Below are 52,349 nucleotides of genomic sequence, written 5' to 3' on the forward strand. Positions count from 1 at the left end.
GCTACTGCCAAGAGGAAGAATATCTGATTTTCAGATATCCGAAAAGCAGATATAGCTTGCATGCTGCCCCTTGACAATGGACCAGCAGCATGACTAAAGCGATCTATCGTAGAGAGTATGAGATTTTCCTGGCGCTCATAAAGACGAAACGCGCGTCAGCAGGGCTAACGCAAACAGAGTGCTCGGCTGCATTAGGGAGGCCACAATCCTTTATGAGTGACGTAGAACGCGGTTCTCGAAGACTGGACATCATTCAAATCCATGATCTATGTACGGTGTTCGGCTGCGATTTTGTCGCATTTATGCGTGAGCTGGACGAAGCTATAGCCACTCTCTCAGGGAAAAGAATTGACCATGCAGAATGATGAAATCGTGGCGAATGCACTTGAACAGCTTCTGCTTAACCAAACGGCGCTACGGGCAGCAATAGAAGAGGTGTCAAGCTGGGTAGCACAGCGTGGCAGCGTGAATACCCATGAAAATGTCTTGATGGCTTTACATGCCCTAGACGCTGGAAGTGTTTCCATCGTCGAGTCCATAGAGAAGCTGCGTTCCTGAATCGATCGTTTATCTCTAACTAAACGATTGGCGAAGAAATGCTCTCAAAGACTATCAAAAATCACTTGATGATAGCCATATGATAGGATTATCATTAGTCTATAGACAAGCATGATAAAGGATAGAACCTTGAGTACTCACTTGTACTTACGTGCCAGTACCCGCGATCAGGATGCGAACCGAGCAAAAAACTCGCTGCTTGAATTCGCAAGACAAAAAAACTTGTCTGTCGTTGCGGTATATTCTGAAAATATCTCCGGCACTCAGCTAGAGCGACCTGAATTAAACCGACTTCTGGAATGTGCCAAGCAAAGCGACATACTCCTAGTAGAATCAGTGGATAGACTCAGCCGGCTATCCATTAACGACTGGGAGAAACTCAAGCATACGATTAAGTTAAAAGGACTGCGTTTGGTAATAGCTGATTTACCGACTAGCCATGAAATGTTTGGTCAAGGAATCACTGGGGAAGTCATGCAGGTTATCAACAGTATGTTGATTGATTTGATGGCGACGATGGCTCGCCTCGATCAACAGAAACGTGTGGAACGTATCCGCGAAGGCTTGATTAACAAACGCATCAATGACCCGACATGGTCTCCCAGAGGAAAGCAAAAGAACAAAGAGTTATGGGATCGTGTGAAATCTATAATTAGTCGCAACCCAGACCTTAGCATGCAGGAAGTAGCTAAGCTTGCCGACTGCGGGGTTGCGACAGTCTACAGAATTAAGAGGGAGGCCCCCTAGATGGAGGGGGATGAGGAAATCTAGGGGTGTCTCAATTCGGTCTAAACCGGGAAATTGAACCTTTCGCTTATTCGTATAGGTCCGCCAATCTTGAAATACCAAAATCACGCAGCGGTCTATGGAGAGCAAAAGGTCGCGCGAGATTTGTTAAAAGCGTTCCCCCCTGCTTGACATCCATAGTAACGATACGAGAGTCCGGATCAAACTCAAAGTAAAAGTTGATAGCCTGTGACTTGAAAAAACTATTGAGTTCTAATCTTCCAGGCTCGGTAGAGAACTTTTCAATTAGATCATTAACATCTGCTATTTTGACATCGATATTCGCCGAGTCGACCTGCGCACCAAGTTCATCTACGACTTGAACTTGAGTAGCTATATCAAGCTCTAGGTCAGCAAGCTTTCGAATCAATACTTTCGGAATAGCACCATCATACTGACTTAAGCTTTCATCATAATTTGCATATGTAGTTTTGAGTTTAGCTAGTTTCTCGGTCTCTTCCCGCAGACTTTTTCTTAACCGACTTTCCGAGAGAGGAGAAGCGGTAAGAAATTTTGAGAATCCATTCCTTAGTTTCCGTATCTCTGTAAGTACATGTTGATCTTTTTCGCTGACATGGACCTCTCGCTTGATAACCGTGATCTCTGAAGTCACGGATTTTAGGTTAGAATACTTTTTTCTCAGCCAAGCATTCACGTTTGCGTCGTCACGAATTCTTCTAAAGCCTACAGGCTTATTCTCTGCCTCAGTAAGTAGTTTTGCTAAGCTCAACAACATGCCGAACGCAAGGTCGAAACGCATCCGCTGCTCACAACCACCCTTCAACTCTTTTTTGGTTGAGCAGTGCAAATATGCATACAATTCGTTTTTTGAACCCCTCTGACGTTCAAAAAACAAACTGGCCCCACATTTCCGGCACTTGACTACATGCCGAAAAATATTGACGTGCCCAACTGTGGACTTGCCGTATTCTGTTTTACGCTTACGTGATGCAATCGCAGCAAGGGCAGATTGATACTCAGTATACGAAACTATATTTGGATAATAGCCATCTATATATTCTTCAAAAATTCTATCATAGTTCTCGCCACGTCGCTGAGACATGAGAACGCCAATTGGATATTTGGACTGTATCATTAGTGAAACTGCCTTAGGCGTCCACTTTCGTTTGGAATCCTTATTAACCTCTTTGATGGCGTTGGAAACCCCCATCACTTTTAACAGCTCAAAAATTTTCCTGATCTCAGCTGCTTCTTCTTCCACAACGACGAAAGCCTCAGCGTCCTTATCGTATCGAATACCGTAAGGAGGACGAGCAGCATTAAATTTCTTACTGCCGGATACTGCTTCTCTCTTTGCTTTTTTCCATGCCGACCGTCTTCTCCTTGACTTCTCAGCCGACTCGTTATTTGCCCTTTCAGCGATAAGTCCAATTTTCATCAACGTTCGAAAATCCTCGGCAGGATCATCATAAGAATAAGTCTGCCTGTCCGCCGTTGTGAATATTCTTACGCCACGTCTTAGAATAGATTGTAGTAAATCGACCCCATTGATTAGACGTTGACGAGTAATACGATCAATGGACTCGACTACCACATAATCGCCTGCCTCTATCTCTCCTGACTCTATGCGGTCAAGCAGGCTTTTCAATTTTCCCTTTTTTGCATTATCACCGCGAAACGAGGACACCCCTTCATCAATAAGAACTTCGACTACTGGGATTCCAGACTCCTTTGCGAAGCTTTCGAGCGGACTGACCTGCCGATCAACCGAATCGCCGGTCTCCTGGATAGTTGATGAATACCTCACATACGCGTAAGCCTTAGGCATCAGTATCTCCTTTTATGTGAGTATACCCCCCTCCGTTCGAGTCGGGCGAGATCGTGATTGCCCGGGCCCGCGACAAGGTGCGTTTCCCCGCACGTTTCCAACTGGTGGCGGCAATGAACCCCTGCCCTTGTGGCTACCTGGGCGACCCTACCGGCCGCTGCCGCTGCAGCACCGAGCAGATCGCGCGGTATCGCAACAAGCTGTCCGGGCCGCTGCTGGACCGTATCGACCTGCACCTGACCGTGGCCCGGGAGAGCACCACGCTGAACAACCAGCCCTGCGGCGAGACCAGTGCCGATGTCGCGGCCAAGGTGGCCGAAGCGCGCGAAGTGCAACAGCGGCGGCAGGGGTGTGCGAATGCGTTTCTCGACCTTGAGGGATTGCGCCGCCATTGTGGGTTGGCGGCGGCGGACCAGGCTTGGCTGGAGGGGGCCTGTGAGCGGCTGTCCCTGTCGTTGCGCGCGGCACACCGGTTGCTGAAGGTGGCGCGAACGCTGGCGGATCTGGAGGGTAGCCAGGCAATTGGCCGGGCGCATCTTGCCGAGGCGCTGCAGTACCGGCCAGGGAGCAGTTAGATTGCGGCGAGCATTACCTCGCTACAAGCATATTGATTGCGCAAGTGTGCTGAGATGGCGGTTGAAGCTATCGGCCTCTTCGCGGGCTTGCCCGCTCCCACAGGTACTGCACAGTTCTTGAGACCAGCGCAGTACATGTGGGAGCGGGTTCACCCGCGAAAGGGCCGCTACAGGCTTCACTGGCTGCCCACCAAAGCATCCTCAACCACCTTCAGCAGCACCTCTTCGGAAAATGGCTTGCCCAGGCACACCAGTGCCCCAAGCGCCATCGCCGCCCGCACCGCCCCTTCATCCCAATGCGCCGACATGCAGATCACCGGCAAACCCCACCCCAGCCGGGCCAGCTCGCGTTGCACCGCCAGCCCGCTCATCCCAGGCATCTTCAGATCGAGCAGCACACACCCCGCCTGCCGTGCCAATGCCGAGGCCAGGAACAGGTCCCCCGCAGCGAACGACAAAGTCTCGAGCCCTGCCGAACGCAGCAGGTTGGCCAGGCTTTTGCGCACCGACGCATCGTCGTCGACGATGCACACCGCTCTGCTCATGCGCCGCCCAGGCCCTCAGGCTGCAACCCGATGACGTTGTGCATGGCCACCAGCTCCAGCAGTGAACGGGACTGCATCTTGTTCATGATGTTCTTCTTGTGCACCTTGGTCGTCACCTCGCTGGTGCCGATCTGCCTGGCGATCTGCTTGTGCGACAGGCCGCCGACCACCAACGAGAACACCTGGCGCTCGCGCTGGGTCAGGCGCTGGTATTTTTCCTCGACCTGCCGCGCATGGCGCCACTTGCGCCCCTCGGCCACGGCACGTGCGCGCACCGCCTGCAACAGTGTCAGCAGCTGGTCTTCGTCGAACGGCTTGGTCAGGAACTCCACGGCCCCGGCGCGCATGGCCTGGACGGTCATCGGGATGGTACCGAAGCCGGTCATGAACACGATCGGCCAGGGCAGCGCCAGCCGGCGCAGCGCGTCCTGCACCTCCAGGCCGCTGGTATCGGGCAGGTGCATGTCCAGCAACAGGCAGGCATAGGGGGTTTCCAGGCGGGCCTCGAACAGTGCCTCGGCACTGGCGAACAAATGATGCGGGATGTCCTGCGAGCGCAGCAGACGGCCCAACGCCGTGCGCACCGACGGGTCGTCATCCACCACCAGCACCGGCACGTTCAAGCGCTCATCGAACAGCTCGACAGTGTCGGCCACAGCGCACAACGGCGACTTGTCCAGCGCCTTGCCAGGTACTTCGAGGCTGATCTCGGCGGCCAGGCGGTAGCCCCGGCGCGGCACGGTCTGGATCAGGCCGCGGTCGCCAAAGGCCTTGCGCAGCAAAGACACCTGCACCTGCAAGTTGTTGTCCTCGACCACCGTGCCGGCCCATACCTGGCTGAAGAATTCCTCCTTGCCGACCACCCGGCCATTGGCCCTGATCAGCGTGGCCAGCACCTCGAAGGCACGCCCGCCCAACAGGACCGGTTTGCCGTCAACAAAGGCTTCGCGCCGCTCCAGCGACACCTGGGCATTACCGATTCGGATCATGGCTTCCTCGCGCGGGCACAGGCGTATTCGCAGCCCCGCCAGCCTAGGCCTGCGTACGCATTCAGACAATTATCCCGAGGGATAGGTTGGCTTGAGGACTATACAAAAGCCCGCCAGCCCCCAGGGGACGATAACGGACAACAGCGTGCCCGTTCCTGCCAGGCCGGCTGCAGCCCGCATCCGTACTGGGCCGGCTGCGTATACTCGCGCTTCATGATGTCGCTAGCAGGGGGTGCTTTATGCTCGATGAACGCCTTGCCCACAGGCCCATCGATTACGACCAGTCGGTGGATGAGGGCTGGCTGAACCGGTGCGATATCAGCGCGCTCGGCCAGGAAGGTGAGCTCAGCTACTTCCGTCTTCAAGACCCTGCCACCCACCAGGCCTGGATAGCCGTACGCGCCCCGCGCGAGGCCCCAGCCGCCTGCCAGCGCCTGGAGCGTGACTACCGCCTGCAACTGGACCCGCAGTGGGCGGTGATCCCCTCGGCGCTCGTACGTTCGGCCGAAGGCCCGCTGCTGGTGTACCCGGCCGACCGCTCCCTCGCTGACCTGATCGCTGAAGGCCCGACGGCCCTGGCGCCGTTTCTCGAGATCGCGGTGAACGCGGCCAATGCCTTGGCCCAGGCGCACGAACGCAATGTACTGCACGGCGCGCTGCAGCCCGAGCATGTGTGTCTGCACGCCAATCAGCGAGTGCGGCTGGGCTGCTTTCGCGCCGACCCGGCGGAGCTGATCAGCGAACAGGGCACCCCGCTCGGCAACTGGGCGTACCTGGCGCCGGAACAGGTCTGCCCGCACGGCAGCAGCAGCGACCGACGCAGCGACATCTATGCCCTGGGCGCGATCCTCTACCAGCTACTGCTGGGCGAACTGCCGCTGGCCGGGCGCGACACCCAGCACTGGCGCCAGCTGCATGCCGGCGTGCAGCCGCGAGCGGCCTGCGAAGTGGACAGCAATGTGCCGCAACCCCTCAGCCGGATCCTGGCCAAGGCCTTGGCCAAAGAGCCGGACGCCCGCTACCAGAGTGCCCGCGCCCTGGCGGTGGACCTGGCCCACTGCCAGCGGCAGTGGGATGCCAGCAAGACCATGGAGGCCTTCGAACCAGGCTGTGCCGACCCGGTCACGCCCAGCCGTGCACGCCTGTATGGCCGCTGCGCCGAACAGAAAGCCATTGCCATGCTGCTCAAGGCCCTGCGCCGCGACAGCAATCCACATGCCCTGTTCATCAACGGCGCCGCCGGCATGGGCAAGTCGAGCCTGGTCGAGGCAGCTCTCAAGGCCAACGCCAAAGGCTACTGGGCCATCGGCAAGTGCAACAGCGTTGCCCAGTCCGTGTCCTACGCGCCCTGGGTCGAAATTCTCGGCGCGCTGACCACCCAGTTGCTGGCCAAGAACAGCCAGGACCTCGACACCCTGCGCCGCGAGATCCTGCGCCGCATCAAAGGCCATGGCCGACTGCTCGGCAAGCTGGCGCCAGACCTGCACCTGATCCTCGGCCCCCTGCCCGATCTGCCGGCCAAGCCCACGCGCCTGGCACTGCAGAAGGAGCAGCGCGCGATCGTCGAATTCCTGCAGGTGTTCAGCCGCCCCGGCCAGCCGCTGGTGCTGTTCTTCGATGACCTGCAGTGGGCCGACGACGCCAGCCAGCAGCTGCTGGCGCAACTGCTCGCTCACGCACCCGGCAACCTGTTGCTGATCTTCGCCCGGCGCAATGATGCGCCAGCCGGCAGTACACCCCTTGCCCTACCAGCAACGGTGCGCAGCACCACACTGAACCTGCAGCCCCTGGGCGTTGGGGCGGTAACCGAGCTGATCGGCGAGCGCTACCACGTCGGCCCCGAGGACGCATTTCAGGTGGCCGAACTGGTGCACGGCAAGACGGCGGGCAACCCGTTCTTCATCAATCAGATCCTCCGGGCCATGGTCGAGGACCAGCTGTTCACCTTCGACACCCAGGCCATGCGCTGGTCATGGTGCCTGCAGGCCGTGGCCCGCCATCGCTATTCCGACAATGTCGCCGACCTGCTGATCCACCGCCTGGCGCGCCTGCCGGCACCGCAGCGCAACCTGCTGCGGGTGGCTGGCGCTGCGGGCAGCCGTTGCGATGAACGCCTGCTTCACCAAGTCCTCGCCAAAGTGCCCGGCGAACCGTTGAAAGCCCTGATTGGCGCGGGTTTCCTGCAACCGGGCCAGAACGGCCTGGGCTTCGCCCACGAGCGGGTGATGGAGGCCGCGTACGCTCTCACGCCCGAGCACGAGCGTGCCTCGCTGCATGCACATATTGCCCTGTCCATGCGCCACGCCTGGCAAGATGACTTGCACGAGGTGCTGTTCGAGCTCGCCAACCAGCTGCAACGCGCCAGCCCATACGGGTTTGCAGCGGACGACTGCGAAGCGTTCCTGCAGCTTTTACGCGAAGCAGCATCACGCGCCCGCGACGACGGCGCCTTCGAGCAGGCCGCTGGCTACCTGCATACGGCCGAGCAGTTGCTGCACCACGGCGCCACGTTGGAAAGCCGCGCCACGCATGGCTTTGCCATCGCCTGCATGGCGACGGAGTGCGACATGCAACTGTCGCGAATGATCGCGGCCGAGGCCCGCATCACTGAATGCCGCCAGCGCGCACGCTCGGCGCTGGACCAGGCGCGGGTGTGCCGGCTGCAGGCTCTGCTGTACACCTTGCGCGGCGACTATCAGGCGGCCATCGACAGCGCCCTCTCCGGCCTGGACTTGCTGGGTACAAGCCCGGTGCGGGGGGGCGACTGGCAACAGATCGAAGCCAGTCATGCCCGGGTACAGGCGCTGGTCGAACAGAAAGGCCGGCACTGCCTGGAGTCGCTGCCGTGCACCGATTCGGAGGAAGTGACGGTTGCGATCAGCCTGCTGGCCACCCTGTCGTCATCGTTTTTCGTAAAGGACGACATCTGCTTCCTGCACCTGGCCAAGCTCATGGAGCTGTCGCTGCTGCACGGCGTTGCCCCGGGCAGCACCTACGGCATGGCCTGGTACGGGGTGATGATTGCCGAGCATTTCGGCGCCTACCATGACGGCCATGCCTGTTGCCTGGCCGCGCTCAAGCTGATCGAGCGGCACGGTTTCGAGGCCGACCTGACCAGCGCGCTACTGGCCCTGGACCAGGTCAGCGCCTGGACCTCGCCCATGGAGTTCGCCCGCCGCACCGCGCTGGACGCGGTCGACTCGGTGCGCCTGAGCGGCGACCTGGCGATGAGCTGCTATGCCTGCAACCACCTGGTTTCCGACTCGCTGTTCATGGGCCGCTGCCTGCCGGACGTGGTCGAGGAAGTGGCGCAAGGCCTGGCCACCGTACGCCGCCATGGCTACCGCGATATCGAGCAGATCCTGCAGGCCCAGCAAGCATTCATCGCCAACTTGAGCGGCACGCCCTGCCCGGCCGCGGGCGCAGTCTCGAAATCGCCCACCACGCGGTTCTTCCAGTACCTGCTGGCCGGCATGAGCGCCTTCTATCTGGGCAATATCCCGCAGGCCATGCGCAACCTGGCACTGGCCGGAGACAACACCTGGGCGGCACCGGCGCACATCAACCTGGCCGACTATCACCTGTTCCGCGGCCTGGCCCTGGGCAGCCCCGAGGCCGCTGGCAGCCTGGCCGACAAGCTGCGCGAGCTGCAGGCCCTGCGCGAGCGCTTCGACCGCTGGGCCAGCTTCAACCCGGCCACCTTCCGCAACAAGCTGTTGCTGATCGAAGGCGTGATCGCCAAGCTCGAGGGCGACGGCCTGGCCGCCATCCGCTGCTTCGACCAGGCACAGATCGCCGCCACCGCCGCCGGTTTCATCCACGAGCAGGCGCTGGCCCACGAACAGCTGGCCGAGGTGTGCATCCCCAGCGGCCTGATCTCCGGCGCCAACCTGCACCTGCGTATTGCCCGTGACTGTTTCCATATCTGGGGCGCGACCGGCAAGGTGCACCAGCTGGAAGCTTTGCACCCGTTCCTGCGCACCCAGCCGATCCAGGAAACCTACCGCGCCACCCACCAGGCCAAGCTCGACCTGGAAGTCGGCATCGAAGCAGCACGGGCACTGTCCGAGGAAGTGCTGCTTGAAGGCCTGATCGAAACCCTGATGGGCCACCTGACCCAGCACTCCGGCGCCGATCATGGTGCGCTGTTGATCGTCAGCGGCGCCGAATTCCAGATGGCTGCCCTCGCCCACATCGACGACGGCGGGCTGCACGTAAGCATGGACGACTGCCAGAAGTTCATGACCCAGGCGCCGCTGTCGATCGTCAACGCCACCATGCGCACCAAGAAGCCGCTGGTGCTCAATGATGCCCAGCGCGATTGCCCCGAGGCCTTCCGCGAGCAGCTGCAGGCGCGCAACGCCCGTTCGGTGCTATGCCTGCCGCTGGTGATCCAGGGCGTGCTGATCGGCCTGGTGTACCTGGAAAACCGCCTGGTGCCGAACCTGTTCGGTGGCCAGCGCCTGGCCATGCTGGAAATTCTCGCCTCGCAGGCGGCAGTGTCGCTGCAGACTGCCAAGTTCTACACGCGCCTGGCCGAAGACAACCAGACCCGCGCCCAGATGGAGGCCGAGTTGCGCCGCTCCCGCGCGGAGTTGGCGCGCGCCGCGCAACTGCAGGTGATGAACGAGCTGTCGGCGTCCATCGCACACGAGATCAGCCAGCCGCTGCTGGGCATCGCTTCCAACGCCGCTGCCAGCCTGCGCTGGCTGAAGCGCGCCAAGCCCGACCTGGAAGAGGCGATTGCCGGTCTGGAGGACATCCGCAACGACAGCGAACGGGCCGCCAACATCGTGCGTGCGCTGCGCTCACTGGCCAAGCAGTCACCAATGCAACTCAAGGCGGTGAAGCTGGACGAACTGGTCCGCGAAGTGGTGCGCCTGACCTCGGCCGATGCCGCCAAGGGCACGGTGGACGTGCAGACGCGGTTGCAGGCAGGGGTGAGCGTGATGGCCGACCCGGTGCAGTTGCAGCAGTTGGTGTTCAACCTGATTACCAATGGCCTGGAGGCGCTGGCGGGGTATCGCAGCGATGGGGTGCTGCGCATTGCGTTGGCGGTGGTCGGGGATGATGTGGAGGTCTGCGTGGACGACAACGGGCCGGGGATAGCTGCGGATGAGCGTGAGCGGGTGTTCGATGCGTTTCATACCACCAAGATCGGCGGCATGGGGATGGGTTTGGCAATCTGCAGCTCGGTGGTGCAGGCCCATGGAGGGGAGTTGCAGGCGCTGGTGTCGGAGCTGGGCGGGTGCCGGATTCGCTTTACGCTGCCTGTGAATCCTTCCTGAGCCTGTACCGGCCCTTTCGCGGGTGAACCCGCTCCCACAGGGAGAGTGCACAGCCTGAAAACTGCACGGTTCCTGTGGGAGCGGGCGTGCCCGCGAAGAGGCCGGTACAGGTTCACATCAACGGGCGCTCAAGGCCGCATAGCTGTTCATCAGGTTGCGGTAGTTGGGAATGCGCTGCGACAGCAGGTTACCCAGCCCTTCGATGTCGTTGCGCCAGTCGCGGTGCAGCTCACAGGCCACCGAGAACCAGTTCATCATCTGTGCACCCGCCTGGGTCATGCGCACCCAGGCCGCCTGCTGCACGGTTTCGTTGAAGGTGCCCGAAGCATCGGTCACCACGAACACTTCAAAACCTTCTGCCAGCGCCGACAGGGTCGGGAACGCCACGCACACATCGGTCACCACGCCGGCGATGATCAGCTGCTTGCGGCCAGTGGCCTTGATCGCCTTGACGAAGTCTTCGTTGTCCCAGGCGTTGATCTGGCCAGGGCGGGCAATGTAGGGCGCATCCGGGAACATCTCTTTCAGCTCGGGCACCAGCGGGCCGTTCGGGCCTTGCTCGAAGCTGGTGGTGAGGATGGTCGGCAGGCCGAAGAACTTGGCCAGATCGCCCAGGGCCAGCACGTTGTTCTTGAACTCGTTGGGCGAGAAGTCCTGCACCAGCGAGATCAGGCCGGTCTGGTGGTCGACCAGCAGCACCACTGCGTCGTCTTTGTTCAGGCGCTTGTAATCGGGTTGGCTCATCGGGGTGACTCCTTGGGTTGGGAAAACGGGCCGGCACTGTCTACAAGGGGCTATACCGGCGGATAGGTTCGGCTTAAGGGTGGACCTGCGCCTGACGCCAGGCCTTGGGCGGCTGGCCGACCAGGCGGCTGAAGGCACGGGTGAAATGGGCCTGATCGCAGAAGCCGCATTCCAGGCTCACGTGGGTGATCGGCGCCTCGGTGGCAAGCAGGCGCTTGGCCTTTTCCATGCGCGCCAGCAGGCGCCAGGCCTGGGGCGATAGGCCAGTGTTGACCTTGAACGCACGGGAGAAGTGACTACGGGTGAGGTTGCATACCCCGGCGATTTCGATGATTGACAACGAGCTGTGCAGCATCAGTTCCTTGGCCCGGCGCAACCGCGCAGGCGTCAGTGCGCCGACGGTTTGCTGCGGCGCTTGGGGCTTCCCGGGGTGCATGGCGACTCTCCTGTTCAATGCAGAAAGTCTCGCCCCCGGCACATGACAAAGTCCTGAGCCAAAACTGAATAGTTGTTAATTGTGCACTGCTGGCCCTGGCCGTTTTGCCGATACCTTAAGATGCGTTTCGTATTCAGCTTCAGGCCGCTAATGGCGGCCGGCATTCAAGGCAAAAGAGCCATGCAGGAAAAATCCGCCCACCGCACCGTGGCCATGGTGCTGTTCAATGATGTGCTGTTGCTGGATGTCACCGGCCCCATGGATGCCTTCGCCATCGCCAACCGGTTCTTGCCTGCCGAGCGGCAATACCGGTTGCTGACCTTGGCCGAGGGGCAAACGGCGGTGCGCGGCTCATGCGGACTGAAAGTGGTAGCCGACCTGCGCCTGGAGGACTTGCCGGAGGCCGTCGACCTGTTGCTGGTGCCAGGCGGCCCAGGGGCCTATGACATCGCCCTGCCAGGCATCGAGCGCTGGCTGCCCCAGGCCGTGCGCCGGGCCAGACGCTTCGGCGCCATCTGCACCGGGGTATTCCTGCTGGGCAGGGCCGGGCTGCTGGATGGCTATCGCTGCACCACCCACTGGAACTACCTGGAACGCCTGACACAGGCGTTCCCCGAGGCCAAGGTCGAGACCGAGCAGATCTACGTGATCGATCGCTGCCTGATTACCTCGGGCGGCATCACCGCTGGCATCGACCTGGCACTGGCGGTGGTGGCCGAGGATCACGGCAAGGCGCTGGCCCTGGAAGTGGCCAAGGTGCTGCTGGTCGCCCGCCATCGCCAGGGCGGGCAAACACCTTACGGGCCACTGCTGGCGGCTATACCGCGGGATGATTCGCCGATTGCCCGGGTGCAGGCGTATATCGTCGACCATATCGAGCAAGCCTTCACCGTGCAGAAGATGGCCGACCTGGTGGCCATGAGCGGGCGCAACTTTGCCCGTACCTTTCAGCGCGAGGTGGGGATCACGCCGCTGCAGTACGTGCAGAATGCGCGGATCGACAGGGCGCGCAAGCTGCTGGAAGGCAGCGACCTTCCGTTGAAGGTGGTGGCGGCGCAGTGCGGGTTTGGCAGTGACCGGCACATGAGAAAAGTGTTCTGCGAGCGGATTGGCATGACGCCGGCGCAGTATCGGGCGCAGTTTGGTGGCAGTTGAGTATGCAGATTTCCTGTGCCGGCCTCTTCGCGGGTGAACCCGCTCCCACAGGTGTTGGGCAGGCTTGAAGACACCGCTGTACCTGTGGGAGCGGGTTCACCCGCGAAGAGCCAGCACGACTGTCACCTGATTCAGGACAATGTGTCTTCCTCGCAGCAGATTGTCTGGCCCCCCCCACATTCACCAGAATTGTCCGCCAAACTGATCTGACGCTGCCCCGGCAGCTCATGGAGTACGAGCCCATGCCACACGAAGGCAGCCTTCTGCAAACCGCGGTGATCTTCCTGCTTGCCGCCGTCCTCGCCGTCCCCCTGGCCAAGCGCCTGCAACTGGGGGCCGTGCTCGGCTACCTGCTTGCCGGTGTGATCATCGGCCCGCAGGCGCTGGGCCTGATCCGCGACACCGAAAGCGTGGCGCACATTTCCGAGCTGGGCGTGGTCCTGCTGCTGTTCATCATTGGCCTGGAGCTGTCGCCCAAGCGGCTGTGGCTGATGCGCAAGTCCGTGTTCGGCGTCGGCACCGCCCAGGTGCTGCTGACCGGTGCGCTGATCGGCGCCATCGCCCTGTTCGGCTTCAGCCAGACACTACCGGCGGCCATCGTGCTCGGTCTGGGCCTGGCGCTGTCGTCCACTGCCCTTGGCCTGCAGAGCCTGGCCGAGAGCAAGCAGCTGAACGCCCCGCATGGCCGCCTGGCGTTCGCCATCCTGCTGCTCCAGGACATCGCCGCCATCCCGCTGATCGCCCTGGTGCCGCTGCTGGCCGCCAGTGGCCCGGACACCAGCCACGGCGACAGCCTGGAGCATGGCCTGAAGGTGTTCGCCAGCATTGCCGTGGTCATCGTCGGTGGCCGCTATCTGCTGCGCCCGGTGTTCCGCACCGTGGCCCGCACCGGCTTGCCGGAAGTGTCCACCGCCACCGCACTGCTGGTGGTGATTGGCACCGCCTGGTTGATGGAAGAAGCCGGTATATCCATGGCCCTGGGTGCGTTCCTCGCCGGCCTGCTGCTGGCCGACTCGGAATACCGCCACGAGCTGGAATCGCAGATCGAACCGTTCAAGGGCCTGCTGCTGGGGCTGTTCTTCATCAGCGTCGGCATGGGCGCCAACCTGCGCCTGCTGCTGGAAATGCCTTTGGTGCTGCTGGGCCTGACCCTGCTGCTGGTGGCCGTGAAGCTGGTACTGCTGATCGGCGTCGGGCGCCTGGCCGGTGGCTTGAACAGTGCCAGCGCACTGCGCCTGGGCATGGTGCTGGCTGCCGGTGGCGAATTCGCCTTCGTGGTGTTCAAGCTGGGCAAGGACCAGGGCCTGTTCGACACCCAGACCTACGACCTGCTGCTGATGACCATCACCCTGTCGATGGCCATTACCCCGCTGCTGATGATGGGCTGCGCCCACGCCCTCAAGCGCCCGCAACCGGTGCGTGAAGTGCCGGAGCATTACAAGCAGATCCAGACTGACACGCCTCGGGTGGTGATCGTCGGCATGGGCCGCATGGGCCAGATCGTCGCACGCATCCTGCGGGCACAGAAGATTCCGTTCATTGCCCTGGAAACCTCGGTGGACACCATCGAGATGACCCGTATGTTCGAACAGGTCCCCGTGTTCTACGGCGACCCGCTGCGCCCGGAAGTGCTGCATGCGGCCAAGGTGGGCGAGGCGGAGTACTTCATCATCACCATCGATGACCCGGAAGCTGCCATTCACACCGCGGAACGGGTGAAACGCCTGTACCCACACCTGAAAGTGCTGGCCCGCGCACGTAACCGCCAGCATGTGCACAAGTTGGCGGATGTCGGCGCCGAGCCGATTCGCGAGACGTTCTACTCCAGCCTGGAGATGACCCGCCGGGCATTGGTGGGGTTGGGGTTGAGCGAGGCGCAGGCGGCGGACCGGATTGCGCGGTTTACCCAGCATGACGAAGAGGTGCTGGTGGCCCAGGGGCAGGTGCGTGATGACCGGGCCAAGGTGATGCAGACGGCCAAGGAGGCCCGGGCGGAGTTGGAGCGGTTGTTTGATTCGGATGCGGATTGAGGGTTGGCGCATCGATTCAGGAAGAGGGCTCAGGCCCTCTTTTGTATTTTTGGCTTGAGATTGTCTGGGTCCGCTGCGCGGCCCTTCGCGGGCACGCCCGCTCCCACACGTACTGCACCGCTTGCCAGGCTTGCGCTGTTCCTGTGGGAGCGGGCGTGCCCGCGAAGGGCCGCGCAGCGGACCCAGTGCACAAAAATATCAGCAGCATCCTACTTCGTTGCGAGCCATTTCCTACTCAGCCACACCATCTGACGAATTATCCTACGCACCTTGTCGAAGCCCGTCTGATTGTCCGGGGAAAGCCTGCTCTCTAGGCTTGCCGGGTCGCTGTCGGTTCAGCGATCGGGTGTGGAAACCCGGCAGGTAAATCGGAATAGCTGTTGTCATGGCAGCTGCGCGCGGGAGGCCGAATGGCCTGCCGGGGTTCCGATAGCCTGGCTTTCCACCCCGCGTGCAGCCGCCACCCTTCGCGTGGAAACGGATGGTGCCGGCCAACCTCTATCGGAGTTTGGCTATGAAAAAAATTGTCCCCAATCCACCTCTTCCCGACACCAAAGAGCGCGCTTTCAGCCGCTGCGATGCCGGCCATCCACCTTTGTTCACAGTAAACCCGGGCGTCTCTGCCCACGACGCCCTGGTGCATGTCGCCCAGTACCTGCGCGGCGCCTACGACTGTGGCTACAAAGCCCTGGAACACCTGGATGAAACCGGCAAGAGCCTGTTCTGGAGCAACCTGAATGCGCTCGAAATGGCAGAAGGATTGGTTGAGGCATTGCTGGATGGGATTGAGTCGCAGCCCATGAATTGATGTTGTCTTTGCTGGCCTCTTCGCGGGTGAACCCGCTCCCACAGGGGGTGTGTTGAAGGGAATGTCAGTACCAGTCACGGAAAAGGGCCACTGTTTCCAGTGGCCCCATCTGATGCTTGATATTCATATACACACCCTCAAGCCGGGGTGTGGAGGTCTCACCCTACACTGATGATTCAGCCATCGGTGGGGTTCCTGATCCAGTTACTGCCGCTGAATGACAACTGGCTTCGCACTCGGGTGAAACGCTAACAACGCCCTCCATACAGGTCAACGGCTGGAACAAAGTGCAACAAAAAGGCCGGTTTCCTGCAGAGGAAGCCGGCCTTTTTGCATTCAACTAACGGGCTGTTACTTACCCGCAGTCAGCGCGTTGTAGCTGGTAATCAGATTGCGATAATCCGGAATGTGGTTGGAGCACAGCGCCGCCAGCCCTTCGATGTCGTTGCGCCAGTCGCGGTGCAACTCACAGGCCACGCCGAACCAGGTCATCATTTGCGCGCCAGCGCGGCTCATGCGGTCATGGGCAGCATCGCGGGTCATTTCGTTGAAGGTGCCGGAAGCATCGGTCACCACGAACACTTCGAACTCTTCTTCCAGGGCCGACAGTGCCGGGAACGCTACACAGACCTCAGTCACTACACCGGCAATGATCAGCTGCTTCTTGCCAGTGGCCTTCACCGCCTTGACGAAGTCTTCGTTGTCCCAGGCGTTGATCTGGCCTGGGCGGGCGATGTACGGGGCGTCCGGGAACAGGGCTTTCAGCTCTGGTACCAGCGGGCCGTTGGGGCCTTGTTCGAAGCTGGTGGTAAGGATGGTCGGCAGGTTGAAGAACTTGGCCAGGTCGGCCAGGGCCAGCACGTTGTTCTTGAACTTGTCCGGCTCGATGTCACGGACCAGGGACAGCAGGCCAGCCTGGTGGTCGACCAGCAGGACAGCGGCATCGTCTTTGTTCAGGCGGTTGTAGGTGAATTTGCTCATGGTCTGTGCTCCTGAGGGTTATGAATTTTTCAGCATTCGGGGGTGTTTCGCGTTGATGGGCACAGATTAAAATCATCACCTTTGTGGCGGTAGATAGCAGAATTTGGCTTTAGCGTTCTGATTTATGAACGATAGATTTGCAGGGCCTGTGCCGGCCCTTTCGCGGCTAAAGCCGCTCCCACAGGGATGGCGCCGGGCTTGAGCCCTGTGCAGTACCTGTGGGAGCGGCTTTAGCCGCGAAAGGGCCGGCACAGGCAACCAAGTACCTGGAGACCGATCATTGGAAGACCTCAACTCCCTCTACTACTTCACCCAGGTAGTCGAGCACGGTGGCTTCGCCCCGGCTGGCCGGGCGCTGGACATGCCCAAATCGAAGCTCAGCCGGCGCATCGCCGACCTCGAAGACCGCCTGGGCGTGCGTCTGCTGCATCGCACCAGTCGTCACTGCTCGCTCACCGAGATCGGCCAGGCCTACTACAACCGCTGCCTGGCCATGCGCGTGGAAGCCGAGGGTGCGGCAGAGATCATCGAGCGCAACCGCAGCGAGCCGCGCGGCCTGGTGCGTATCAGTTGCCCGACTACCCTGCTCAATTCCTGGGTCGGGCCGATGCTGACCCGCTACATGCTCAAGTACCCGCAGGTGGAGCTGTTCATCGAGAGCACCAACCGCCGCGTCGACCTGCTGCACGAGGGTTTCGACATCGCCCTGCGGGTGCGCTTTCCGCCGCTGGAGAACACCGACATGGTGATGAAGGTACTGAGCAACAGTACCCAGTGCCTGGTCGGCCAGCCGCAGTACCTGGAGCAACTACCCAAGGGGTTTGACCCACAGCTGCTGGGCACGCTGCCCAGCGTGCATTGGGGCAGTGCCCAGCGCGAATACCAGTGGGAGCTGTTCCAGGGTGAGGACAGCAGCCGCAGCATCGTCATCCCGCATACACCGCGCATGGTGACGGACGACCTGTTTGCCCTGCGCCATTTCGTGGTGGCGGGGGTGGGTATTGCGCACCTGCCGCGGGTGGCGGTGCGTGAGGACCTGGCGGCGGGGCGGCTGGTGGAGTTGTTGCCGGACTGGCACCCGCGTTGCGGCATCGTGCATGCGATCTTCCCGTCGCGGCGGGGCTTGCTGCCATCGGTGCGGGCGCTGATCGATCATCTGGCCGAGGAGTTTGCGATCAGCGACATGGCTTGAGCCGGTTGCCGCCTGTGCCGGCCTCTTCGCGGGTAAACCCGCTCCCACAGGGTCACCACTAAATCCAAGGCCTGTGCAGTACCTGTGAGAGCAGGTCACCACTAGCTCCAAGGCTTGTGCAGTACCTGTGGGAGCGGGTTTACCCGCGAAGAGGCCGGAACAGGCAAACCAGCCAGAGCACACACATACAAGCCCCCTTGCCTATCCTTCATCCACAATCCCGGATCATCCCCCCTGGAGCCCCCATGATCCGCGCCACCCACGGACCAGGCCGCGCCCTGCTCGCCACCCTCGCCCTGTACCCGGCGCTCAGCCAGGCTGACGAACCCGGCTGGTCACTGCTCAGCCGCAATTATTTCCTGCACAGCGACTTCCGCTCACCGTCCGGTAGCGGCCAGAACTACCGCCAGGAATGGGCCCAGGGTTTCATTGGCGAGATCCGCTCCGACTTCACCGAGGGCACGCTCGGTGCCGGTATCGATGCCCACGGTTTTCTCGGCCTCAAGCTCGACGGCGGCCGCGGCCATGCCGGCACTGGTCTGCTGCCGCGCGACAGCGATGGCCGCTCCGAGTCCGACTACTCAAGCGCCGGCGCCGCACTCAAGCTGCGCCTGGGCAACACCCAACTACGCTACGGCGAAATGACCGTGGAAACCCCGGTGTTCGACACCAGCGACAAACGCCTGCACCCGGAGTACGCCACCGGCTGGTTCCTGGACAACACCGACCTGCCCGACTGGCGCCTGCAGGCCGGGCGCTTCACTGCCTTCAACAACCAGGACAACAGCTCCAGCCATGATGATTTCAGCGGCTACGGCGCCACCACCGACAAGCGTGCCATCAGCCTGGCCGGTGCCGCGTTCGCTCCCGACGGGCCATTCGGTGGCGCGCTGTACGCTGGCCAGCTGGAGGATACCTGGCGCCAGGCCTACCTCAACCTGAACCTGGCCGAGGGCAACTGGCGCCTGGACGGCAACCTGTACAAGACGCGCGACACCGGCAATGCCAGTGCCGGGGCAATCGATACCCTCGCCTACAGCCTGCTGGCCAGGTACAGCTTCGGCGCCCAGGCGCTGAGCCTGGCCTACCAGAAGGTCGAGGGCGACACCCCGTTCGACTTCGTCGGCGGCGACTCCATCTACCTGGCCAACTCGATCAAGTACGCCGACTTCAACGGCCCCGGCGAGCGCTCGTGGCAACTGCGCTACGACCTCAACTTCGCCACCCTCGGCGCCCCCGGCCTGAGCCTGATGGGCCGCTACGTCAGCGGCCGTGGCATCGACGGCAGCCATGCCCCGGCGGGCGGCGCCTATGTGGGCCAGTACGGCGACGGCGGCAAGCACTGGGAGCGCGACATCGACCTGAAATACGTGGTGCAGTCGGGCGCCGCCAAGGACCTGAGCCTGGCGTTTTCCCACGTCAGCCACCGCGCCAACCAGGCCCAGGCCGGCGATGATATCGACCGGATCTACCTGATCATCGAATACCCCCTCAAAGGCAGCTTCTGACATGAGCACGTCCCCTTCAGGCGCCTGGAGCCCATTGCGCAACACCACCTTCCGCATGCTGTGGATTGCCACCATCGCCTCCAACATCGGCACATGGATGCACGAGGTGGGCGCCGGCTGGCTGATGACCACGCTGTCGGCCAGCCCGTTGCATGTGGCCCTGATCCAGGTAGCCGGCTCGCTACCGATGTTCTTCCTTGCCCTGCCGGCCGGTGCGGCTGCGGATATCGTCGACAAGCGCCGCTACCTGTTGCTGGTGCAACTGTGGATGTCCGCGGTGGCAGTGGCGCTGGCGGCCCTGACCCTGCTCGGGCTGATGAACGTCACCCTGCTGCTGGTGCTGACCCTGGCGCTGGGCATCGGCACGGCGTTGATGATGCCGGCCTGGAGCGCGCTGACACCGGAACTGGTGGGCAAGGACGACCTGGCCAATGCGGTGGCGCTTTCCAGTGTCGGTATCAACGTGTCGCGCGCCATTGGCCCGGCCCTGGCGGGCGTGGTGGTGAGCATGGTTGGCCCATGGCTGACCTTCGCTCTGAATGCCATCTCGTTCGCCGGGGTGATCCTTGTGCTGTTCCTGTGGAAGCGCGAGGTGAAGGAGCCGCTGCTGCCAGCCGAGCGTTTCGTCGGCGCCATGCGCACCGGGCTGCGTTTCGCGCGCAGTGCCAAACCCTTGCAGGCGGTGATGTTGCGCGCCTTGGCGTTCTTTTTCTGTGCCAGCGCCGGCACCTCGCTGCTGCCGTTGATCGTGCGTGGCGAGATGCACGGCACCGCTGCCGATTTCGGCGTGCTGCTGGCGGCCATCGGCATCGGTGCGGTGGCCGGCGCCACCTTGCTGCCACGCCTGCGCGAACGCATCAGCCGCGACCGCCTGGTGCTGCTTGCCAGCCTGCTGTATGCCCTGTTCCTGCTGGCCCTGGCGCTGGTGCGCAACTTCTACGTGCTACTGCCGGCAATGCTGCTCAGCGGCGCGGCGTGGATTGCCGTGCTATCCAACCTGCAGGTGGCGGCGCAGACCTCGGTGCCGGCCTGGGTGCGGGCGCGGGCGTTGTCGGTGTACATCCTGATCTTCTTTGGTGCCATGGCCTGCGGCGGGTTGCTGTGGGGCACGCTGGCCAGCCATGCAACGATCACCTCGAGCCTGCTGCTGGCTGCAGGTGGCCTGGCGCTGGGCACGCTGCTGACCTGCAAGGTGACGCTGCCGGAAACCGCAGCCGAGGAGCTGACGCCGTCACTGCATTGGCCGGTGCCGCTGCTGAGCGACGACATGGACAAGGAAAGCGGGCCGGTGATGGTCACCGTGGAGTACCACGTTGACCCGGCCAAGGCCGAGGCGTTCCAGCAGGCAGCGCGAGAGCTGGAGGCGATGCGCAAGCGCAATGGCGCGTTGTCGTGGGGGTTGATGCGCGACAGTGCGGACCCGGCGGTGTGGCTGGAGTTTTTCTTCGAGGAGTCGTGGCTGGAGCATTTGCGGCATCACCACCGGGTGACCCGGGGTGAACTGAAGATCGAGGCGCGGGTGCGGATGCTGCAGACCGATGGGGTTGAGGTGAAGATCCGGCATCTGCTGGCGGGTGGGGAGCACAAGGCTCACCATTGATGTTGGTTTTTCCGGCCTCTTCGCGGGCTCGCCCGCGAAGAGGCCAGCACAGAAGGAACAAAAAAGGGGGCCAATAACTGGCCCCCTTTTCATCAGCTCAGCTTAGAACGCGAAGCACGAGCAACCCAGCGCACCCCAGAAGCCCTGGTAGTCATTCACCGGCACGCTCGAATGCCGTGCCTTTTCATGGCTGTGCGCATGCACCCCGCATGGCCCGCTGCACTGGTGCACGACGGCTGCCAGCGACGGCGTGCCCACGCGCCAGTGGCCCGGCACCTTGGTCACCGGCGACCACTCCGGCAGCACCGGCACCTGGGGCGGGCCGAGCTTGTCGAATTCCGCCGCGCCATACACTACCTTGCCATCGACCACGGTAAGTACCGACTCAATACCTTTGATCGCCTCTTCATCGACACTGAAGAAGTCCAGCGACAGCGCCGCCAGGTCGGCCAGCTGGCCCACCTTGATCTGGCCCTTCTTGCCCTGCTCGCTGGAGAACCAGGCGCTGCCCTGGGTGAACAGTTGCAGCGCAGTGTCACGGCTGAGACCTTCCGGGTACAGCTCCATGCCACCGACGGTCTTGCCGCTGACCAACCAGTACAGCGAGGTCCACGGGTTGTAGCTGGACACGCGGGTGGCGTCGGTACCGGCGCCGACCGGCACGCCCATCTCCAGCATGCGCTTGATCGGCGGGGTCTGCTCGGCCGCCTTGGCGCCGTAGCGGTCGACGAAGTACTCACCCTGGAAGGCCATGCGGTCCTGGATGGCGATACCGCCGCCAAGCGCACGCACGCGCTCGATGTTCTGCGGGGTGATGGTTTCGGCGTGGTCGAAGAACCACGGCAGGCCATTGAACGGGATGTCGCGGTTGACCTTCTCGAACACGTCGAGCATGCGCGTGATCGATTCGTTGTAGGTGGCGTGCAGGCGGAACGGCCAGCGCTGCTCGACCAGATGACGCACCACCGGCTCCAGCTCTTGCTCCATGGTCTGCGGCAGGTCCGGACGCGGTTCGAGGAAGTCCTCGAAGTCGGCGGCAGAGAACACCAGCATTTCGCCGGCGCCGTTGTGGCGCAGGAAGTCGGTACCACTGTGCAGCTTCACGCTGGAGGTCCACTTGCGGAAGTCGTCCAGCTCTTCCTTGGGCTTCTGGGTGAACAGGTTGTAGGCAATGCGCACGGTCAGCTGGTTGTTGTCGGCCAGCTCCTGGATCACCTGATAGTCGTCCGGGAAGTTCTGGTAGCCGCCGCCGGCATCGATGGCACTGGTCAGGCCCAGGCGGTTGAGCTCGCGCATGAACTGGCGGGTGGAGTTGACCTGGTATTCCAGCGGCAGTTTCGGCCCTTTGGCCAGGGTGGCGTAGAGGATCATCGCGTTGGGGCGGGCGATGAGCATGCCGGTCGGGTTGCCGAACTTGTCGCGCTGGATCTCGCCGCCCGGCGGGTTGGGAGTGTCCTTGGTGTAGCCGACAGCCTTGAGTGCGGCGCGGTTGAGCAATGCACGGTCATACAGGTGCAGCAGGAATACCGGGGTGTCCGGCGCGGCCTGGTTGATTTCTTCCAGGGTCGGCATGCGTTTTTCGGCGAACTGGAACTCGTTCCAGCCACCGACCACGCGCACCCACTGCGGGGTGGGCGTACGTGCAGCCTGGTCCTTGAGCATGCGCAGGGCATCGGCCACCGAAGGCACGCCCTCCCAGCGCAGTTCCAGGTTGTAGTTCAGGCCACCCCGGATCAGGTGCAGGTGCGAGTCGTTCAGGCCAGGGATGACCGTGCGCTGCTTGAGGTCGATGATCTGCGTGGTGGCGCCCTTGTGGGCCATGGCCTCGGCGTCGTTGCCCACGGCGATGAAACGGCCATCCTTGATGGCGACGGCGGTCGCGGTGGGCTTTTCACGATCAACGGTGTGCAGTTTGCCGTTGAACAGGATCAGATCGGCGGTCATGGAACCTCCTTGGGTGGATGCGTAAGCGGAACCGGTAAAAGGCAATGCGGACCAGAGCGCGCCGGCGGCACCGAGCACGGTGCTGGTGGCGAGGAACTGGCGACGGGTCTTGTCGTTGCGGTCCTGGGACATGGGGTTCTCCGTCTCTGGGTGCGGCGGCGGCAGGCGCAACTGCAGAGCATGCCGGTTGGTGTAGGGGCAAGGCTTGGATGGATGTGCGGTGGGTGGTTGAAGGTTAGCCCCGTTCGGCATTTGTGCTGCCTGGGCTGGCCTCTTCGCGGGTGAACCCGCTCCCACAGGGACACCACAGGCCTGTATGACTGTGGTATCCCCTGTGGGAGCGGGTTTACCCGCGAATGCCTCCCACCATTACTTCTGGAGGAATGCCAGCAAGTCCTCATTCAGCTGCTGTGCATGAGTCACCGCAAACCCGTGCGGCGCCCCCGCATACACCTTCAGCTCAGCCCCGCGAATCAGCTCCGCCGCCCGCTTGCCGGTGCTCTCCAACGGCACGATCTGGTCGTCATCACCGTGGATCACCAGAGTCGGCACATCGACCTTGGCCATGTCCGGACGGAAGTCGGTTTCGGAGAAGGCGGTCACGCAATCCAAAGTGCCCTTGATCGACGCCATCAGCGCGATGTTCAGGGTCTGGGTCTGCACCCCCTGGGACACCTGCTGCCCATGGTTGATGCCATAGAACGGCGCCGCAAAATCGGCGATGAACTGCGCGCGGTCGGCACGCAGGCCGGCGCGGATACCCTCGAACACCGACAGGTCGACACCTTCAGGGTTGTCGTCACGCTTGCCGAACACCGGCGTTACCGCGCCCAGCAGCACCAGCCCGGCCACCCGCTCGCTGCCGTGGCGGGCGATGTAGCGGCTGACGTCACCGCCACCCATCGAGAAGCCCACCAAGGTCACATCGCGCAGGTCGAGGTGTTCGATCAGCTGGGCGATGTCATCGGCGAAGGTGTCGTAGTCGTAGCCGCTCCACGGCTGGCTCGAACGGCCGAAACCACGGCGGTCGAAGGCGATGGCGCGGTAGCCGCGGCTGGCCAGGTATTCCATCTGCGAATCCCACATGTCGGCATCCAGTGGCCAGCCGTGGCTGAACAGCACAGGCTTGCCGCTGCCCCAGTCCTTGAAGTAGATCGAAGTGCCATCGCGGGTAACGAACGTGCTCATGTCGGTATCTCCTTGAAAATGTCGAGGTAAAGGCCTGGCTCAGCCGCGCAGCCAGTTGGCGCAGCGGCGGGTTACCCAAGGCATGATGTAGAACACCACGGGCAGGATGACGAACAGGTTGACGATCAGGTTGCTGGTGATCGCGCCCCCCAACTGCGGGAAGCGTGCAAACAGCGGCGCCAGCAGGTGTGGAATGATCATGGTCATCGGGCAGATCACCAGATAGGTCAGCAGCGCCTGCTTCCAGCGCGGCGGTTGCGCTGCGTTGGTGCTCGGCGGGGTGAACCAGAATTCCGGGTCGTCGTGCACCTGGGTGTGGTCACCACCCTCGAGCAGCGGCAGTACTTCGCTTACCAGTGTCTGGCGCTCGGCCGAGTTGACCCAGGCCTGCAGCAGGCTGGCATCGGCGAAGCGCACCACGGTGGTGAAATGCAGCCCGCCGTCGTCAGGGCGGATGACGTTGACGTCCAGGTGCCCCGGCTGGCGGCGCGCGGTGCTGACCGTGCGCTTGAGCCATGCTTCGTAGGCCGCCAGCGACGCGGCGCGAACCTTGTGCTGGATGACCAGGGTCACCACGTTGCGGTTGTCTTGGGGTGCGGTGTTCATCGGCGTTCCTTGGGATGAGCTTGCCCGCATCCACTGTGCAACGGCGGACGGGCGCAGGATTGGACAGGTGTGCTGCCTTGGCGGGCACCGGTTTGCGGTGCCCGCGCATCAGGCTTACTTGTTGGCGTTGAAAGCGTTGTAGCTGGTGATCAGGTTGCGGTAGTCCGGGATGTGGTTGGAGCACAGCGCGGCCAGCCCTTCGATGTCGTTGCGCCAGTCGCGGTGCAGCTCACAGGCCACGCCGAACCAGGTCATCAGTTGTGCGCCGGCCTGGCTCATGCGGTCGTGGGCGGCGTCGCGGGTCATCGCGTTGAAGGTGCCGGAGGCATCAGTGACCACGAACACTTCGAACTCTTCCTCCAGGGCCGACAGCGCCGGGAAGGCTACGCACACTTCAGTCACCACGCCGGCGATGATCAGTTGCTTCTTGCCGGTGGCCTTCACCGCCTTGACGAAGTCTTCGTTGTCCCAGGCGTTGATCTGGCCTGGGCGGGCGATGTACGGGGCGTCCGGGAACAGGGCTTTCAGCTCTGGTACCAGCGGGCCGTTGGGGCCTTGCTCGAAGCTGGTGGTGAGGATGGTCGGCAGGTTGAAGAACTTGGCCAGGTCGGCCAGGGCCAGCACGTTGTTCTTGAACGCGTCCGGCTCGATGTCACGGACCAGGGACAGCAGGCCAGCCTGGTGGTCGACCAGCAGGACAGCGGCGTCGTCTTTGTTCAGGCGGTTGTATTTGAAGTTGGTCATGGTCGTTGCTCCCAAGGGTTTTGATTTTTTCAGTAAGTGGGGTGTTTCGCGTTGATGGGAGAAGATTAAAACCATGACCTTTTTGGCGGTAGATAGCAGTTTTTGGCTCTAGCGTTCTGTTTTATGAACGATGGTTTTGTGTGGGCTGTACCGGCCCTTTCGCGGCTAAAGCCGCTCCCACAGGGATTGCGCTGGATTTGAATCGTGCGCAGTACCTGTGGGAGCGGCTTTAGCCGCGAAGAGGCCGGCACAGGCCCCATTGCCTGCCCGGCCAACCTGCTCTATTACTACCCACAGCCCTCCCCTTACCCGAGACCACCATGCTGGCGTTCATCCAGTCATACCCGTTGCTGCTCGGCACTGCCCTGATCCTGCTCGACCTTGTGCTCTGGCAACTGATACCTCTACAGCAGCGGGCCTGGCGCATAGGCGCGCGGCTGGTGCTGTTCCTGCTGTTCAGCTCGGTGCTGGTGGCCGCCGGCATGAGCCCGCTGCAACCGCCACCCTGGCCCGATGATGTCTCGCGCAACCTGATTGCCACGGTACTGGCGATAGGCTGGTGGCTGTTCGGTGCGCGCACGGTGACGGTGGTGTTCGGCCTGTTGCTGGGTGCCCGTGGCAGCCACGGCGGGCGTTTGCTGCAGGATGTGCTGGGCGCGCTGATCTTCCTGGCTGCCGTGGTCGCTGCCGCAGGCTATGTATTGCAGTTGCCGGTGAAGGGCCTGCTGGCCACGTCGGGGGTAATGGCCATCGTCATCGGCCTGGCGCTGCAGAGCACACTGGCCGACGTATTCAGTGGCATCATCCTGAACACCACGCGGCCGTATCAGATTGGCGACTCGATCTCCATCGACGGCACCGACGGCAAGGTGCTGGAAATCGACTGGCGCGCCACCCGCCTGCTCACCAGCACCGGCAGCCTGGCGGTAATCCCCAACTCGGTGGCGGCCAAGGCCCGGCTGCTCAACCACAGCCGCCCGGCCGATGTGCACGGGGTGTCGATCAGCGTGGTGGTGCCGGCCAAGGTGCGGCCCAAGCGGGTGTTCGATGCGCTGGAAAAGGCCTTGCAAGGCGTGAGTGCCATTCTTGCAACACCAAAACCAAAGGTGACGGTGAAAGCCTCGACGCTGGAGTCCGTGGAGTACGAAGCCAGCGGTTACGTGGCCGATGCGGGCGCCAAAGGCGACGCGCGCAACCAGTTGTTCGACCTGGCCCACCGCCACCTGGAGGCCAGCGGGGTGATGTGGAACGCCGACCTGGCCATGCCTCCGCGCAGCCGCCAGCGCGAGGTGCTGGACGAGGTGCGGGTGTTCCGCTCGCTGAGCAGTGAAGAGCGCGATGCGCTGAGCCAGCGCATGACGACCGTGGAATACCTGGCGGACCAGGTGATTCTGGGCGTGGGCGAGCATTCCGATCATTTGCTGGTGATTGGCAGCGGGGTGGTTTCGGCGTCGATCCGCGATGGCGACAAACTGGTCGAGGCCGGGCGCATGGGGCCAGGCGAGGTGCTGGGGATCGAGGGGATCGTCGACGAGGAGGACTCGCTGGCCGAGTTCCGCACGCTGACCGGTTGCGTGCTGTATCGGATCGACAAGGAACAGGTGAAGAGCTGCCTGGTGCAACGCGGCGATGTGCAGACGGCATTGAGCAAGTTGCAGCGGTTCCGGCGTCAGAACCGGGAGTCGTTGTTGCTGCAAAAACCGGTTTCGATCAAGAAAGGCGGCTTCCTCAGCTGGTTGCACAAGTAAGCCTGTGCTGGCCCCTTCGCGGGTAAACCCGCTCCCACAGAGACCGCGCACACTCAGAACGCTGCGCAGTACCTGTAGGAGCGGGTTTACCCGCGAAGAGGCCAGTACTTACAACACAACTCTCAAACATTGCCCCGCGTGGTACAGCGAGAACCCGGACTCATAGAACGCCGTCCGCAGCGAGGGCGCACTCACGCCCTTCATCGGCGAAAACGGAATCGGCAGGCTGCTCGCCTCCCCCTTCAGCAAGAACTCGGCAAACGCCCGGCCAATCACGGTCCCGGTGGTATTACCCCGCCCGTTGTACCCGGTCACCGCCACCAGCCCCGGCGCCGGCTCGAACAGCCGCATCAGGTGGTCGGGGGTGAAGTCGATGCAGCCGGTCCAGTGCATTTCCCACTCGACCTTGCCCAACTCGGGGTAGTAGTGGCTCTGGATCCGGTCGGCCCAGCTGCGCACGAACCACGCCGGCTTGTTGTCGACCCGGCCCAGGCTGCCGAGCAGCAGGCGGCCCTGGTCGTCGCGACGGATGCTGCTGAGCACGGTGCGGGTGTCCCACGAGCCTTGGCCATGGGGCAGCACCTTGTCGGCTGCAGCGCCCTGCAACGGCTTGGACGCCACCTGGTAGTAATAGCCACGGAAGAACTGCTTCTGCAGGTTGCTCCAGTCGCCTTCGGTATAGGCGCCGGTGGAAATCACCACCTTCTCGGCGCGCACCGAACCGCGTGCGGTCTTCACCCGCCAGGCATCGCCGTCACGCTCCAGGCCTTCGACCGAAGACTGCTGGAACAGCTTGCCGCCCAGGCGCGCCACCGCTGCGGCCAGGCCTTGGGTGTAGCCCATGGGGTTGATGGTGCCGGCGCGGCGGTCGAGCAGCGCGGCGGAAATCTTGTCGGTGCCGCAGTATTCCTGGCACTGGGCGCCGGTCAACAGCTCCACGTCGGCACCACGGCGACGCCATTGTTCGTGGCGAGCCTCGAGGTCGGCGATACCGGTGGCGTTGTGCGCCATGTGCAGCGTGCCTTTGTGCTGGGCCTGGCAATCGATGCCAAGGCGTTCGATCATGGCGAACACTTCAGCCGGCGCTTCACCGAGGACCTTGTTCAGGCGGCTGCCCTGCTGCTGGCCGAGAGTGGCCTCGACATCGTCGGGGCGGATCCAGGTGCCGGCGTTGACCAGGCCGACGTTGCGCCCGGAGCCACCGTGCCCGATCTTCCAGGCCTCCAGCAGGATCACCGACTTGCCCTGTTCGAGCAGGTGGATGGCCGCCGACAGGCCGGTAATGCCGCCACCGATCACGCAGACATCGGCCTTGTGCTCACCGGCCAGGGCCTGGGCGGCGACGGTCGGTTTGCTGACGAATTCCCACAAGCATTCTTGACGCAGTTCGGACATGGCCCGGCTCCAGCAATTTGTTCTTGTTTGGGGCCGTTGTGCGACCCATTCGCGGGTAAACCCGCTCCCACAGGTGCATCACAGGTTTCGAAAACTGTGTTGTACCTGTGGGAGCGGGTTTACCCGCGAACCGGGGGCCAGGCCCCCGGCCATGCAGCATCAGCCGATCAGTCGAACACGATACCCTGCGCCAGCGGCAGCTCGCGCGAGTAGTTCACGGTGTTGGTCTGGCGACGCATGTAGCCTTTCCAGGCATCCGAACCGGACTCACGGCCACCGCCAGTCTCCTTCTCGCCACCGAACGCACCGCCGATCTCGGCGCCGCTGGTACCGATGTTGACGTTGGCGATGCCGCAGTCGCTGCCCGAGGCGCTCTGGAAGCGTTCGGCTTCACGGATGTCGGTGGTGAAGATGCACGACGACAGACCTTGTGGCACTTCGTTGTTCAGGCGCAGGGCCTCTTCGAAGTCGTCGTAGGCCAGCACGTACAGGATCGGGGCGAAGGTTTCGTGGCGCACCACGTCGCTCTGCGCCGGCATTTCGGCAATGGCAGGCGACACGTAGTAGGCGTTCGGGTACTGGTCGGCCAGCTGACGCTCGCCACCAAACACCTGGCCACCTTCGTCGCGGGCCTTGGCCAGCGCGCCCTGCATGGCGTCGAACGACTGCTTGTCGATCAGTGGGCCCACCAGGTTGTCCTTGCGTGGGTCGCCGATGCGCACCTTGCCGTAGGCGGCTTTGACGCGGGCAACCACTTCGTCCTTGATCGAGCGGTGCACGATCAGGCGGCGCAGGGTGGTGCAACGCTGGCCGGCGGTGCCGACTGCAGAGAACAGGATGCCGCGCACGGCCAGGTCAAGGTCGGCGCTCGGGGCCAGGATCATGGCGTTGTTGCCGCCCAGCTCGAGGATGCTGCGACCGAAGCGGGCAGCCACACGTGGGCCGACTTCGCGCCCCATGCGGGTGCTACCGGTGGCGCTGACCAGTGGGACGCGCGGGTCGTCGACCATCGCTTCGCCAGCTTCACGGCCGCCAATCACCAGTTGTGCCAGGCCAGCCGGGGCATCGCCGAAGGCTTTCAGGGCTTTTTCGAACAGCGCCTGGCAGGCCAGGGCGGTCAGCGGGGTCTTCTCGGACGGCTTCCACACCACGGAGTTACCGGCGACCAGGGCCAGGGCGGTGTTCCAGGCCCAGACGGCGACCGGGAAGTTGAAGGCGCTGATCACGCCGACCACGCCCAGCGGGTGCCAGGTTTCACGCATGTGGTGGCCAGGGCGCTCGGAAGCGATGGTCAGGCCGTACAGCTGGCGCGACAGGCCAACGGCGAAGTCGCAGATGTCGATCATTTCCTGCACTTCGCCCAGGCCTTCCTGGGTGATCTTGCCGGCTTCGATCGATACCAGCTCGCCGAGGTCGGCCTTGTGCTCACGCAGCACTTCGCCGAACAGGCGCACCAGCTCGCCACGGCGCGGGGCCGGCACGCTGCGCCAGGCTTCGAAGGCGCTCTGGGCCTGATCGATGCGGGCGATGGTCTCGGCCTTGCCGAGCAGTTTCACCGAGGCGATCTGGCTGCCGTCGATCGGCGTGTGAACAGGGTAGTCGCCCTGGGTGTAAGCCTCGGCGGCAACGCCAAGGCGCTCGAGCAATCCAGCAACCATTTGTGCTTCTCCTACATCGGGTGATGGGGTGGAAAAATGATGTGGATCAGTATTAATCCGATCACATAGGTACAACAAACGACCTTTATTCCGCATATCATTCCGTCAGGTAATGATTTGAGCCGCAGAGACCGCTATGTCCAAACGCCTGGTGCCCTCCATGACCGCCCTGCAGTGCTTTGAAGCTGCAGCCCGCCATTTGAGCTTTACCCGAGCCGCCGAAGAGCTGCACCTGACCCAGAGTGCGGTCAGCAAGCAGGTGGCGCAGCTTGAAGACATGTTGCGCCACCACCTGTTCCTGCGTATCCGCCGCCGCCTGCAGCTGACGCCGGCGGGCAGCCTGTACCTGGCCGAGGTCAACAAGATCCTCACCCAGGTCGACATGTCCAGCCGCTACGTGCTCACCTACGGCGAGCAGACCGAGATACTGAAGGTAGCCACTCAACCGAGTTTTGGCGTGCGCTGGTTGATCCCGCACCTCAAGGGCTTTGGCAAGCGCCACGGCAACATCCACCTGGACATCCGCAACGAGATGGAGCCGTTCGCCCTGCTGCAGGGCTCGGCGGACGTGGTGTTCTTCTATGGCCAGGGCACCTGGCCGGGGGCCACCTGCGTGGAACTGTTCCGTGAAGAGGTGGTGCCGGTATGTGCACCGGAGCTGCTGGCCGGGCGTGAACTGAACGATGCCGGGGAGCTGGCCGAACTGGTGCTGCTACAGAGCACCTCGCGGCCCGAGGCCTGGCACGAGTGGTTCCTGGAATTGGGCTTGCAGAGCGTCAGCGCCTACCACGGGCCGCGCTTCGATACGTTCTATATGGCCTTGAGCGCGGCGCAGGCCGGGTGCGGGGTGGCGTTGGTGCCGCGCTACCTGGCGGCGAAGGAGTTGGCCGAGGGGAGTTTGGTGGTACCTTGGAACCATGCGATGCGCAGTGCCGGGGCGCATTACCTGGCGTATGCCGAGCATGCGGCGGAGGTGCCCAAGGTAAGGGCATTGGTGGAGTGGATTCGCGAGCAGCTTCAGGCTTGATGGCCTCTTCGCGGGTGAACCCGCTCCCACAGGTATCGCGCAAGGCCTGAGCCCTGTGAGGTACCCGCGAAAGGGCCCTTGAGGTCGATCAAAAAAGGAATGACACACTCACTTTTTTTCGCTTGTGAGCCAAGTGCATTCCCAGCTTTCATGTAAGCGTCCGAACCCAACCAGGAAGCTAGCGATGCCCGCCAACGATTTCGTCAGCCCCGACAGCATCCGCGCGCAGTTCTCTGCCGCCATGTCGCTCATGTACAAACAGGAAGTGCCCCTGTACGGCACGCTGCTGGAGCTGGTGAGCGAAATCAACCAGCAAGTCATGGCCCAGCAACCCGAGGTTGCCGAGGCCCTGCGCTGGACCGGCGAAATCGAGCGGCTGGACCAGGAGCGCCATGGTGCCATCCGCGTCGGCACCGCCGCAGAGCTGGCCACCATCGCCCGGCTGTTCGCGGTCATGGGCATGCAGCCGGTCGGCTACTACGACCTCAGCTCCGCCGGCGTGCCGGTGCATTCCACCGCCTTCCGCGCGGTGCACGAGCAGTCGCTGCACGTCAGCCCGTTCCGCGTATTCACCTCGCTGCTGCGCCTGGAGCTGATCGACAACCCGCAGCTGCGCCAGCTGGCCGAAAGCATCCTGGCCAAGCGCCAGATCTTCACCGCCCGCGCCCTCGAACTGATCGCCCAGTGCGAGCGCGATGGCGGCCTGAACGCCGTCGATGCCGAGGCGTTCGTGCAGGAAGCGCTGCACACCTTCCGCTGGCACCATGACGCCACCGTCACTGCCGAGCAGTACCAGCAGTTGCACGACCAGCACCGCCTGATCGCCGATGTGGTGGCCTTCAAGGGCCCGCACATCAACCACCTGACCCCGCGCACCCTGGACATCGATGCAATCCAGCTCGGCATGCCGGCCAAAGGCATCCCGCCGAAGGCCGTGGTCGAAGGTCCGCCCACCCGCCGTCACCCGATCCTGCTGCGCCAGACCAGCTTCAAGGCCCTGCAGGAAAAGGTTGCGTTCAGCGACCAGCAGGGCAGCGAAGGCAGCCATACCGCGCGCTTCGGCGAAATCGAGCAACGCGGCGCGGCACTGACGCCGAAAGGTCGCCAGCTGTACGACAAGCTGCTCGACGCCACCCGCGCCGCCCTGGGTGGCGCCCCGGCCGAGGCCAATGCCGAACGCTACATGGCGTTGTTGAAGGACACCTTTGCCGAATTCCCGGATGACCTGGCGCAGATGCGTGAACAGGGCCTGGCCTACTTCCGCTACTTCGCCACCGAAAAAGGCCTGGCCGCGCGCGACCAGGATGACCGCCCGACCACACTGGAGGGGCTGATCGAGGCTGGCCATGTGCACTTCGAGGCGCTGGTGTACGAGGACTTCCTGCCGGTGAGCGCGGCGGGGATCTTCCAGTCCAACCTGGGTGACGATGCGCAGGCCGAGTACGGCAGCAACGCCAACCGCGACGCGTTCGAAGAGGCGCTGGGGCTGCAGGTACAGGATGAACTGGCGTTGTATGCACAGAGTGAGCGCCGGTCGCTGCAGGCGTGTGCACAGGCTCTGAATCTGGGCTCGATGTAAGGCATTGCGGCCTCTTCGCGGGTAAACCCGCTCCCACAGGCCTACGCTTGACCTGTGGGAGCGGGTTTACCGGCGAAGAGGCCGGTACAAGCGATCAGAGGGGCGGCAGAATCTGCACATCCGGCAAATCCATCGCCGCCACCTCCTCTTCCAGAAACGCGCTCAAACGCCGCAACCGCTCGCCCCCTGGCCGAGTGCGCGGCCACACCAGGTAATAATCCATCCCGCTGGGCACCGCCGTCGGCCACGGCAGGCTCAAGCGCCCCTGTGCCACATCCTCGGCCACCATCAGCAAATCGCCCATGGAAATGCCATAGCCACGCGCCGCGGCAATCATGCCCAGCTCCAGGGTGTCGAACACCTGCCCGCCCTTGAGCGAAACCTTGTCACTCAGCCCCATGCGCTCCAGCCACTCCCGCCAGTCGCGCTTGTCCACCGTGGGGTGCAGCAACTCGATGCAGGCCAGCCGGCGCTCGTCCCAGGGTTCCTCGTCGAGCAGGTCTGGCGCACCCACGGGGATCAGCAACTCCGGGAACAACTTGCGCACTTCCCAGTCCGGCGGGAACACGCCGTCGCTGAGCAACACCGCGCAATCGAACGGTTCCTGGTTGAAGTCCACATGGTCGACATCCATCCAGGCGCTGGTCAGCTGCACTTCATTGCCAGGCTGCAAATGGCGAAAGCGGCTCAGACGCGCCAGCAACCAGCGCATGGTCAGGGTCGAGGGGGCCTTCATGCGCAGGATGTCATCTTCACCGCGCAAGGTATCGCAAGCCCGCTCCAGCGCGGCAAAGCCTTCGCGCACACCGGGCAGCAGCACCCGCGCCGCTTCGGTCAGTTGCAGGCTGCGGCCGCTGCGCACGAACAGGCGGCAGGCAAAGTGCTCCTCCAGCGTGCGGATATGCCGGCTGACCGCGCTCTGGGTGATCGACAGCTCTTCGCCGGCACGGGTGAAGGAGCTTAGCCGCGCGGCGGCTTCGAATGCGCGCAGGGCATACAGCGGGGGGAGCTGACGGGACATGAGGTACCTGCCATAAGGGGCTGTGGAGCGAATCACCGGAAAGCATATATGCATGAGTCAGACTCATGCCAATGATCGCTTTTATCCTTTTGTGCAAAGTTGACCAAAGCCTCAGAATCGCCCTTCGTTGATCACCCCAGGAAAAGGACTGCCCCCATGCATGTCGCGCCCACCACAGAACTCAAGGCTTTGCTGCGCCTGGCCGGGCCGCTGATCGCCTCGCAGTTGGCGCACATGCTGATGGTGCTGACCGATACCTTGATGATGGCCCGCATCAGCCCGCAAGCCCTGGCTGGCGGCGGCCTGGGCGCGGCGAGCTACTCGTTCGTGTCGATCTTCTGCCTGGGCGTGATCGCGGCGGTCGGCACCCTGGTGGCGATTCGCAAGGGCGCCAACGACATCGACGGTGCCACCCGCCTGGCACAGGGCGGCCTGTGGCTGGCCTGGGGCCTGGCGCTGTTCGCTGCGCTGGTGCTGTGGAACCTGGAGCCGGTACTGCTGCTGTTCGGGCAAAAGCCCGAGAACGTTGCTTCGGCCGCCGAATTCCTCACCCTGCTGCCACTGGCCCTGCCCGGCTACCTGACCTTCATGGCCTTGCGCGGTTTCACCAGCGCGCTGGGCCGCTCGACCCCGGTGATGGTCATCAGCCTGGTCGGCACGGTGCTTAACTACCTGTTCAACGTAGCGTTGATCGAAGGCATGTTCGGCCTGCCCAAGCTGGGCCTGATGGGCATCGGCCTGGTCACCGCGGTGGTGTCGATGGGCATGGCCATTGCCCTGGCGCTGTATATCCGCTGGCACCCGGCCTATGCCGCCTACCCGCTGCGCAAGGGCCTGTCGCGCCCGTCGTTGCCGGCCCTGCGCGAGCTGTGGCGGCTGGGCCTGCCGATTGGCGGCACCTACATGGTGGAAGTCGGCCTGTTCGCCTTCGCTGCGCTGTGCATGGGCGTGCTGGGCAGTACCGAGCTGGCGGCGCACCAGATCGCCCTGCAGATCGTCTCCACGGCGTTCATGGTGCCGACCGGGTTGTCGTATGCGGTGACCATGCGCGTGGGGCTGTACTACGGCGCCGGCAACCTGCTGGCAGCGCGCAGCGCCGGGCGGGTGGGCATCGGCTTCGGGGCGATGATCATGTTTGCCTTCGCCGCGCTGTTCTGGCTGCTGCCCGATACGCTGGTGGGGCTGTTCATCGACCGTGACGACCCGGCATTTGCGGCGATCTTCCAGCTGGCGGTGCAGTTGCTGATGGTGGCGGCGTGGTTCGAGCTGTTCGATGGCATGCAGACGATTGCGATGGGCTCGATCCGTGGGCTGAAGGATGCCAAGACCACCTTCCTGATCGGGCTGGTGTGCTACTGGCTGGTGGGGGCGCCGAGTGCCTGGCTGTTCACCTTCAACCTGGGCGGTGGTGCGGTCGGAGTGTGGTGGGGGCTGGCGTTGGGGTTGGCGTGTGCGGCGGTGGCGCTGACCTTTGGCTTTGAGTGGCGCATGAAGCGGCTTTTGGGTAAGGCCGGGATGGGTGGCGCGGCTACGGCTTCGGCCTGACTTGCGGGCCTCTTCGCGGGTAAACCCGCTCCCACAGGGACTGCGCAGGGTCTGAATCCTGTGCAAAGCCTGTGGGAGCGGGTTCACCCGCGAAAGGGCCCTAAAGGGCTGCGCCCAACTGGCAGCCGGTCGCCTGCAGCAAGAACTCCATCAACTCCCCCACCGGCAGCGGCTTGCTGACCAGGAAGCCTTGAACCTGGTCACAGCCAAACCCGCGCAACAACGCCATTTGCTCTTCACTCTCCACCCCTTCGGCCACCACTTCGAGGTTGAGGTTGTGCGCCAGGTTGATCATGGCGTGTACCAGCTTGCGGTTCTCCTCGCGCATTTCCATTTCCGCGACAAAGCTGCGGTCCACCTTGAGCAAGGTGATCGGCAGGCTGTTCAGGTGCACGAACGAAGAAAACCCGGTACCGAAATCATCGAGCGAGAAGCGCACGCCCAGGCGCCCCAGGGCGTCCATGGTCTGGCGCACCAGCTCGTTGCGGCGCATCACCGCCGTTTCGGTCAGCTCGAACTCCAGCCAGCGGGCATCCACGCCATGCTCGAGAATCAGGCGGCTCAAGGTCGCCAGCAGCTGGCTGTCCTGGAACTGGCGGAAGCTCAGGTTGACCGCCATGTGCAGCGGCTCCAGGCCGCGCTCGCACAGCGCCTGCATGTCATGCAGGGCGCGGGAAATCACCCAGTAGCCCAGCGGCACGATCAGGCCGCTCTGCTCGGCCAGCGGCACGAACTCGCTGGGCGGCAACAGGCCGCGCTCGGCATGCCGCCAGCGCACCAGCGCCTCGAGGCCGACGATACGCCCGTCGGCCAGGTTCAACCGCGGCTGGTAATGCAGCTCCAGCTCGTCACGGCGCAGGGCGCGGCGCAGTTCGCTTTCCAGGTCGGCCAGGCTACGGGCATTGCGGTTGATGCGTTCGTTGAACACATGGAAGGTGCAACCCTGGCTGCCCTTGGCCTGGCGCATGGCGATGTGCGCGTGCCACATCAGCGGGTCGGCGCCACCCTGGGCGCGGGCATGGGCCAGGCCCAGGCTGCAGCCCAGCAGCAGGCTTTCGCCGTCGATCCAGTAGGGCTCGGCCAACGCCTCGACAATCCGCTCGGCAATCCATTCGGCACGGTTGGGGTCGCGCCGGGTGTCGATCAGCAGGGCAAACTCGTCGCTGCCCAGCCGCGCCAGCTGGTCGCCCGCCTCCAGTTGCTGCTTCAGGCGTGCCACCACCTGCAGGATCAGGCGGTCGCCGCTCTGGTGGCCGAGGGCATCGTTGACATGGCGGAAGTTGTCCAGGTCCAGATGGCCGAGGGCAAGGCCGCGGCCGTCGTTCTCGGCCAGGCGCGCGGTCAGCAAGGCCTGGAAACCCTGGCGGTTGGCGATACCGGTCAGCGGGTCCTGCTCGGCCAGACGCTGCAAGGTGGCCACCAGCACACCGCGCTCGCGCACATGGCGCAGCGAGCGGCGCAAGGTGTCGGCATTGAGCTGGTCATGCACCAGCCAGTCACTGACGGCGCTGGGCGCTACCTGGGGCTCATGGTCGAGCAGCAGGATGGTCGGCAACTCGCAGCGCCCGGGCGCCGGTTGCAGGGCCGGGGTTGCCAGCACGACAGCCTGGCGGTCCTGGTTGAACAGGCTGTCGACCGCCTCCCAGTTTGGCGCCGTCAGCAGCACGGCGCTGCCACCCAGGGCAGGCATGCACGCGCGTAGCAGCGCGGCCCATTCCGGCTCATCGGCCAACAGCAGCAAACGCAATGGTTCGACAGGCGTGGACAAGCGGGCTCCTTAGGGCTTCACGGTGCAACGGAAACTGCCAGGTATGCTACTGCATTAATGGAAATGATTTTCACTTTAATACATGTTTTTACGGGCGTAGCATCCCGACGTATTTTGTCGTGCATCCTGCGCGAAACTGCGCCAGCCGGCAAATCCCGTTTACATATTTGACTCAGACGTCAGACGGTCGCGCCACAACCGCCCCATGCCTGTTAGAATGCGCGGCTATTTTCTGGCGACCCCCGGTTTCTAGCATGTCCCGACTCAATCCCCGGCAGCAAGAAGCCCGTGACTATGTCGGCGGCCCTCTTTTGGTGCTCGCCGGTGCAGGCTCGGGCAAGACCAGCGTGATCACGCGCAAGATTGCCCACCTCATCCAGAACTGCGGCATCCGTGCCCAGTACATCGTGGCGATGACCTTTACCAACAAGGCCGCACGCGAGATGAAGGAACGGGTCGGCACCCTGCTGCGTCCGGGGGAAGGCCGTGGCCTGACAGTGTGCACCTTCCACAACCTGGGCCTGAACATCATCCGCAGGGAGCACGAGCGCCTGGGCTACAAGCCGGGCTTCTCGATCTTCGACGAGTCCGACATCAAGGCGTTGCTGTCGGACATCATGCAGAAGGAATACTCCGGCGACGACGGCATCGACGAGATCAAGAACATGATCGGTGCCTGGAAGAACGACCTGATCCTGCCCGCAGAGGCCCTGGAGAAGGCGCGCAACCCGCGCGAGCAGACCGCCGCCATCGTCTACACCCACTACCAGCGCACGCTCAAGGCGTTCAACGCGGTGGATTTCGACGACCTGATCCTGCTGCCGGTCAAGCTGTTCCAGGAGCACCCCGATGTGCTGGAACGCTGGCAGAACCGCGTGCGCTACCTGCTGGTGGACGAATACCAGGACACCAACGCCAGCCAGTACCTGCTGGTGAAGATGCTGATCGGCATGCGCAACCAGTTCACCGTGGTGGGTGACGACGACCAGTCGATCTACGCCTGGCGTGGCGCCCGGCCGGAAAACCTGATGCTGCTCAAGGAGGACTACCCCTCCCTGAAAGTGGTGATGCTGGAGCAGAACTACCGCTCCACCAGCCGCATCCTGCGCTGCGCCAACGTGCTGATCGCCAACAACCCGCACGCGTTCGAGAAGCAGCTGTGGAGCGAGATGGGCGTGGGCGACGAGATCCGCGTCATCCGCTGCAAGAACGAGGAAGCCGAGGCCGAACGCGTGGCCATGGAAATCCTCACCCTGCACCTGCGCACCAACCGCCCGTACAGCGACTTTGCCATCCTCTACCGCGGCAACTACCAGGCCAAGCTGATCGAACTGAAGCTGCAGCACCACCAGGTGCCGTATCGCCTGTCGGGCGGCAACAGCTTCTTCGGCCGCCAGGAGGTCAAGGACCTGATGGCCTACCTGCGCCTGCTGGTAAACCCGGACGATGACAACGCCTACCTGCGGGTTATCAACGTGCCACGTCGGGAAATCGGCTCCACCACCCTGGAAAAGCTCGGCAACTACGCCACCGAGCGCAAGATTTCGATGTACGCCGCCAGCGAGGAACTGGGCCTCGGTGAGCACCTGGACGCCCGCTACACCGAGCGTTTGCAGCGCTTCAAGCACTGGCTGGACGGGGTGCGCCACAAGGTCGCCCTGGAAGACCCGATTGCCGCGCTGCACGAGATGATCCGCGATATCGACTACGAGAACTGGATCCGCCAGCAGACCGCCAGCGACAAGGCTGCGGAGTTTCGCATCAGCAACGTCTGGTTCCTGGTCGAAGCGCTGAAGAACACCCTCGAAAAGGACGAAGAGGGTGACATGACCATCGAGGACGCCATCGGCAAGCTGGTGCTGCGCGACATGCTCGAGCGCCAGCAGGAAGAGGAAGAGAACGCCGAAGGTGTGCAGATGATGACCCTGCATGCCTCCAAGGGCCTGGAGTTCCCCTACGTGTTCATCATGGGCATGGAAGAGGAAATTCTCCCGCACCGCTCCAGCATCGAGGCCGACACCATCGAAGAGGAACGCCGCCTGGCCTACGTGGGCATCACCCGCGCGCGCCAGACCCTGGCCTTCACCTTCGCCGCCAAGCGCAAGCAGTACGGAGAAATCATCGACTGCACGCCCAGCCGGTTCCTCGATGAACTGCCACCGGAAGACCTGGCCTGGGAAGGCCTGGACGATGCGCCGGTCGAGGTAAAGGCCGCACGGGGCAACAACGCCCTGGCCGATATCCGGGCAATGCTCAAACGCTGATCAACCATTACTCTTTAAATTTGCCGCCATTTGCGGCCACCTTTGTTACATCGAGGAATACCACAGTGGAAGCACTGCATCAGAAGATTCGCGAAGAAGGCATCGTGCTTTCCGATCAGGTTCTCAAAGTCGACGCGTTTCTCAACCACCAGATCGACCCTGCGCTGATGCAGCTGATCGGTGACGAGTTCGCCCGCCTGTTCGCGGACGCGGGCGTGACCAAGATCGTCACCATCGAAGCCTCGGGCATTGCCCCGGCGGTGATGACTGGCCTGAAGCTGGGCGTGCCGGTGATCTTCGCCCGCAAGCACCAGTCGCTGACCCTGACCGAGAACCTGCTGACCGCCTCGGTATACTCCTTCACCAAGCAGACCGAGAACACCGTGGCCATCTCGCCACGTCACCTCAACAGCAGCGACCGCGTACTGGTGATCGACGACTTCCTGGCCAACGGCAAGGCGTCGCAGGCGCTGATCTCGATCATCAAGCAAGCCGGCGCTACCGTGGCCGGCCTGGGTATCGTGATCGAGAAGTCGTTCCAGGGCGGCCGTGCCGAGCTGGACAGCCAGGGCTACCGCGTTGAATCGCTGGCCCGGGTGAAGTCGCTGGAAGGTGGTGTGGTGTCCTTCATCGAATAAGGCCGCTACGCGATCTCTGTGGGAGCGGGTTTACCCGCGAAGGCGATTTGGGATGCGCCATCGCATTCGCGGGTAAACCCGCTCCCACAGGGGACAGTATGTCCGAGCGCTTATTTTGCAGCCTGTAAGCCCGCCAGCAGCAACCGCTGGTAAAGCTCTTCCTTCAGCCCCTGCGGCTGGTCCAGCTGCATCCGCGCAAGGTGCCTCGCATAGCCCTCCGGCCCCGGCGCATCCAGCGCTGCCTTGCCCAGCTCCAGCACCTCGCTCAGCTTGAACTTGCTCTTCAGCCAGTTCAGCGCCCGCAGCAAATCCCGTTCTTCAGCCGTAAAGTCCGTGCCCAGCGGATACTCCGGGAACAACCGCAAGTGCCGCGCCCTGATCGCCTCCAGCCGCTGCGGCGTGTTGTCGGTAAAGCGCGCCTCCAGTTGAAAATCCCTGGCCAGCTTGCCGGCGTCCTTGGCCTGCTCGATCAGCCCCTGCTGGAACCGCGAATCGCATACCGCCAGCAACCGCGCAATCACCTCACTGTCGGTCTGCCCACGCAGGTCGGCGATGCCGTACTCGGTCACCACGATATCGCGCAGGTGCCGGGGGATGGTGCAATGGCCATAGTTCCAGAACAGGTTCGAGGTTACCTCCCCGCCCGCCTCACGCCAGCTGCGCAGCAGCAGGATCGAACGCCCGCCCTCCAGCGCATGGCCTTGGGCGACGAAGTTGTACTGCCCGCCCACGCCACTGAGTACCCGGCCATCCTCCAGCTGGTCGGCCACCCCGGCGCCAAGCAGGGTCATGCCGAACACGGTGTTGATGAAGCGCGCATCGCGGCGTTGGCGACGCTTGAGTTCCTCCTGCCCGTACAGCTCGTTGATGAAGCTGATACGCGTCATGGCAAACCGTGCGCGCTGTTCCAGCGGCATGTCGCGCAAGCGCTGGTAGAACGCCTGGGGGCCGAGGAAGAAGCCGCCATGCAGCACTGCTGCCCCCTGCTCATCCGCCGGGCGCCGCAACAGGCCGGCATCGGCCAACGCCAGCAGGCCGTTGACGAACATTTCGCTGCAGCCGTACAGGCCCTGGGCGAAGGTATCCAGGCCTCCTTCCCGTTCGATCAGCGCTTGCCACGGGCCGATATCCAGCGCGTCGAGCACGGCACGATAGCCGGCGTTGTCGCCCTGGCGCGCCAGCAGTGCAGCAGTTAGCGCGTCACCCATGGCGCCAATGCCTATCTGCAGGGTGCCGCCATCGTGTACCAGGCTGCTGGCGTGCAGGCCGATGCAATGGTCCTGGGTGTTGACCGGCATGTTCGGCGTGGAGAACAGGCGGCGTTGCTCGGCTGTATCGATCAGCAGGTCGAACGCATCGATGGGTAGCTCGGCGTCACCCGGCATGTAAGGCAGTTCGGCATGCACCTGACCGAGCATGAGGATGGTTTCGCCGGCGGCGCGACGCTTGGCGATCATCGGCAGCAGGTCGAGGGTGATGTCAGGGTTGCAGGCCAGGCTCAGGTGCACGGGCCTCTCGGGGGTGGCGGCCACCAGCTGCGCGACCAGGTTCAGGCCCTTGGCGTTGATGTCGCGCGCGGCGTGGCTGTAGTTGCTGCTGATGTAGCCCTGCTGGGCCGACACGCTGTGCAGCAGGCTGCCGGGCTGCATGAAGAACTGTTCCACACGGATGTTCGGCGGCAGGCTGTCGTTGCGCAGGTCGGCGAGGTAGGTGAGTTCTTCGTAATCGGCGAAAACGCGCTCGACGAAGGGCTCCAGAAAGCGCCGCTGCAGGCCATCGCCCAGTGATGGGCGGCCGAGGGACAGGGCGGTGTAGATGGTCAGTTGCCGCTCGGGAAGCTCGCGTACGCGGGCATAGAGGGCGTTGACGAAGGCATTGGGCTTGCCCAGGCCCAGCGGCAGGCCCATGTGGATGTGGGCTGGCAGGCGCGACAGGACTTGCTCGACGGCCTGGTCGATGGAGCAGAGGTGCATCGGGGCCTCCTGAGACATCCATGGGTTCAGGGGTTGGACATGGGCTTTGGTGGGTTGGTTGCCTGTGCGAGTCTTGTGCTGTACCTGTGGGAGCGGCTTTAGCCGCGAAAGGGCCGGCACAGGCACCACAAAAAACAAAGCCCGCCATCAATGGCGGGCCTCATGCAATTCAGCTGTCTCTCACAGCCCGGACATCTTCTTGATCGCCCCTTTCAGGTCGTCATCCGAGCAATCCGCGCAGGTGCCTTTCGGCGGCATGGCGTTGATGCCGGTAATGGCCTTGGCCAGGATGCCATCCAGGCCGCCCTGGTGGTCGGCGCGTTCCTTCCACGCTGCGGTATCGCCAATCTTCGGCGCGCCGAGCAGGCCGGAGCCATGGCAGGCATTGCAGTGCTTGGCGATGATCTCGTCCGGCGTCTTGGCACCACCGCCACCTGCGGCAGCGGCCACTTCCATGCCCTTGCACTCCTGGCCCTGGACGCACACCTGGCCAACCGGCTCCAGGCGCTTGGCGATGTCATCATTGGTCGCAGCGGTTGCGCTCATTGCCCAGAGGGCGAATACGGCTGCTGGTACGGCCAGCATCTTCTTGATTTGGTTCACGCGAACACCCTCATGGTGGCTAATCACGCTCGCGGCCACGGATCGGCGAGCGTTGAAAAGTATAGCGGGAACCCAGAGGCCGTGAAACGACCCTACACGGGAAAGGGGTATTGCCGAATCAATGCACTGCGCTGGATCAAAAGTTTGAAGGCGTCGCCGCACTGATCAACCGCGCCGGCCGGTCGAACGGGTTGCGAAAGCGGTGCGGGCGGGTGCTTTCGAAGTAGTAGCTGTCGCCCTCTTCAAGGATGAAGATCTCGTTGCCGACCACCAGCTCCAGGCGGCCTTCAAGCAGGATGCCGGTTTCTTCGCCGTCGTGGGTCAGCATTTCGGCCCCCGTGTCGGCACCCGGTGGATACACCTCGGTGAGAAAGGCGATGGCACGATTGGGGTGCGACTTGCCGACCAGCTTCATGGTCACCGCACCGTCGGAGATGTCGATCAGCTCATGGGCTTTGTAGACGATCTGCGTGGGGCTTTCAGGTTCCAGCTCGACCGAGAAGAACTCGACCATGGACATGGGAATGCCGCTCAGCACCTTGCGCAGCGAGCTGATCGACGGGCTCACGCTGTTCTTCTCGATCATCGAGATGGTGCTGTTGGTCACGCCGGCACGCTTGGCGAGTTCACGCTGGGACAGGCCCTTGAGCTTGCGGATGGCTTGCAGTCGTTCGCCGACGTCCAAAGCTGGAGCCTCCTGAAACGGTGGAAAAGGGGGTGGATGTGAACGATATCATGGCAATGCCGTTCAGTATTTACAACACACCGCCCTTCAACCTGTCCGCTTCAGCGTGTCATTCGCCGATGTAGTCCCGCGGTACCCGCTTGAGGTTGCAGAAAATCTGGTAGGGAATGGTACCCGCGTGCGCGGCCACTTCGCTGGCCAGCACATGCTTGCCCCACAGTTCGACCGGGCTGCCGACGGTGGCTTCCGGCACATCGGTCAGGTCGATGCTGAGCATGTCCATCGACACCCGGCCGATCAGTTGGGTGCGCTTGCCGGCGACCAGCACCGGAGTACCGTTGGGCGCCTGCCGCGGGTAGCCATCGGCATAGCCCATGGCGACCACGCCAACGCGAGTTGGCCGTGGGCTGACGAACTTGGCGCCATAGCCCACCGGTTCGCCGGCGGGCAGTTCGCGCACGCTGATCACCCGCGATTGCAGGGTCATCACCGGCTGCAGGCGTTCGGCCTCGGCCTGGGCCACTTCGAACGGTGTGGCACCGTACAGCATCAGGCCCGGGCGCACCCAGTCGCTGGGGGCCTGCGGCCAGCCCAGCACGCCTGGCGAGTTGCGCAGGCTGCACTCGGCGGCCAGGCCTTGGCGGGCGGCTTCGAACACGGCGATCTGCTGGGCGGTGGCGTCGGCATCCAGCTCGTCGGCGCGGGCGAAGTGGCTCATCAGCACGATGCGCACGACCTTGCCGCTGGCCAGCAGGCGCTGGTAGGCCTCGTGGTAGTCCTTGGGGTGCAGGCCGACACGGTGCATGCCGCTGTCGAGCTTGAGCCAGACGGTGAGCGGCTTGTGCACCTGGGTCTTTTCGATTGCTTCCAGCTGCCACAGCGAGTGCACCACGCACCACAGGTCGTGCTCGGCAATCAGGGCCAGTTCGCTGGCTTCGAAGAAACCTTCGAGTAGCAGTACCGGGGCCTTGATACCGGCGGCACGCAGCTCCAGCGCTTCTTCGATGCAGGCCACGGCAAAGCCGTCGGCTTCGGCCTCCAGGGCCAGGGCACAGCGCACGGCACCGTGGCCGTAGGCGTCAGCCTTGATCACGGCGAGGGCTTTGGCACCGGTCAGTTCACGGGCCAGACGGTAGTTGTGGCGCAGGGCCTGGAGGTCGATCAGGGCGCGGGCGGGACGCATGGCGGCATGCCTTATGGTGGTTCGGGTTGAAATCGGTTTTGGGTCTTTCGCGGCTGAAGCCGCTCCCACAGGGGACCACACAATGTCCGGGAACATACGATCCCTGTGGGAGCGGCTTTAGCCGCGAAGAGGCCGGTACAGGCAGACTTACTGCTGGTGAGCCGGCGCAGTCTGCCCGTGCTTGGCCACTTCCGGGCTGTTGCCATAACGGGAAATGTCCAGGCCTTCGGCACTGATCTGCGGCTTCTTGCGCGCAATCAGGTCGGCCAGCAGGCGACCGGAGCCACACGCCATGGTCCAGCCCAAAGTGCCGTGACCGGTGTTCAGGAACAGGTTGCGGAACGCCGTGGCACCGACGATCGGGGTACCGTCCGGGGTCGCCGGGCGCAGGCCGGTCCAGAAGCTTGCTTGGCTCAGGTCACCGCCGCGAGGATAAAGGTCGTTGACGATCATCTCCAGCGTTTCGCGCCGACGCGGGTTCAGCGACAGGTCAAAACCGGCGATTTCAGCCATGCCGCCGACGCGGATGCGGTTGTCGAAACGGGTGATCGCTACCTTGTAGGTCTCGTCGAGAATGGTCGAGGTCGGGGCCATGTCGCCGTTGGTGATCGGCACGGTCAGCGAGTACCCCTTCAGCGGGTACACCGGGGCCTTGATGCCCAGCGGCTTGAGCATCTGCGGCGAGTAGCTGCCCAGTGCCAGCACGTAACGGTCGGCGGTTTCCAGCTTGCCGTCGATCCACACACCATTGATGCGGTCACCCGCGAAGTCCAGGCGCTGGATGTCCTGGCCGAAGCGGAACTCCACGCCCAGCTTCACGGCCATTTCGGCCAGCTTGGTGGTGAACAGCTGGCAGTCGCCAGTCTGGTCGTTGGGCAGGCGCAGGGCGCCGGCCAGGATGTCCTTGACGCCAGCCAGGGCCGGTTCGACGCGGGCAATGCCGTCGCGGTCGAGCAGCTCGTAAGGCACGCCGGACTGTTCCAGCACGGCAATGTCCTTGGCCGCGGCATCTACCTGGGCTTGGGTACGGAACAGCTGGGTAGTTCCCAGGCTGCGGTTTTCGTAGGCAATACCGGTTTCGGCGCGCAGCTCGTCGAGGCAGTCACGGCTGTACTCGGACAGGCGCACCATGCGCTCCTTGTTCACCGCGTAACGGCTGGCGGTGCAGTTGCGCAGCATCTGTGCCATCCACAGGTACTGGTCAACGTCGCCGGTGAGCTTGATGGCCAGGGGCGCGTGGCGCTCCAGCAGCCACTTGATGGCCTTCAGCGGCACGCCAGGGGCGGCCCAGGGCGAGGCATAGCCGGGCGAGATCTGGCCGGCGTTGGCAAAGCTGGTTTCCATGGCCACCGCCGGCTGGCGATCGACCACCGTTACTTCGAAACCTTGCCGGGCCAGATAGTAGGCACTGGCGGTTCCGATCACACCGCTACCAAGTACCAGAACTCGCATCGTTTTATCCCTCGCACGCGGCGCGCCGCAGACTTTTATTGAAATGGCATGAATGCGCGCAGTATAGGAATTTGAGGGCAGTGCAATTCACTATATAAAAGCCTATTATTGGCGAGAATTCTCGGCAAAATCGCCTTTCACGGAGGGGCATCCCCTATGAGAACCCAGCACCAGAGCAAGCGTGAACTGGACAAGATCGACCGTAACATCCTGCGTATCCTGCAGAACGACGGGCGTATTTCCTTCACCGAACTGGGCGAGAAAGTCGGGCTTTCCACTACCCCTTGCACCGAGCGCGTCCGCCGCCTGGAGCGCGAGGGCATCATCATGGGCTACAACGCCCGCCTGAACCCGCAGCACCTCAAGGGCAGCCTGCTGGTGTTCGTGGAAATCAGCCTGGACTACAAGTCCGGCGACACCTTCGAAGAGTTCCGCCGTGCGGTGCTGAAGCTGCCCCACGTACTGGAATGCCACCTGGTTTCAGGTGACTTCGACTACCTGGTGAAAGCGCGTATTTCCGAGATGGCCTCGTATCGCAAGCTGCTCGGCGACATCCTGCTGAAGCTGCCGCATGTGCGCGAATCGAAGAGCTACATCGTGATGGAAGAGGTGAAGGAGAGCCTTTGCCTGCCGATCCCGGACTGATGCTAGACCAGCACCTGGCGGGTGGTGGCAATGAACTGGTGGACCAACTGCTCGGCGGCGGGGTCGATCATCTGTTCAGGGCCACGACCGCGCGGGCACGCCAGCCGCGGCGTGGTGCCGAACAGGCGGCAGATCATTGGCCGCTCCTCGTACACGGTGCAGCCGTTGGGGCCCAGGTGCACACAGTCCAGGCGCTCCAGGGCGGCATCCTGCTCGGCCTGGGACTTGCGCGGCAGGCGGGCCATTTCTTCCGCCGACGTGGTGACCGGGCCGCAGCAATCGTGGCAGCCGGGTTCGCACTCGAATGAAGGGATGAGTTCGCGCAGGAAGTGGATCTTGTGGCGGTTGCAGGACATGGCTGGGTACAAAGCTAAATAGATAAGTTCGATTATAGGCCCATTCGCGGGTAAACCCGCTCCCACAGGATTGTGGATGCACCAGGCATTGCGCTGTCCCTGTGGGAGCGGGTTTACCCGCGAACGAGTGCGCAGCCCTCGTCTTGTTGCCCACCACCCTACCCCGGCTTATCCTCCTCCCCTCAGCCCACCAGCCTCAGGACCTGCCCAATGATCCACAGCGCGCAGCACGCCGCCTCCTATTACGCCGCCAGCAGCGCGCCACACCCTGACCATTCCTTCCTGCAAGGCGAGCACAGCGCCGACGTGTGTATCGTCGGCGGCGGCTACTCGGGCCTGAACACGGCCATCGAACTGGCCGAACGCGGCTTCTCGGTCATCCTGCTGGAAGCCCGCAAGCTCGGTTGGGGCGCCAGCGGGCGCAATGGTGGGCAGCTGATCCGTGGCGTCGGCCACGGTCTGGAACAATTCCTCCCGGTGATCGGCGAGGAAGGCGTGCGCAGCATGAAGCTGATGGGCCTGGAAGCCGTGCAGATCGTCCGCGAGCGGGTCGAAAAGCATGCCATTGCCTGTGACCTGACCTGGGGTTACTGCGACCTGGCCAACAAACCCGCCGAGCTGCTGGGCTTTGCCGAAGACGCCGAAGAACTGCGCAGCCTGGGCTACGCCCATGAATTGCGCCTGGTGGGCAAGGACGATATCCACAGCGTGGTCGGCGCTGACTGCTACGTGGGCGGGCTGGTCGACATGGGCTCCGGCCACCTGCACCCGCTCAACCTGGCCCTGGGCGAAGCGGCCGTGGCCAGCCGCCTGGGCGTGAAGCTGTTCGAGCAGTCCGAGGTCATCCGCATCGACTACGGCCCGCAGGTGCAGGTGCACACCGCCCAGGGCCGGGTGCGCGCCAAGACCCTGGTGCTGTGCTGCAACGCCTACCACAACAACCTGAACCGCGAGCTGGGCGGCAAGGTATTGCCGGCGGGCAGCTACATCATCGCCACCGAGCCGCTGGGCGAAGAGCGCGCTCGCTCGCTGCTACCGCAGAACATGGCAGTGTGTGACCAGCGGGTGGCACTGGACTATTACCGGCTATCCGCCGACAACCGCTTGCTGTTCGGCGGTGCGTGCCACTATTCAGGCCGCGATCCGAAGGACATCGCCGCCTACATGCGGCCGAAAATGCTCAAGGTGTTCCCGCAACTGGCCGATGTGCGCATCGACTACCAGTGGGGCGGCATGATCGGCATCGGCGCCAACCGCCTGCCGCAGGTTGGCCGCCTGGCCAGCCAGCCGAACGTGTATTACGCCCAGGCCTACTCCGGCCATGGGCTCAACGCCACCCACCTGGCCGCACGCCTGCTGGGCGAGGCCATCAGCGGCCAGGAAAGCGGGCGGTTCGACCTGTTTGCCAAGGTGCCGCACATCACCTTCCCCGGCGGCAAGCACCTGCGCTCACCGCTGCTGGCGTTGGGGATGCTGTGGCATCACCTGAAAGAGCTGATCTGAAAGCTGCACACTGCCCCTTGTGGGAGCGGCCTTGTGTCGCGAAAGGGCTGCGAAGCAGCCCCGGCAATTCATGCAGTGATGCAAATATCCTGGGGCCGCTGTGCGGCCCTTTCGCGACACAAGGCCGCTCCCACAAAGATCGCATCAGTCCTTCCAGAAGGGCTTACGCCCCTCGGTCAGGGCCTGCTCCCAGCTCAGCCCGACATCGCGCAACTCGTCATCGGTCAACTGCAGCAGCGCCCTGCGGGTATGCCAGCGATGCAGCATCAGCCCCCAACGCCCCAACCCTTCCGGCGCGTTGAACACCTTGGCTTGCTGCCCGGCTTCCAGCTCCTTGGCCAACAGTTGCAAGCGCACATCGCTCATGCCACCCATCACCGCATCCTCTCGTTCAGTCGATACCGTGGAGAAAGCATGCGCGTCGGCAGCACCGGCAATACAGATCCAATACAGCCTTATTATTCCCATACAGAATTGGCCGTCGGCCGACTGAATGCTGTATTTTCACCGCAACTGTACCGGTCGCTATGCCAAAGCAACGCAGGAGTATGCCGTGACCCTTTACCTGAACCTCGCCGAACTGCTTGGCGCCCGTATCGAACAGGGCCTGTACCGTCCCGGCCAGCGCCTGCCGTCGGTACGCGCTCTGAGCGTGGAGCACGGGGTCAGCCTGAGCACCGTGCAGCAGGCCTACCGCATGCTGGAAGACAGCGGCATGGTCTCGCCCCGGCCCAAATCCGGCTACTTCGTCAACGACCACCGCCACCTGCCGGCCCTGCCCGCCGTCAGCCGCCCGGCCCAGCGCCCAGTGGACATTTCGCAATGGGAGCAGGTGCTGGAACTGGTGCGCAGCACCCCACGCCAGGGCGTGATCCAGCTCGGCCGCGGCATGCCCGACATCGACAGCCCCACCCTCAAGCCACTGCTGCGCAGCCTCGCCCAGCTGAGCCGGCGGCAGGACATGCCCGGCCTGTACTACGACAACATCCACGGCAACCTGGCCCTGCGCGAACAGGTGGCCCGGCTGATGCTCGACTCCGGCTGCCGCCTGGGCCCGGCGGACCTGGTGATAACCACCGGCTGCCATGAGGCGCTGTCATGCAGCATCCGCGCGGTGTGCGAGCCGGGCGATATCGTCGCGGTCGACTCCCCCAGCTTCCACGGCGCCATGCAGACTCTCAAAGGCCTGGGCATGAAAGCCCTGGAAATCCCCACCGACCCGGTCACCGGTATCAGCCTGGAGGCGTTGGAACTGGCCTTGGAGCAGTGGCCGATCAAGCTCATCCAGATCACCCCCAGCTGCAACAACCCGCTCGGCTATATCATGCCCGAGGCCCGCAAGAAGGCCCTGCTGAGCCTGGCCCAGCGCTACGACGTGGCCATCCTGGAAGATGATGTCTACGGCGACCTGGCCTACACCTACCCGCGCCCGCGCACCCTCAAGTCGTTCGACGACGATGGCCGCGTGCTGCTCTGCAGCTCATTCTCCAAGACCCTCGCCCCCGGCCTGCGGATAGGCTGGGTGGCGCCCGGGCGTTATCTGGAGCGGGTGCTGCACATGAAGTACATCAGCACCGGCAGCACGGCCAGCCAGCCGCAGTTGGCCATTGCCGACTTCATCGCCGGCGGGCACTACCAGCCCCACGTGCGGCGCATGCGCAGCCAGTACCAGCGTAGCCGCGACCTGATGAGTGACTGGGTGACCCGCTATTTCCCGGCGGGCACCCGGATCAGCCGGCCCCAGGGCGGCTTCATGCTTTGGGTAGAACTACCGGAAAATTTCGATACGCTGCGCCTGAACCGGGCTTTACTGGAGCAGGACGTGCAGGTTGCCGTGGGCAGCATCTTCTCGGCCTCGGGCAAGTTCCGCCACTGCCTGCGCATGAACTTCGCCGCGCGGCCGACACCGCAGATCGAAGCCGCCGTGCGCAAGGTTGGTGAAACCGCCCTTCGTCTACTGGATGAAGAAAGCGCCGGCACGTAACTTTGCGCCGCCCACCACGGTCCAACCCCTTAAGCCTTAGCTGCACAGGACGATCCACCCTTGAGACTCCAGCGAGCCCTGCCTCTGCTGCTGGTGCTGCTGCTCGGCCTTGCCGGCTGTGCCAGCGTCGGCACGCCCCGCGAAACCAGCCAGGCGCTGCCCGCCAACGACTCAGCCTTCGGCCGCTCGGTACTGCGCCAGGCCGCGCCCTACGGCGGCCGCTCGGGCTTTCGCCTGCTGCCCAACAGCAACGAGGCATTCCGCGCCCGCGCCGAACTGATCCGCAACGCCCAGGCGAGCATCGACCTGCAGTACTACATCGTCCACGATGGCCTCAGCACCCGCGCCCTGGTGCATGAACTGCTGCGCGCCGCCGACCGTGGCGTGCGTGTGCGCATCCTGCTCGACGACACCACCAGCGACGGCCTGGACGTCATCATGGGCACCCTCGATGCCCACCCGAACATCCAGATCCGCGTATTCAACCCGCTGCACCTGGGCCGCAGCACCGGCGTGACGCGCGCCGTGGGCCGCCTGTTCAACCTGTCGCGCCAGCACCGGCGCATGCACAACAAGCTGTTCCTGGTGGACAACAGCATGGCCATCGTCGGCGGGCGCAACCTGGGCGATGAGTATTTCGATGCCGAGCCCAACCTCAACTTCACCGACATCGACTTGCTGGGCGTCGGCCCGGTGGCCGAACAGCTCGGCCACGGTTTCGATCAATACTGGAACAGCGCCCTGAGCCGGCCGATTACCGACTTCCTCTGGCATGACCCGGATGCCGGTGACCTGCGCGCCAGCCGCCACCGCCTGGAAGTGTCGCTGGCCGAGGCCAGGACCCAGCGCAAAGCCCTGTATGACCGCTTGATGGCCTACCAGTCGCAGCCGCGCCTGGATGTGTGGCGCAACGAGCTGATCTGGGCCCATGCCCAGGCGCTGTGGGATGCGCCGAGTAAAGTGCTGGCCGATGACGAACCAGACCCGCAACTGCTGCTGACCCAGCAACTGGCCCCTGACTTGAGCAAGGTGCAACACGAGCTGATCCTGGTATCGGCGTACTTCGTGCCCGGCGAATCCGGCCTGCTGTACCTGACCCACAGTGCCGACGCGGGCATCTCGATCAAGCTGCTGACCAACTCGCTGGAAGCCACCGACGTGCCGGCCGTGCATGGCGGCTATGCGCCGTATCGGCGGGCGCTGCTGGAGCACGGCGTGCAGTTGTACGAGCTGCGCCGCCAGCCCGGCGACCCCAGCGCCCGGCACCGGGTGAGCTTCCATGGCAGCTCGGACTCGAGCCTGCACAGCAAGGCGATCGTGTTCGACCGGCGCAAGACCTTCATCGGCTCGTTCAACTTCGACCCGCGTTCGGTGTTGTGGAATACCGAGGTCGGGGTGCTGGTGGACAGCCCGGAACTGGCCGAGTACACCCGCGCGCTGGCGGTACAGGGCATGGCCCCGGCATTGAGCTACCAGCCGACGCTGGTGGGTAACCAGATAGTGTGGGTGACCGAGGAAAACGGCAGGCGGCGCATGCTGACATCCGAACCGGGTGGGATGTGGCGACGGTTCAATGCCTGGATCAGCAAGGCGGTTGGCCTGGAGAAGATGTTGTAGCGGCGATTGCTGGGGGCGCTCTGCACCCCTTTCGCGACACAAGGCCGCTCCCACAAAGGTGCAGCGTACGCCGATCAAATGTGGGAGCGGCCTTGCGTCGCGATGGGCCGCAAAGCGGCCCCAAAAATCCATCAGGCAGAAGCAGGCTCGAAGGCCCCGCGCCTCCGGGTCAATACCACCAACCCCGCAGCCCCCGCAGCCATCAGCAACGGCAACGCATGCCCGCTGATCCACTGGCC

The 52,349-nt window shown here is 63.3% G+C and carries 42 protein-coding genes and 1 pseudogene; 21 read left to right on the forward strand and 22 right to left on the reverse strand.

Features of this window, described 5'->3' with window-relative positions; all coding sequences use genetic code 11:
* Nucleotides 1-89: 89 nt before the first annotated feature.
* From J5M71_RS23265 to J5M71_RS23275, 3 genes are all read left to right on the forward strand, one after another.
* Nucleotides 90-365 (forward strand): helix-turn-helix transcriptional regulator, encoded by a 276-nt coding sequence (locus J5M71_RS23265; protein ID WP_207837520.1) that lies wholly within the window; start codon nt 90-92, stop codon nt 363-365.
* A complete protein-coding gene (locus J5M71_RS23270) occupies nt 355-558 on the forward strand; it encodes a hypothetical protein (RefSeq protein ID WP_207837522.1) in 204 nt (67 codons plus the stop codon). The genes J5M71_RS23265 and J5M71_RS23270 overlap by 11 nt, the downstream gene beginning before the upstream one ends.
* Nucleotides 559-687: 129 nt before the next feature.
* The gene (locus tag J5M71_RS23275) at nt 688-1,305 is read left to right on the forward strand and encodes a recombinase family protein (RefSeq protein ID WP_207837524.1); all 618 of its coding nucleotides are present in this window, start codon (nt 688-690) and stop codon (nt 1,303-1,305) included.
* A gap of 67 nt (nt 1,306-1,372) precedes the next feature.
* On the opposite strand, the gene J5M71_RS23280 is transcribed toward J5M71_RS23275, so the two are convergent.
* On the reverse strand, nt 1,373-3,133 hold the full coding sequence (locus J5M71_RS23280; RefSeq protein ID WP_207837526.1) for a recombinase family protein: 1,761 nt from the start codon (nt 3,131-3,133) through the stop codon (nt 1,373-1,375).
* A 38-nt stretch (nt 3,134-3,171) separates the two neighbouring features.
* Between J5M71_RS23280 and J5M71_RS23285 the strand changes: the two are divergent.
* Nucleotides 3,172-3,708 (forward strand): annotated as a pseudogene (locus J5M71_RS23285) (ATP-binding protein); the annotation flags it as partial.
* A 176-nt stretch (nt 3,709-3,884) separates the two neighbouring features.
* Here J5M71_RS23285 and J5M71_RS23290 read toward each other — a convergent pair.
* On the reverse strand, nt 3,885-4,253 hold the full coding sequence (locus J5M71_RS23290; RefSeq protein ID WP_207837528.1) for a response regulator: 369 nt from the start codon (nt 4,251-4,253) through the stop codon (nt 3,885-3,887).
* Nucleotides 4,250-5,242 (reverse strand): response regulator, encoded by a 993-nt coding sequence (locus tag J5M71_RS23295; protein ID WP_207837530.1) that lies wholly within the window; start codon nt 5,240-5,242, stop codon nt 4,250-4,252. The genes J5M71_RS23290 and J5M71_RS23295 overlap by 4 nt, the downstream gene beginning before the upstream one ends.
* Nucleotides 5,243-5,481: 239 nt before the next feature.
* Here J5M71_RS23295 and J5M71_RS23300 point away from each other — a divergent pair, with 239 nt between their 5' ends.
* Nucleotides 5,482-10,530 carry an ATP-binding sensor histidine kinase gene (locus tag J5M71_RS23300; RefSeq protein WP_207837532.1) on the forward strand — a complete coding sequence of 1,683 codons (5,049 nt, stop codon included), beginning with the start codon at nt 5,482-5,484 and terminating at the stop codon, nt 10,528-10,530.
* 117 nt (nt 10,531-10,647) lie between these two features.
* On the opposite strand, the gene ycaC (J5M71_RS23305) is transcribed toward J5M71_RS23300, so the two are convergent.
* Nucleotides 10,648-11,274 carry an isochorismate family cysteine hydrolase YcaC gene (ycaC, locus tag J5M71_RS23305; protein WP_004375560.1) on the reverse strand — a complete coding sequence of 209 codons (627 nt, stop codon included), beginning with the start codon at nt 11,272-11,274 and terminating at the stop codon, nt 10,648-10,650.
* 73 nt (nt 11,275-11,347) lie between these two features.
* Nucleotides 11,348-11,710, reverse strand: a complete 363-nt coding sequence (locus J5M71_RS23310) for an AraC family transcriptional regulator (protein WP_207837534.1) — start codon at nt 11,708-11,710, stop codon at nt 11,348-11,350.
* Between the two features lie 180 nt (nt 11,711-11,890).
* On the opposite strand from J5M71_RS23310, the gene J5M71_RS23315 reads away from it, so the two are divergent.
* The 3 genes from J5M71_RS23315 (at nt 11,891) to J5M71_RS23325 (ending at nt 15,703) form a co-directional block, all read left to right on the forward strand.
* The gene (locus J5M71_RS23315; protein ID WP_207837537.1) at nt 11,891-12,865 is read left to right on the forward strand and encodes a GlxA family transcriptional regulator; all 975 of its coding nucleotides are present in this window, start codon (nt 11,891-11,893) and stop codon (nt 12,863-12,865) included.
* Between the two features lie 242 nt (nt 12,866-13,107).
* Nucleotides 13,108-14,895: a monovalent cation:proton antiporter-2 (CPA2) family protein gene (locus J5M71_RS23320; RefSeq protein WP_207837540.1), complete on the forward strand. Its 1,788-nt coding sequence runs from the start codon at nt 13,108-13,110 to the stop codon at nt 14,893-14,895.
* Between the two features lie 514 nt (nt 14,896-15,409).
* A complete protein-coding gene (locus tag J5M71_RS23325) occupies nt 15,410-15,703 on the forward strand; it encodes a hypothetical protein (protein ID WP_015272306.1) in 294 nt (97 codons plus the stop codon).
* 351 nt (nt 15,704-16,054) lie between these two features.
* Here the strand turns inward: J5M71_RS23325 and ycaC (J5M71_RS23330) are convergent, their stop codons facing one another.
* Nucleotides 16,055-16,684, reverse strand: a complete 630-nt coding sequence (gene ycaC, locus J5M71_RS23330) for an isochorismate family cysteine hydrolase YcaC (RefSeq protein ID WP_013974760.1) — start codon at nt 16,682-16,684, stop codon at nt 16,055-16,057.
* A 280-nt stretch (nt 16,685-16,964) separates the two neighbouring features.
* Between ycaC (J5M71_RS23330) and J5M71_RS23335 the strand changes: the two genes are divergently transcribed.
* The 3 genes from J5M71_RS23335 to J5M71_RS23345 all read left to right on the forward strand — a co-directional run bounded on the left by J5M71_RS23335 (nt 16,965) and on the right by J5M71_RS23345 (nt 20,984).
* Complete coding sequence (locus J5M71_RS23335) at nt 16,965-17,876, forward strand: LysR substrate-binding domain-containing protein (RefSeq protein ID WP_046613664.1); 912 nt, start codon at nt 16,965-16,967, stop codon at nt 17,874-17,876.
* A 245-nt stretch (nt 17,877-18,121) separates the two neighbouring features.
* The gene (locus tag J5M71_RS23340; protein WP_207837543.1) at nt 18,122-19,384 is read left to right on the forward strand and encodes an OprD family porin; all 1,263 of its coding nucleotides are present in this window, start codon (nt 18,122-18,124) and stop codon (nt 19,382-19,384) included.
* Between the two features lies 1 nt (nt 19,385).
* Complete coding sequence (locus tag J5M71_RS23345) at nt 19,386-20,984, forward strand: MFS transporter (protein ID WP_207837545.1); 1,599 nt, start codon at nt 19,386-19,388, stop codon at nt 20,982-20,984.
* A gap of 102 nt (nt 20,985-21,086) precedes the next feature.
* On the opposite strand, the gene J5M71_RS23350 is transcribed toward J5M71_RS23345, so the two are convergent.
* From J5M71_RS23350 to ycaC (J5M71_RS23365), 4 genes are all read right to left on the reverse strand, one after another.
* Nucleotides 21,087-22,928 (reverse strand): amidohydrolase, encoded by a 1,842-nt coding sequence (locus J5M71_RS23350; RefSeq protein ID WP_347709872.1) that lies wholly within the window; start codon nt 22,926-22,928, stop codon nt 21,087-21,089.
* A gap of 369 nt (nt 22,929-23,297) precedes the next feature.
* The gene (locus J5M71_RS23355) at nt 23,298-24,116 is read right to left on the reverse strand and encodes an alpha/beta hydrolase (RefSeq protein WP_063912206.1); all 819 of its coding nucleotides are present in this window, start codon (nt 24,114-24,116) and stop codon (nt 23,298-23,300) included.
* Nucleotides 24,117-24,155: 39 nt separating this feature from the next.
* A complete protein-coding gene (locus J5M71_RS23360) occupies nt 24,156-24,722 on the reverse strand; it encodes an antibiotic biosynthesis monooxygenase (protein WP_082888279.1) in 567 nt (188 codons plus the stop codon).
* Between the two features lie 114 nt (nt 24,723-24,836).
* The gene (gene ycaC, locus J5M71_RS23365) at nt 24,837-25,466 is read right to left on the reverse strand and encodes an isochorismate family cysteine hydrolase YcaC (protein ID WP_085691498.1); all 630 of its coding nucleotides are present in this window, start codon (nt 25,464-25,466) and stop codon (nt 24,837-24,839) included.
* 320 nt (nt 25,467-25,786) lie between these two features.
* Between ycaC (J5M71_RS23365) and J5M71_RS23370 the strand changes: the two genes are divergently transcribed.
* On the forward strand, nt 25,787-27,214 hold the full coding sequence (locus J5M71_RS23370; RefSeq protein ID WP_207837549.1) for a mechanosensitive ion channel family protein: 1,428 nt from the start codon (nt 25,787-25,789) through the stop codon (nt 27,212-27,214).
* A 108-nt stretch (nt 27,215-27,322) separates the two neighbouring features.
* Here J5M71_RS23370 and J5M71_RS23375 read toward each other — a convergent pair whose 3' ends face one another.
* Both J5M71_RS23375 and J5M71_RS23380 read right to left on the reverse strand, forming a co-directional pair.
* Nucleotides 27,323-28,609 (reverse strand): FAD-binding oxidoreductase, encoded by a 1,287-nt coding sequence (locus tag J5M71_RS23375; protein WP_207837551.1) that lies wholly within the window; start codon nt 28,607-28,609, stop codon nt 27,323-27,325.
* Between the two features lie 167 nt (nt 28,610-28,776).
* Nucleotides 28,777-30,267 (reverse strand): aldehyde dehydrogenase family protein, encoded by a 1,491-nt coding sequence (locus J5M71_RS23380; RefSeq protein ID WP_003253547.1) that lies wholly within the window; start codon nt 30,265-30,267, stop codon nt 28,777-28,779.
* Between the two features lie 136 nt (nt 30,268-30,403).
* Here J5M71_RS23380 and J5M71_RS23385 point away from each other — a divergent pair, with 136 nt between their 5' ends.
* Nucleotides 30,404-31,294, forward strand: coding sequence for a LysR family transcriptional regulator (locus J5M71_RS23385; RefSeq protein ID WP_063912211.1), 891 nt, complete (start codon nt 30,404-30,406; stop codon nt 31,292-31,294).
* Nucleotides 31,295-31,478: 184 nt separating this feature from the next.
* Nucleotides 31,479-32,873 carry a VOC family protein gene (locus tag J5M71_RS23390; protein WP_207837552.1) on the forward strand — a complete coding sequence of 465 codons (1,395 nt, stop codon included), beginning with the start codon at nt 31,479-31,481 and terminating at the stop codon, nt 32,871-32,873.
* A gap of 94 nt (nt 32,874-32,967) precedes the next feature.
* On the opposite strand, the gene J5M71_RS23395 is transcribed toward J5M71_RS23390, so the two are convergent.
* Nucleotides 32,968-33,894 (reverse strand): LysR substrate-binding domain-containing protein, encoded by a 927-nt coding sequence (locus J5M71_RS23395; protein WP_063912213.1) that lies wholly within the window; start codon nt 33,892-33,894, stop codon nt 32,968-32,970.
* Between the two features lie 156 nt (nt 33,895-34,050).
* Between J5M71_RS23395 and J5M71_RS23400 the strand changes: the two genes are divergently transcribed.
* Nucleotides 34,051-35,439: a NorM family multidrug efflux MATE transporter gene (locus J5M71_RS23400; RefSeq protein WP_063912214.1), complete on the forward strand. Its 1,389-nt coding sequence runs from the start codon at nt 34,051-34,053 to the stop codon at nt 35,437-35,439.
* 100 nt (nt 35,440-35,539) lie between these two features.
* On the opposite strand, the gene J5M71_RS23405 is transcribed toward J5M71_RS23400, so the two are convergent.
* On the reverse strand, nt 35,540-37,207 hold the full coding sequence (locus J5M71_RS23405) for a bifunctional diguanylate cyclase/phosphodiesterase (RefSeq protein WP_063912215.1): 1,668 nt from the start codon (nt 37,205-37,207) through the stop codon (nt 35,540-35,542).
* 254 nt (nt 37,208-37,461) lie between these two features.
* Here J5M71_RS23405 and rep point away from each other — a divergent pair, with 254 nt between their 5' ends.
* Together rep and J5M71_RS23415 are read left to right on the forward strand one after the other, a co-directional pair.
* On the forward strand, nt 37,462-39,471 hold the full coding sequence (rep, locus tag J5M71_RS23410; RefSeq protein WP_063912216.1) for a DNA helicase Rep: 2,010 nt from the start codon (nt 37,462-37,464) through the stop codon (nt 39,469-39,471).
* Nucleotides 39,472-39,536: 65 nt separating this feature from the next.
* On the forward strand, nt 39,537-40,109 hold the full coding sequence (locus J5M71_RS23415; protein WP_003253535.1) for a xanthine phosphoribosyltransferase: 573 nt from the start codon (nt 39,537-39,539) through the stop codon (nt 40,107-40,109).
* Between the two features lie 110 nt (nt 40,110-40,219).
* Here the strand turns inward: J5M71_RS23415 and J5M71_RS23420 are convergent, their stop codons facing one another.
* The 5 genes from J5M71_RS23420 to dadA all read right to left on the reverse strand — a co-directional run bounded on the left by J5M71_RS23420 (nt 40,220) and on the right by dadA (nt 46,005).
* Nucleotides 40,220-42,082: an acetyl-CoA hydrolase/transferase family protein gene (locus J5M71_RS23420; RefSeq protein WP_207837555.1), complete on the reverse strand. Its 1,863-nt coding sequence runs from the start codon at nt 42,080-42,082 to the stop codon at nt 40,220-40,222.
* A gap of 180 nt (nt 42,083-42,262) precedes the next feature.
* Entirely contained in the window at nt 42,263-42,667 is a 405-nt protein-coding gene (locus tag J5M71_RS23425; protein WP_038408395.1) for a c-type cytochrome, read from the reverse strand.
* Nucleotides 42,668-42,821: 154 nt separating this feature from the next.
* Nucleotides 42,822-43,370 (reverse strand): cupin domain-containing protein, encoded by a 549-nt coding sequence (locus tag J5M71_RS23430; RefSeq protein ID WP_013974777.1) that lies wholly within the window; start codon nt 43,368-43,370, stop codon nt 42,822-42,824.
* A 109-nt stretch (nt 43,371-43,479) separates the two neighbouring features.
* Nucleotides 43,480-44,553: an alanine racemase gene (gene alr / locus J5M71_RS23435; protein ID WP_063912218.1), complete on the reverse strand. Its 1,074-nt coding sequence runs from the start codon at nt 44,551-44,553 to the stop codon at nt 43,480-43,482.
* Nucleotides 44,554-44,700: 147 nt separating this feature from the next.
* Nucleotides 44,701-46,005, reverse strand: a complete 1,305-nt coding sequence (dadA, locus tag J5M71_RS23440) for a D-amino acid dehydrogenase (protein ID WP_063912219.1) — start codon at nt 46,003-46,005, stop codon at nt 44,701-44,703.
* Between the two features lie 156 nt (nt 46,006-46,161).
* Here dadA and dadR point away from each other — a divergent pair, with 156 nt between their 5' ends.
* On the forward strand, nt 46,162-46,650 hold the full coding sequence (gene dadR, locus J5M71_RS23445) for a transcriptional regulator DadR (protein ID WP_003258963.1): 489 nt from the start codon (nt 46,162-46,164) through the stop codon (nt 46,648-46,650).
* A 2-nt stretch (nt 46,651-46,652) separates the two neighbouring features.
* Here dadR and J5M71_RS23450 read toward each other — a convergent pair whose 3' ends face one another.
* Nucleotides 46,653-47,006: a YkgJ family cysteine cluster protein gene (locus tag J5M71_RS23450; protein ID WP_186684038.1), complete on the reverse strand. Its 354-nt coding sequence runs from the start codon at nt 47,004-47,006 to the stop codon at nt 46,653-46,655.
* 210 nt (nt 47,007-47,216) lie between these two features.
* Between J5M71_RS23450 and J5M71_RS23455 the strand changes: the two genes are divergently transcribed.
* Entirely contained in the window at nt 47,217-48,509 is a 1,293-nt protein-coding gene (locus J5M71_RS23455; RefSeq protein ID WP_207837558.1) for an FAD-binding oxidoreductase, read from the forward strand.
* 144 nt (nt 48,510-48,653) lie between these two features.
* Here J5M71_RS23455 and J5M71_RS23460 read toward each other — a convergent pair whose 3' ends face one another.
* Entirely contained in the window at nt 48,654-48,884 is a 231-nt protein-coding gene (locus J5M71_RS23460) for a DUF1127 domain-containing protein (RefSeq protein ID WP_063912221.1), read from the reverse strand.
* Between the two features lie 178 nt (nt 48,885-49,062).
* On the opposite strand from J5M71_RS23460, the gene J5M71_RS23465 reads away from it, so the two are divergent.
* Together J5M71_RS23465 and J5M71_RS23470 are read left to right on the forward strand one after the other, a co-directional pair.
* Nucleotides 49,063-50,493, forward strand: coding sequence for a PLP-dependent aminotransferase family protein (locus tag J5M71_RS23465; RefSeq protein ID WP_207837560.1), 1,431 nt, complete (start codon nt 49,063-49,065; stop codon nt 50,491-50,493).
* 60 nt (nt 50,494-50,553) lie between these two features.
* Nucleotides 50,554-52,110: a phospholipase D family protein gene (locus J5M71_RS23470; protein WP_207837562.1), complete on the forward strand. Its 1,557-nt coding sequence runs from the start codon at nt 50,554-50,556 to the stop codon at nt 52,108-52,110.
* A 131-nt stretch (nt 52,111-52,241) separates the two neighbouring features.
* On the opposite strand, the gene J5M71_RS29355 is transcribed toward J5M71_RS23470, so the two are convergent.
* A partial coding sequence (locus tag J5M71_RS29355; RefSeq protein ID WP_243434321.1) for a hypothetical protein occupies nt 52,242-52,349 on the reverse strand: 108 nt, incomplete at its 5' end.

This window comes from Pseudomonas sp. 43(2021) (genome assembly GCF_017490805.1).
Classification (GTDB): Bacteria; Pseudomonadota; Gammaproteobacteria; order Pseudomonadales; family Pseudomonadaceae; genus Aquipseudomonas.

Excerpts from the sequence above, each read along its gene's own strand:
- J5M71_RS23265 (WP_207837520.1), top strand. The coding sequence starts at position 90 with ATGACTAAAGCGATCTATCGTAGAGAGTATGAGATTTTCCTGGCGCTC.
- J5M71_RS23270 (WP_207837522.1), top strand. The coding sequence starts at position 355 with ATGCAGAATGATGAAATCGTGGCGAATGCACTTGAACAGCTTCTGCTT.
- J5M71_RS23280 (WP_207837526.1), bottom strand. The coding sequence starts at position 3,133 with ATGCCTAAGGCTTACGCGTATGTGAGGTATTCATCAACTATCCAGGAG.
- J5M71_RS23290 (WP_207837528.1), bottom strand. The coding sequence starts at position 4,253 with ATGAGCAGAGCGGTGTGCATCGTCGACGACGATGCGTCGGTGCGCAAA.
- J5M71_RS23295 (WP_207837530.1), bottom strand. The coding sequence starts at position 5,242 with ATGATCCGAATCGGTAATGCCCAGGTGTCGCTGGAGCGGCGCGAAGCC.
- J5M71_RS23300 (WP_207837532.1), top strand. The coding sequence starts at position 5,482 with ATGCTCGATGAACGCCTTGCCCACAGGCCCATCGATTACGACCAGTCG.
- ycaC (WP_004375560.1), bottom strand. The coding sequence starts at position 11,274 with ATGAGCCAACCCGATTACAAGCGCCTGAACAAAGACGACGCAGTGGTG.
- J5M71_RS23310 (WP_207837534.1), bottom strand. The coding sequence starts at position 11,710 with ATGCACCCCGGGAAGCCCCAAGCGCCGCAGCAAACCGTCGGCGCACTG.
- J5M71_RS23315 (WP_207837537.1), top strand. The coding sequence starts at position 11,891 with ATGCAGGAAAAATCCGCCCACCGCACCGTGGCCATGGTGCTGTTCAAT.
- J5M71_RS23320 (WP_207837540.1), top strand. The coding sequence starts at position 13,108 with ATGCCACACGAAGGCAGCCTTCTGCAAACCGCGGTGATCTTCCTGCTT.
- J5M71_RS23325 (WP_015272306.1), top strand. The coding sequence starts at position 15,410 with ATGAAAAAAATTGTCCCCAATCCACCTCTTCCCGACACCAAAGAGCGC.
- ycaC (WP_013974760.1), bottom strand. The coding sequence starts at position 16,684 with ATGAGCAAATTCACCTACAACCGCCTGAACAAAGACGATGCCGCTGTC.
- J5M71_RS23340 (WP_207837543.1), top strand. The coding sequence starts at position 18,122 with ATGATCCGCGCCACCCACGGACCAGGCCGCGCCCTGCTCGCCACCCTC.
- J5M71_RS23345 (WP_207837545.1), top strand. The coding sequence starts at position 19,386 with ATGAGCACGTCCCCTTCAGGCGCCTGGAGCCCATTGCGCAACACCACC.
- J5M71_RS23350 (WP_347709872.1), bottom strand. The coding sequence starts at position 22,928 with ATGACCGCCGATCTGATCCTGTTCAACGGCAAACTGCACACCGTTGAT.
- J5M71_RS23355 (WP_063912206.1), bottom strand. The coding sequence starts at position 24,116 with ATGAGCACGTTCGTTACCCGCGATGGCACTTCGATCTACTTCAAGGAC.
- J5M71_RS23360 (WP_082888279.1), bottom strand. The coding sequence starts at position 24,722 with ATGAACACCGCACCCCAAGACAACCGCAACGTGGTGACCCTGGTCATC.
- ycaC (WP_085691498.1), bottom strand. The coding sequence starts at position 25,466 with ATGACCAACTTCAAATACAACCGCCTGAACAAAGACGACGCCGCTGTC.
- J5M71_RS23370 (WP_207837549.1), top strand. The coding sequence starts at position 25,787 with ATGCTGGCGTTCATCCAGTCATACCCGTTGCTGCTCGGCACTGCCCTG.
- J5M71_RS23375 (WP_207837551.1), bottom strand. The coding sequence starts at position 28,609 with ATGTCCGAACTGCGTCAAGAATGCTTGTGGGAATTCGTCAGCAAACCG.
- J5M71_RS23380 (WP_003253547.1), bottom strand. The coding sequence starts at position 30,267 with ATGGTTGCTGGATTGCTCGAGCGCCTTGGCGTTGCCGCCGAGGCTTAC.
- J5M71_RS23385 (WP_063912211.1), top strand. The coding sequence starts at position 30,404 with ATGTCCAAACGCCTGGTGCCCTCCATGACCGCCCTGCAGTGCTTTGAA.
- J5M71_RS23390 (WP_207837552.1), top strand. The coding sequence starts at position 31,479 with ATGCCCGCCAACGATTTCGTCAGCCCCGACAGCATCCGCGCGCAGTTC.
- J5M71_RS23395 (WP_063912213.1), bottom strand. The coding sequence starts at position 33,894 with ATGTCCCGTCAGCTCCCCCCGCTGTATGCCCTGCGCGCATTCGAAGCC.
- J5M71_RS23400 (WP_063912214.1), top strand. The coding sequence starts at position 34,051 with ATGCATGTCGCGCCCACCACAGAACTCAAGGCTTTGCTGCGCCTGGCC.
- rep (WP_063912216.1), top strand. The coding sequence starts at position 37,462 with ATGTCCCGACTCAATCCCCGGCAGCAAGAAGCCCGTGACTATGTCGGC.
- J5M71_RS23420 (WP_207837555.1), bottom strand. The coding sequence starts at position 42,082 with ATGCACCTCTGCTCCATCGACCAGGCCGTCGAGCAAGTCCTGTCGCGC.
- J5M71_RS23425 (WP_038408395.1), bottom strand. The coding sequence starts at position 42,667 with ATGCTGGCCGTACCAGCAGCCGTATTCGCCCTCTGGGCAATGAGCGCA.
- alr (WP_063912218.1), bottom strand. The coding sequence starts at position 44,553 with ATGCGTCCCGCCCGCGCCCTGATCGACCTCCAGGCCCTGCGCCACAAC.
- dadA (WP_063912219.1), bottom strand. The coding sequence starts at position 46,005 with ATGCGAGTTCTGGTACTTGGTAGCGGTGTGATCGGAACCGCCAGTGCC.
- dadR (WP_003258963.1), top strand. The coding sequence starts at position 46,162 with ATGAGAACCCAGCACCAGAGCAAGCGTGAACTGGACAAGATCGACCGT.
- J5M71_RS23450 (WP_186684038.1), bottom strand. The coding sequence starts at position 47,006 with ATGTCCTGCAACCGCCACAAGATCCACTTCCTGCGCGAACTCATCCCT.
- J5M71_RS23455 (WP_207837558.1), top strand. The coding sequence starts at position 47,217 with ATGATCCACAGCGCGCAGCACGCCGCCTCCTATTACGCCGCCAGCAGC.
- J5M71_RS23460 (WP_063912221.1), bottom strand. The coding sequence starts at position 48,884 with ATGGGTGGCATGAGCGATGTGCGCTTGCAACTGTTGGCCAAGGAGCTG.